This window comes from Gorillibacterium sp. CAU 1737, assembly GCF_039888655.1.
GTDB lineage: Bacteria > Bacillota > Bacilli > Paenibacillales > NBRC-103111 > Gorillibacterium.
On record NZ_JBDQQO010000001.1, the window covers coordinates 572,641 to 630,311 of the forward strand.

At 54.6% G+C, this 57,671-nt stretch carries 48 protein-coding genes (2 of these 48 only partly in view); 37 read left to right on the plus strand and 11 right to left on the minus strand.

Annotation, left to right across the window (positions count from 1 at the left end; all coding sequences use genetic code 11):
* Together AAFN83_RS02670 and AAFN83_RS02675 are read left to right on the plus strand one after the other, a co-directional pair.
* Positions 1-1,227 carry the 3' portion of an ABC transporter substrate-binding protein gene (locus AAFN83_RS02670; RefSeq protein ID WP_347766837.1) on the plus strand. 24 nt of this gene lie to the left of the window's left edge, so 1,227 of the gene's 1,251 nt are visible here — the last part of the coding sequence; the start codon falls outside the window, past its left edge; its stop codon occupies positions 1,225-1,227.
* Positions 1,228-1,298: 71 nt separating this feature from the next.
* Positions 1,299-2,381, plus strand: a complete 1,083-nt coding sequence (locus tag AAFN83_RS02675; protein ID WP_481810463.1) for a LacI family DNA-binding transcriptional regulator — start codon at positions 1,299-1,301, stop codon at positions 2,379-2,381.
* A 114-nt stretch (positions 2,382-2,495) separates the two neighbouring features.
* Here AAFN83_RS02675 and AAFN83_RS02680 read toward each other — a convergent pair whose 3' ends face one another.
* Both AAFN83_RS02680 and AAFN83_RS02685 read right to left on the minus strand, forming a co-directional pair.
* A complete protein-coding gene (locus AAFN83_RS02680) occupies positions 2,496-3,713 on the minus strand; it encodes an AGE family epimerase/isomerase (protein ID WP_347766839.1) in 1,218 nt (405 codons plus the stop codon).
* Positions 3,714-3,726: 13 nt separating this feature from the next.
* The gene (locus AAFN83_RS02685) at positions 3,727-4,683 is read right to left on the minus strand and encodes a glycoside hydrolase family 113 (RefSeq protein ID WP_347766840.1); all 957 of its coding nucleotides are present in this window, start codon (positions 4,681-4,683) and stop codon (positions 3,727-3,729) included.
* 244 nt (positions 4,684-4,927) lie between these two features.
* Between AAFN83_RS02685 and AAFN83_RS02690 the strand changes: the two genes are divergently transcribed.
* The gene (locus tag AAFN83_RS02690; RefSeq protein ID WP_347766841.1) at positions 4,928-6,556 is read left to right on the plus strand and encodes a glycoside hydrolase family 9 protein; all 1,629 of its coding nucleotides are present in this window, start codon (positions 4,928-4,930) and stop codon (positions 6,554-6,556) included.
* On the opposite strand, the gene AAFN83_RS02695 is transcribed toward AAFN83_RS02690, so the two are convergent.
* Both AAFN83_RS02695 and nagZ read right to left on the minus strand, forming a co-directional pair.
* Complete coding sequence (locus AAFN83_RS02695; protein WP_347766842.1) at positions 6,493-7,449, minus strand: ArsR/SmtB family transcription factor; 957 nt, start codon at positions 7,447-7,449, stop codon at positions 6,493-6,495. The genes AAFN83_RS02690 and AAFN83_RS02695 overlap by 64 nt on opposite strands.
* A 150-nt stretch (positions 7,450-7,599) precedes the next feature.
* Positions 7,600-8,934 carry a beta-N-acetylhexosaminidase gene (gene nagZ / locus AAFN83_RS02700; protein WP_347766843.1) on the minus strand — a complete coding sequence of 445 codons (1,335 nt, stop codon included), beginning with the start codon at positions 8,932-8,934 and terminating at the stop codon, positions 7,600-7,602.
* A 98-nt stretch (positions 8,935-9,032) separates the two neighbouring features.
* Here nagZ and AAFN83_RS02705 point away from each other — a divergent pair, with 98 nt between their 5' ends.
* Both AAFN83_RS02705 and AAFN83_RS02710 read left to right on the plus strand, forming a co-directional pair.
* Positions 9,033-9,815 carry an SDR family NAD(P)-dependent oxidoreductase gene (locus AAFN83_RS02705; RefSeq protein WP_347766845.1) on the plus strand — a complete coding sequence of 261 codons (783 nt, stop codon included), beginning with the start codon at positions 9,033-9,035 and terminating at the stop codon, positions 9,813-9,815.
* A gap of 203 nt (positions 9,816-10,018) precedes the next feature.
* Complete coding sequence (locus tag AAFN83_RS02710) at positions 10,019-10,294, plus strand: HesB/YadR/YfhF family protein (protein WP_347766846.1); 276 nt, start codon at positions 10,019-10,021, stop codon at positions 10,292-10,294.
* Here AAFN83_RS02710 and infC read toward each other — a convergent pair.
* Positions 10,291-10,761 carry a translation initiation factor IF-3 gene (gene infC, locus AAFN83_RS02715; RefSeq protein ID WP_347766847.1) on the minus strand — a complete coding sequence of 157 codons (471 nt, stop codon included), beginning with the start codon at positions 10,759-10,761 and terminating at the stop codon, positions 10,291-10,293. The genes AAFN83_RS02710 and infC overlap by 4 nt on opposite strands.
* 159 nt (positions 10,762-10,920) lie before the next feature.
* Between infC and AAFN83_RS02720 the strand changes: the two genes are divergently transcribed.
* The 11 genes from AAFN83_RS02720 to AAFN83_RS02770 all read left to right on the plus strand — a co-directional run bounded on the left by AAFN83_RS02720 (position 10,921) and on the right by AAFN83_RS02770 (position 20,507).
* A complete protein-coding gene (locus tag AAFN83_RS02720) occupies positions 10,921-11,223 on the plus strand; it encodes a hypothetical protein (protein WP_347766849.1) in 303 nt (100 codons plus the stop codon).
* Positions 11,220-12,065, plus strand: coding sequence for a DUF72 domain-containing protein (locus AAFN83_RS02725; protein WP_347766851.1), 846 nt, complete (start codon positions 11,220-11,222; stop codon positions 12,063-12,065). Before AAFN83_RS02720 ends, AAFN83_RS02725 begins: the two co-directional genes overlap by 4 nt.
* Before the next feature lie 84 nt (positions 12,066-12,149).
* Complete coding sequence (gene pyrB / locus AAFN83_RS02730) at positions 12,150-13,079, plus strand: aspartate carbamoyltransferase (RefSeq protein WP_347766852.1); 930 nt, start codon at positions 12,150-12,152, stop codon at positions 13,077-13,079.
* Positions 13,080-13,283: 204 nt separating this feature from the next.
* Positions 13,284-14,672: a stalk domain-containing protein gene (locus AAFN83_RS02735; RefSeq protein ID WP_347766854.1), complete on the plus strand. Its 1,389-nt coding sequence runs from the start codon at positions 13,284-13,286 to the stop codon at positions 14,670-14,672.
* A gap of 45 nt (positions 14,673-14,717) precedes the next feature.
* On the plus strand, positions 14,718-15,572 hold the full coding sequence (locus AAFN83_RS02740) for a phosphate ABC transporter substrate-binding protein (RefSeq protein WP_347766856.1): 855 nt from the start codon (positions 14,718-14,720) through the stop codon (positions 15,570-15,572).
* Between the two features lie 98 nt (positions 15,573-15,670).
* On the plus strand, positions 15,671-16,621 hold the full coding sequence (pstC, locus tag AAFN83_RS02745) for a phosphate ABC transporter permease subunit PstC (RefSeq protein WP_347766857.1): 951 nt from the start codon (positions 15,671-15,673) through the stop codon (positions 16,619-16,621).
* Complete coding sequence (gene pstA, locus AAFN83_RS02750) at positions 16,618-17,511, plus strand: phosphate ABC transporter permease PstA (RefSeq protein WP_347766858.1); 894 nt, start codon at positions 16,618-16,620, stop codon at positions 17,509-17,511. Before pstC ends, pstA begins: the two co-directional genes overlap by 4 nt.
* Positions 17,512-17,652: 141 nt before the next feature.
* Positions 17,653-18,027 carry a CidA/LrgA family holin-like protein gene (locus AAFN83_RS02755; RefSeq protein WP_347766859.1) on the plus strand — a complete coding sequence of 125 codons (375 nt, stop codon included), beginning with the start codon at positions 17,653-17,655 and terminating at the stop codon, positions 18,025-18,027.
* Complete coding sequence (locus AAFN83_RS02760; protein ID WP_347766860.1) at positions 18,024-18,716, plus strand: LrgB family protein; 693 nt, start codon at positions 18,024-18,026, stop codon at positions 18,714-18,716. The genes AAFN83_RS02755 and AAFN83_RS02760 overlap by 4 nt, the downstream gene beginning before the upstream one ends.
* A 170-nt stretch (positions 18,717-18,886) precedes the next feature.
* Positions 18,887-19,591 carry a dihydroorotate dehydrogenase electron transfer subunit gene (locus AAFN83_RS02765; protein ID WP_347766862.1) on the plus strand — a complete coding sequence of 235 codons (705 nt, stop codon included), beginning with the start codon at positions 18,887-18,889 and terminating at the stop codon, positions 19,589-19,591.
* On the plus strand, positions 19,569-20,507 hold the full coding sequence (locus tag AAFN83_RS02770) for a dihydroorotate dehydrogenase (protein ID WP_347766864.1): 939 nt from the start codon (positions 19,569-19,571) through the stop codon (positions 20,505-20,507). Before AAFN83_RS02765 ends, AAFN83_RS02770 begins: the two co-directional genes overlap by 23 nt.
* On the opposite strand, the gene AAFN83_RS02775 is transcribed toward AAFN83_RS02770, so the two are convergent.
* Positions 20,497-22,281, minus strand: coding sequence for an ATP-binding protein (locus tag AAFN83_RS02775; RefSeq protein ID WP_347766866.1), 1,785 nt, complete (start codon positions 22,279-22,281; stop codon positions 20,497-20,499). The two genes, AAFN83_RS02770 and AAFN83_RS02775, sit on opposite strands and share 11 nt — an antisense overlap.
* 312 nt (positions 22,282-22,593) lie before the next feature.
* Between AAFN83_RS02775 and AAFN83_RS02780 the strand changes: the two genes are divergently transcribed.
* Positions 22,594-22,797, plus strand: coding sequence for a hypothetical protein (locus AAFN83_RS02780; protein WP_347766867.1), 204 nt, complete (start codon positions 22,594-22,596; stop codon positions 22,795-22,797).
* A 111-nt stretch (positions 22,798-22,908) separates the two neighbouring features.
* On the opposite strand, the gene AAFN83_RS02785 is transcribed toward AAFN83_RS02780, so the two are convergent.
* The gene (locus AAFN83_RS02785; protein WP_347766869.1) at positions 22,909-23,628 is read right to left on the minus strand and encodes a Crp/Fnr family transcriptional regulator; all 720 of its coding nucleotides are present in this window, start codon (positions 23,626-23,628) and stop codon (positions 22,909-22,911) included.
* Positions 23,629-23,909: 281 nt separating this feature from the next.
* Here AAFN83_RS02785 and AAFN83_RS02790 point away from each other — a divergent pair, with 281 nt between their 5' ends.
* The 6 genes from AAFN83_RS02790 (at position 23,910) to AAFN83_RS02815 (ending at position 30,134) form a co-directional block, all read left to right on the plus strand.
* Complete coding sequence (locus AAFN83_RS02790) at positions 23,910-24,437, plus strand: hypothetical protein (protein ID WP_347766871.1); 528 nt, start codon at positions 23,910-23,912, stop codon at positions 24,435-24,437.
* Between the two features lie 135 nt (positions 24,438-24,572).
* Positions 24,573-24,872 (plus strand): membrane protein insertion efficiency factor YidD, encoded by a 300-nt coding sequence (gene yidD, locus AAFN83_RS02795; RefSeq protein WP_347767362.1) that lies wholly within the window; start codon positions 24,573-24,575, stop codon positions 24,870-24,872.
* Positions 24,873-25,234: 362 nt separating this feature from the next.
* Complete coding sequence (gene metG, locus AAFN83_RS02800; RefSeq protein WP_347766873.1) at positions 25,235-27,280, plus strand: methionine--tRNA ligase; 2,046 nt, start codon at positions 25,235-25,237, stop codon at positions 27,278-27,280.
* A 263-nt stretch (positions 27,281-27,543) separates the two neighbouring features.
* Positions 27,544-28,533, plus strand: a complete 990-nt coding sequence (locus AAFN83_RS02805; protein WP_347766875.1) for a metal ABC transporter solute-binding protein, Zn/Mn family — start codon at positions 27,544-27,546, stop codon at positions 28,531-28,533.
* A 24-nt stretch (positions 28,534-28,557) separates the two neighbouring features.
* The gene (locus AAFN83_RS02810) at positions 28,558-29,331 is read left to right on the plus strand and encodes a metal ABC transporter ATP-binding protein (RefSeq protein WP_347766877.1); all 774 of its coding nucleotides are present in this window, start codon (positions 28,558-28,560) and stop codon (positions 29,329-29,331) included.
* Entirely contained in the window at positions 29,331-30,134 is an 804-nt protein-coding gene (locus tag AAFN83_RS02815) for a metal ABC transporter permease (protein ID WP_347766879.1), read from the plus strand. Before AAFN83_RS02810 ends, AAFN83_RS02815 begins: the two co-directional genes overlap by 1 nt.
* Before the next feature lie 248 nt (positions 30,135-30,382).
* On the opposite strand, the gene splB is transcribed toward AAFN83_RS02815, so the two are convergent.
* Positions 30,383-31,447, minus strand: coding sequence for a spore photoproduct lyase (splB, locus tag AAFN83_RS02820; protein ID WP_347766881.1), 1,065 nt, complete (start codon positions 31,445-31,447; stop codon positions 30,383-30,385).
* Between the two features lie 243 nt (positions 31,448-31,690).
* On the opposite strand from splB, the gene AAFN83_RS02825 reads away from it, so the two are divergent.
* From AAFN83_RS02825 to AAFN83_RS02875, 11 genes are all read left to right on the plus strand, one after another.
* Entirely contained in the window at positions 31,691-32,659 is a 969-nt protein-coding gene (locus tag AAFN83_RS02825; RefSeq protein WP_347766883.1) for an ABC transporter permease, read from the plus strand.
* Positions 32,660-32,676: 17 nt separating this feature from the next.
* Positions 32,677-33,570, plus strand: coding sequence for a carbohydrate ABC transporter permease (locus AAFN83_RS02830; protein ID WP_347766885.1), 894 nt, complete (start codon positions 32,677-32,679; stop codon positions 33,568-33,570).
* Between the two features lie 296 nt (positions 33,571-33,866).
* On the plus strand, positions 33,867-35,696 hold the full coding sequence (locus AAFN83_RS02835; protein WP_347766886.1) for a type 2 periplasmic-binding domain-containing protein: 1,830 nt from the start codon (positions 33,867-33,869) through the stop codon (positions 35,694-35,696).
* 152 nt (positions 35,697-35,848) lie between these two features.
* Positions 35,849-37,615 (plus strand): sensor histidine kinase, encoded by a 1,767-nt coding sequence (locus AAFN83_RS02840; RefSeq protein WP_347766887.1) that lies wholly within the window; start codon positions 35,849-35,851, stop codon positions 37,613-37,615.
* Positions 37,590-38,996 carry a response regulator transcription factor gene (locus AAFN83_RS02845; protein WP_347766889.1) on the plus strand — a complete coding sequence of 469 codons (1,407 nt, stop codon included), beginning with the start codon at positions 37,590-37,592 and terminating at the stop codon, positions 38,994-38,996. Before AAFN83_RS02840 ends, AAFN83_RS02845 begins: the two co-directional genes overlap by 26 nt.
* Positions 38,993-40,663 carry an extracellular solute-binding protein gene (locus AAFN83_RS02850; RefSeq protein ID WP_347766891.1) on the plus strand — a complete coding sequence of 557 codons (1,671 nt, stop codon included), beginning with the start codon at positions 38,993-38,995 and terminating at the stop codon, positions 40,661-40,663. The genes AAFN83_RS02845 and AAFN83_RS02850 overlap by 4 nt, the downstream gene beginning before the upstream one ends.
* A gap of 156 nt (positions 40,664-40,819) precedes the next feature.
* Positions 40,820-41,266, plus strand: a complete 447-nt coding sequence (gene mntR / locus AAFN83_RS02855; RefSeq protein WP_347766892.1) for a transcriptional regulator MntR — start codon at positions 40,820-40,822, stop codon at positions 41,264-41,266.
* 85 nt (positions 41,267-41,351) lie between these two features.
* Positions 41,352-42,044: a response regulator transcription factor gene (locus tag AAFN83_RS02860; RefSeq protein WP_347766894.1), complete on the plus strand. Its 693-nt coding sequence runs from the start codon at positions 41,352-41,354 to the stop codon at positions 42,042-42,044.
* The gene (locus AAFN83_RS02865; protein ID WP_347766896.1) at positions 42,034-43,200 is read left to right on the plus strand and encodes a HAMP domain-containing sensor histidine kinase; all 1,167 of its coding nucleotides are present in this window, start codon (positions 42,034-42,036) and stop codon (positions 43,198-43,200) included. The genes AAFN83_RS02860 and AAFN83_RS02865 overlap by 11 nt, the downstream gene beginning before the upstream one ends.
* A 72-nt stretch (positions 43,201-43,272) precedes the next feature.
* Complete coding sequence (locus tag AAFN83_RS02870; protein WP_347766898.1) at positions 43,273-44,034, plus strand: ABC transporter ATP-binding protein; 762 nt, start codon at positions 43,273-43,275, stop codon at positions 44,032-44,034.
* Positions 44,035-44,042: 8 nt separating this feature from the next.
* Positions 44,043-46,397, plus strand: coding sequence for an FtsX-like permease family protein (locus AAFN83_RS02875; RefSeq protein ID WP_347766899.1), 2,355 nt, complete (start codon positions 44,043-44,045; stop codon positions 46,395-46,397).
* Positions 46,398-46,445: 48 nt separating this feature from the next.
* On the opposite strand, the gene AAFN83_RS02880 is transcribed toward AAFN83_RS02875, so the two are convergent.
* Positions 46,446-47,657 (minus strand): chromate transporter, encoded by a 1,212-nt coding sequence (locus AAFN83_RS02880; protein WP_347766901.1) that lies wholly within the window; start codon positions 47,655-47,657, stop codon positions 46,446-46,448.
* Positions 47,658-47,818: 161 nt separating this feature from the next.
* Between AAFN83_RS02880 and AAFN83_RS02885 the strand changes: the two genes are divergently transcribed.
* The 3 genes from AAFN83_RS02885 (at position 47,819) to AAFN83_RS02895 (ending at position 56,904) form a co-directional block, all read left to right on the plus strand.
* Positions 47,819-48,784 carry a patatin-like phospholipase family protein gene (locus AAFN83_RS02885; protein WP_347766902.1) on the plus strand — a complete coding sequence of 322 codons (966 nt, stop codon included), beginning with the start codon at positions 47,819-47,821 and terminating at the stop codon, positions 48,782-48,784.
* A gap of 255 nt (positions 48,785-49,039) precedes the next feature.
* Positions 49,040-50,251, plus strand: coding sequence for an S-layer homology domain-containing protein (locus tag AAFN83_RS02890; protein ID WP_347766904.1), 1,212 nt, complete (start codon positions 49,040-49,042; stop codon positions 50,249-50,251).
* 14 nt (positions 50,252-50,265) lie between these two features.
* Complete coding sequence (locus tag AAFN83_RS02895) at positions 50,266-56,904, plus strand: hypothetical protein (protein ID WP_347766906.1); 6,639 nt, start codon at positions 50,266-50,268, stop codon at positions 56,902-56,904.
* Between the two features lie 146 nt (positions 56,905-57,050).
* Here the strand turns inward: AAFN83_RS02895 and AAFN83_RS02900 are convergent, their stop codons facing one another.
* Positions 57,051-57,359, minus strand: a complete 309-nt coding sequence (locus AAFN83_RS02900) for a hypothetical protein (protein ID WP_347766907.1) — start codon at positions 57,357-57,359, stop codon at positions 57,051-57,053.
* A 70-nt stretch (positions 57,360-57,429) separates the two neighbouring features.
* A protein-coding gene (locus AAFN83_RS02905) for a DUF1385 domain-containing protein (RefSeq protein WP_347766909.1) crosses the window boundary here: on the minus strand, positions 57,430-57,671 show its 3' end. It continues 727 nt past the right edge of the window; 242 of the gene's 969 nt are visible here — the last part of the coding sequence; its start codon lies off the right edge, out of view; it ends in the stop codon at positions 57,430-57,432.

Here is a 57,671-nt window from a genome sequence, read left to right on the forward strand (position 1 = left end):
CCGCGGGCACTCCTCCTTATGCTAGGGCTTCTCCTGCTGCTGACGGCATGTACGGCCTCAGTCGAGACGGTCAATCCCATTCCTTCCTTGTCACCGACTACCAAGCCATCCGCTCCTCCAGAGGGAGATCGGAAGCTGAGAATCATGGTTCCCAAAGAGCTCCCTCCTGCATGGCAGGAAGAGCTTCAGGCGATGGAGGAGCAGCAGCCTATTGAATGGCTTCGGGTCGACTCTGCGGACGCGAATGCGTATCTGGACGCTCTGGCTGGATCGAATCCGCCCGATCTGCTGTTGTTTGGCGCATCCCTTCTCGGGGAGCTGCGCGGCCTGAACGTCTTGGAAGACCTCAGTTCGCTGCCCTATGGAGGCTTTTCGTATAACCACGTGTTCCCCGGGCTTAGTCTGGATGCGTACAAATCACTCGACGGGCGCCGGCTGATGGCCTTTCCGCTGCGCTTATCTGCACTCGTCACCTTCTATCGAGCCGATCTGGTGGAGAAAGCGGGCTATCCGAAGGACCCGGAGTCACTCGGAGACCGCCTGGCGGACCCGGAGGAGTGGGTAAAGCTCGGAACGGCCGCCAAAGCCAATGGGCAATGGATTCAGGAAAAAAAGACGGACAGTCTCGACTTTCTCATGGCCGGTCAAGGATTTTTTGACGGGGACGGAACGTTCGTACGAAGTACACGAGAGCTGATCACCCAGCTCGATGCGGTTCAGCGGGCGTACCAAGCAGGGACGGCTGCCGAGTGGGACATTGGTTCCTGGGTAGGGCGCAATGCCCTTCATCAAAGCCGATTTGCTATGCTGTATGGGGCGGAGTGGAAGCTGGCCGACCTGAAGAAGCTGGACCCTGAGCATGCTGAAGAATGGCAAATGACCAGGCTGCCGTTTGACACGTATGCGCCGGGCGACACGCTGCTTTTTGCCATTCCGAGCCGTGGGAGCCAATCCGAGCAGGCGTGGGCATTCGCGACGGCAATGCTGGAGCGCAAAGAAAAAGGCGAATCGTATGCCCGCCAGTGGGCCTCCCGGTTCCCCCCATCCTGGCCCACTCCTCTGGATCGAAAGGCCGAGAAGCTGTGGAGAGCGACGGTTTCTACCTACCTCTTTGATGAATCCAAGACCTCAACGCAAGCGGTAGCGACGGGCTACGCGCGAACCATCGCCGAGCTAAACCCCGATTTGGGCCGCCTTTTCGAGCAGATCCGCCGATCTTCGAGATAGTGGGACCGGAACATGCTATAATAAAGGCATTGAAGCGAGTAGGGATCGCGTATTGACTTGGAGTGAACCTTTTGAGCAAGAAAGTGACAATGCAGCAAATCGCCGATCATCTGGGCGTATCCAAATTTGTCGTGTCCAAGGCCTTGTCTGGAAAAGGCGGGGTCAGCACGGCGGCGAAGGAGCGGGTGCTGGAAGCGGCAGCCCAGCTCGGTTACTTCACTCAGCAAAACGGCGGCCGACTCCGCAGCAAGAAGGAGGACAAGGCGGCCAAGCCGTCTGCACCTCGGCAATCTGTGCTGGTGCTGATGCCCAATGTGCGGTACCAAACGATGGACTCCACCTATTGGGGCAAAATTATTGATGGAATCTCGGCAGGTCTGGCCGATGATCAATATGGAATGGTCATTCTTTCGGAGCAAAATGTAGACAACCTCCGAAGGGTATTAAACTTGGACGGAATTCTCGGCATCATTGGAGTAGGAGTCGTGACCTCCGCAATCCTGCTGGAGATTCACCGGCTCGGTTTGCCGATGGTGCTCGTCGACCACGAGGATGCGTTGATCCCCGCCGACACCCTCTTCCTCAACAACATTGACAGCATGAATCGCCTTACCCGGCACCTCATTGCCATCGGCCACCGCCGACTGCAATTCATCGGAAGCGTCGGGTTCTCCCGAAGCTTTCAAGATCGGTTTCAGGGATATCGCGCGGCGATCGAGGAGGCGGGGCTGACCCTTGGCGATGAGCCTCAGGGCTACCTGGAGCTGGACGGCCTGGATCATTACGAGGATCAACTTGCTCCCTGGCTCCAGAAAAAGAGGGAGGAAGGCGAGCTGCCGACAGCACTCGTCTGCGCCAATGACTCGATTGCCATCGGCGCATTGATCGCTCTTCATCAGTTGGGAATCGACGTACCCCAACACGTGTCCGTAACGGGCTTCGATAACATCGAGGATTCCGCGTGGACAACGCCTCCGCTGACTACCGTTCACGTCCCGAAGGAAGCGCTGGGTCGCCGTGCGGTACGCCAGCTTATGGACCGCATTCAGGCGGGCAATGAGCCTTATGAGAAGCTTCTTTTGGCGGGTGAGATCGTCTACCGTGGCTCCATCCAGGAAGGGGAGGCGGCGGGAGAGCGCGGAACGGCAAGATAACGCAGGAGATGAGCGGGAGAATAGTAGAAAAGGGCCGTACCGAGAAGAGAGTTCTTCGTCGGTACGGCCCTTTTGGCTATACAATGAATAGGTTTAAAGGAATTGCTGGAGGGCTTAGTGCTTGGCGTGAACCTTTTCCAACCGTTCGATCATTTCGATGCAAGCACGGCCGTTGTGGTACGGGCATTTCCAGGCGCTCACCTTGGATTGCTCGGTGATCGGCTTGTTGTCGGCATCGACTCCCCAGTACCATTCGCCGTGAGTGCGGTCTGCGATGTATTGGTCGATGAACGCCCAGGAGTTCGCGGCTGCTTCCTGATAACGGGTATCCCCGGTCAGCTGATAGGCGTTATAGAACCCGACCATCGCTTCTGCTTGCGGCCACCAGTCTTTGGTCCGTTCCAGCAAGGTTCCGTCGGCTTCCGCTTCGTTCCAGATGCCTCCGTCCTTGTCGATGCCTTCGTTCAAGGTGGCTTCCGCCATCTTGATGGCGACGTCCTTGACGCGGCTCAAGAGCTCTTCGTCGCCCAGCACTTCGGCTGCTTCAAACAGAAGCCAGCTGCCCTCGATGTCGTGGCCGTACGAGATATGATGGGATTTGATGCCCCATTCCATATCGAAGAAGAGCAGGAAGTGAGCCGTCTTCGGGTCAACGATATGGTCGATGGTGACCTCGATCAGTTCCTTGAGCGTGCGGTGCAACTGCTCAGACGGCCAGATGCGATACAGGTTGGTGTAGCCTTCGAGCACGTGAAGATGGGTGTTCATCGACTTCGGAACGTTCAAGTCCTTGCCGCTCAGGCTGTGGTCCTCCGTCGGGGTCCAGTCGCCCAGCAAAGCCTCCACGTAGCCTTTGTTTGCAGGGTCATAAGCGTGTTTTTCGAGAAGCTCGAACAACCGAACCGCTTCGTCCAGAGCGGATTGATCCTGGGTGATGCGATAGTATTCCGAGAGGGCATAGATGACGAAGGCTTGCCCATACACTTGTTTTTTGGTTTCAGCAGGGTTCCCCTTGGCATCAACGCCCCAGAAGAAGCCTTCATGCTCCTGATCGTAGAAGTGCTTTCTCAGGTAGGCCAGTGCCCGTTCCGCAATCTTGAGATAGCTGGGCTCCGGGTAGAGGCGATAAGCGGACGAGAACGTCCACAGAATGCGCGCGTTCAGCACCAGGCTCTTGCCGGCGTCCGGCACAACGGTCAGGTCGCTCTTGATTTCACCAAGAAAGCCGCCATGCTCTTCATCCAATGCCCGCTCCATCCAGAAGGCCAGGATGTTGTCTTTCAGTTCTTTTTTTAAATCGGGAAGCAGCGTTTCGTTCATCGGCTTCGTCATTGGGTGTTCCTCCTCATGAATTCTGTAATTTCTCGCGGTAGTAGGTCTGAATGGTCTCTTCCGCTTTTTTGCCATACACGTAGTAGCCGCCTGTATGCGGAGCCGCTTCTGCCGATGGGAGCAGGGCAGGCCAGTCCCAGAGCATGAAGCCCTCCACCCAAGGGCGCTTGTCGCAGGCGGTAAACATCGCCCGATAGAACGCATCCTGAGCTTCTTGAGAGGGGGTTCCCTTAAGCGACCAATCGTTCGGAAGGAATTCCGAGCCTTCCTGGCTCATGCAGCCCGCTTCAATGAAGAAGAACGGCTTGCCGTGAGCCTGAACAACCGCCTCGATTCGGTCGAGGTTCTCCTCCCACGCATCCACTGGATAATAACCGCTCGAAGAGATCACATCGACGGCATCCCACCAGGACACGTGGTCTTCCTGATACTTGTCGCAGTTGTACGTGATCGGTCCGGAGTAAACCTTGCGAACTTCCGCAATCAGCTGGCGCCACTCTGCCTCGCGGTGATCGGTGGACACCATCTCGCAACCGATGCAGAACAGCTCACAGCCGGTTTCCTCGGCGATCCGAGCATGATGAACGATAAACCGCGTGTACGATTGGAACCAATCCGACCACTTGGGCTCACAGGGCACATCCCGGTCAAAAAAGCGGATATGGGCCCGCCAGGTGCCGTTGCGTACATTGACAACCGGCTTCAAGCATACTTGAAGCCCCAGTTCCTTTGCTTTGCGAATGGCATTCTTTACTTCATCGTCAGTGACGGTGGGAGCGTTCTCAAAATCGATCTGGGTGGATTGAGGATGATCCTGCAGAGCAGCAAACGCGATGGTAACCCAGTTCAGCGCAAGCTTGTCCGCCATGATCTCCATGGAGTGCATTGCCTCTTCTGTTGCCCAGGTGCCGCGGGTGCCGGTCCAGCCCCAAGTCATCCCAGCCTTATAGCCATGAAGCGGGTTGTTCATAACATCCTTCCTCCTCTGATCCGCTATCGATGTTAGCATAACAGAATGCAAATCATATAACAACGACGGATTCATAGCAAAATCATTCAAATTCTACACTGGATTTAGCTCCTGATTTGTTAGGGGAAAGCAAATAACAACAGGAAGCTGTTATTTTCGGGTTCTCTCTTGTTTTTGCCTCCTGCTCTGGTTATTCTTACATGAGGATTTTCTTTTCATACTACTGAAGGAGGATTACAACCGGATGGAATGGAAACCACAGGTGAACCAAGCAGGTTATTTGCCGCACGAAAGAAAGCGCTTCCATGTGGAAGCGTCTCAAGCTTCCTTTGAAGTTGTTCACGCTGACAGCGGAGAACCTGTATGGAGGGGGACGACATCGCCTGCTCATTTCGACGCGGCAAGCGGCGTGAACGTGAGCGCAGGCGACTTTACCGAGGTCCGCGAGCCGGGCCGCTACCGGATTCGCATCGCGAACGGAGAAGAGACCGAGGTTGCGATCGGCGAGGACTGCTATCACGAGCTGCATCAGGCGCTGCTGCGTGCCTTTTATTTTTTGCGCTGCGGCACAGAGCTGACCGAGCCTTTTGCCGGTCCGTGGACGCACGCTGCGTGCCATCAGACTCCTGCCAAGGTTTACGGGCGGGAGGAGCTGCGCGAGGTGAACGGAGGCTGGCATGATGCCGGCGACTACGGCAAGTACACGGTGGCTGCGGCGGTAGCGGTAGCGGACCTCTTGCTCGCCTACGAGCTTAACCCCGCCGCTTTTGCCAAGCCGCTTCCGCTGCCGGAGACAGGCCTGACCGGCGGGATGCCGGATGTGCTTCACGAATGCCGCTACGAGCTGGAGTTCCTGCTGAAGATGCAGGATGAGGACGGCGGGGCCTTCCACAAGGTCACTACATATCACTTCTGCGGCCTCGATGTGATGCCGGAGGAGGATACGGCACCTCTGGTACTGTCGCCCGTTTCCTCGACGGCTACGGGAGATCTTGCCGCGATCCTGGCGCTGGCTGCTCGTCTATATCAGCCTTGGGACGAAGCATTCGCTGCCCGCTGCCTGAGCGCGGCCGAAGCCGCATGGGCATGGCTCGTTCGTCATCCCGAAGGGCTGCTGTTCCACAACCCGCCCGAAGTGTCGACGGGCGAATATGGGGATGTCTCCGATCTCGATGAACGGTATTGGGCGGCAGCCGAGCTGTACCGCACGACCGGACAAGCCCTCTATCACGATGAGGTCAAGCGCCTCGTTCAACAAGGAGGCTTTGACCTGTGTGAGCTGGGCTGGGCTGCCGTCGGCGGCTACGGAACGATCGCTTACCTGCTGATGGAGCGGAGCCAGACGGAGCCGCGCCTCCGCGAAACCTTGCGCACAGCCTGGCTGGCCCGCGCCGATGAGCTCCTTGCGATTGCGGAGGCGGATGGCTATGGAGTCGCCCTGCAGGCGGATAAGTATGGCTGGGGGAGTAACATGAATGTTCTGAACCATGCCCAGCATCTGCTCATTGCTTCATTGGAAGGCAGAGATATACGCTATAGGCAGGCCGCATTGGAACAGCTTCATTACCTCCTCGGTCGCAACGTACTTGGCCAAAGCTACGTAACGGGCATCGGCAGTGTACCGCTGCGCAATCCCCATTACCGGCCGGGAGTAGGCGACGGCATCGAGGAAGCCGTGCCCGGTATGGTGTCGGGCGGACCGAATCCGGGTCTGCACGATGAATACTCTCGGGAGCATCTGGCTGGTCGCGCCCCGGCAGCCAGCTTTGCGGACCATGAGGACAGCTACGCGACAAACGAGATCACAATTTACTGGAATTCGCCAGCGGTGTTCGTGACCTCCTTCTTCGTGTCGTTCCCGACCAAGCTGTAATAGGTTCGGAACAGGATGTCCTGCTCATAGTTGCCGAAGCCGCGTCCGTACAGGGTCAGCCCTCCGACATGGCGGGCTGTCTCCGGAACGGCAATGCGAAGCGTCCAGTCCGAGCGTTGGCCTTCGAAATCCCGTAAGGAGACGGAGGACAGCTTCTGCCCGTCCACGTAGGTTCCGGTCGTCGTCACACGAAGCACCTTCAACCAGCCGTGCTGATTGATTGCAATCGTCCACCAGGGCGGGTTCAGCTTACCGCGGGTGTCGCCGGGGTCGCCGGGGCTTGTCCAGATGCCCAGCAGGAGTCCATTCAAGTAGAAATGGATATCCGAGGGCCAGTCGGCGCTCGTCCCCGGTGCTTCGGAGCCCAGCTCCAGCGAGATCTCGATTTCGTCCAACGCCTGACTGGCCAAGAGATAGTTAGGGATGCGGTATTCAATCGAACCGGAACCAAACCAGAGAATCTCGGCATGCATGCGCTCGGGATCGAGAAAATAGCGGGTATCGTCAAATTGTCCAATCATCCGCTCCCGGCGGGCGAGCCCGCAGGTGGGGCGAACGTCCACGCCGGAATAATGGCCAACCGGGACGGCTACCTCATGGTAGTGACGGACCGTCTGCATGGCCTTCGGCAAGATGATTTCTATCCGCTCTGCGGAGAGCGAACACATCTTATGCGTGCCTCCGCCGCGGCGCTTTAGCTCGGTTTTAATCAAACCGCCTTTTTCTAGCTTCTTAACATGCATGGTGACGATGGCGCTGCTTAACCCGAGCGCTTCCGCCAATTCCTTTACGTTGAGCGGCCCCTCTGCCAGAAGCTTCAAGATGCGAAGCCTCACCTCGCTCGCCAAAGCTTCGTACAGCGGAAGCCATTCCGAATCGGTTGTTGCACGCATGCCGTTAACCTCCTTGTAACCTATGTAAGAATTAGATTAATCCATACGGGTCCAAAAGAAAAGAGAGTGCGAGTAGACGCGCACTCTCTTTTTTGGCTTTTTTGATCTTTGCTTGCTCATGTCCTCAGATACGGCTTGCTGCTAGGCAAGTCACGGCATGTACCGGTTCAGCAGGTTGTTCGCCCGTTTATTCAAATCCGCCACATCCGGTCCGATCGGGGACTCGTCGGTCAAGCTGTATTTTTGCTTCAAGCGAACGATGCGCGTCACGCTCTCATCGAGGCGTTCTGAGCTGATTTTCCCGCTGACCACTGCTTGCTTGAGCGCATCGAGCACAAGCGTCTCCTTGTCCGCATCGTGGCAAACCAGGACGATGTCTCCCCCGGCCAGAACGGCCTGCACGGCTGCGTCCGCCAGATCGTAGTTCTCGGCGACTGCTCCCATCGTCATGTCGTCGGTGAACACGACTCCGTCGAACCCAAGCTGCTTGCGCAGCAACCCGTCGATGACCTCCTTGGAAAAGGAAGCAGGATGCGTTTTATCCAACTGAGGCAGCAGAATATGTGCGACCATGACCGCATCGGCTCCTTGCTCGATCGCAGCTTTGAACGGCACCAGCTCAACCCGGTTCAGGCGGTCCATCCCATACTTGACGACGGGAAGGTCAATGTGGGAATCCACCGAGGTATCGCCATGCCCCGGAAAATGCTTGACGACCGGGACCACCTGCCGCTCGGCGATTCCTCTCATCGTCGCCACACCCAGGTCGCTGACCCGCGACGGAGAGCTGCCGAAGGAGCGGTCCCCGATGACCGGGTTGTCGGGATTGCTGTTTACGTCGAGAACCGGAGCGAAATCGAGGTTGTACCCGAAGCTTGCGAGCTGTTCTCCGATCAAGCGGCCCACGTCACGCGAGAAGGTGGTACTGTCCACCTTGCCGAGGGCGAGATTGGTCGGCCACTTCACAAACTCACTAGGAAGACGCGTCACGCGTCCGCCTTCCTGATCGAGACTCAGCCAGAGCGGAAGTGGATTGCCGGCGTTCGCTTTCTTTAACTGGCGGGAGAGGGCAAGCATTTGCTTGGAGTTCTGCAAATTGGGCTTAAAGAAGATGATCCCGCCTACATGCCTCTCCTGGATGAACCGACGAGTGGTCTCATCCATCTCCGTGCCTTCCATCCCGATCAGCACCAGCTGGCCGATCTTTTCATCAATCGTCATGCGGTTCACAGCAGCCGCAATCTCGTTCTCGGGGGAGGAAATTCCGGTTTCGACAGGAGGAGCCTCCGTTGCGGTCGACGGAGAGGCAACAGGGGAGGAGGAAGGCGGGGCATCCACGCTTGGAACCAACGACGCCGAGCTGGCCGCAGGCGAGGGAGCCGAATTGGATGAGGAGCTTTTCCCCGCGCAGCCGCTAAGGGATGCAGTGAGCAGAAGGGCAGCGAGCGTGAGCGACAAGGACGAATAGCGGGACAAGGGTTTCATGAATCGGCCTTCTTTCTCAGAAAGATGCAGGGGGTGGGGAAGTTTGGTATCCTATCCCTGAATGAGAGACACGTGAAATTGGAGAGGAGCATTCCCACATGAATTTAGGACTTCAAGGCAAAACAGCCCTTATTACCGGTTCGAGCAAAGGCATCGGGTATGCAACAGCCCGGCTTCTCGCCGAAGAAGGGGCCTCCGTCGTGCTGTGCGCGAGGAGAGAGGACGAGCTTCAAACCGCAGCAGAGCGCATCCGTCAGGAGACGGGGGCCCAGGTGCTTGCGGTGAAGGCGGACGTTACCCGCGCAGAAGATTGCCAGAACGTAGTCGATCAAGCGGTTCAAGCCTTCGGCAGGCTTGATATTCTCGTGAACAACGCCGGGACCTCAGCGGCGGCTCCTTTTGATGCCGTCGGTCCGGAAGCGTGGCAGGCGGACCTTGATCTCAAGCTGTTCGGAGCCATTCATTGCTCTCAGGCTGCGCTCGCGCCCATGCGTCGTTCCGGTGGAGGAGCCATCGTCAACATCTCGACCTCCTCGGCCAAAACCCCTCCGGCTTCCACGCTGCCGACGACGGTTAGCCGGGCCGCGGGACTCGCGCTGACCAAGGCGATGAGCCGCGATCTCGCGAAAGACAACATTCGCGTCAATGCGGTCTGCATCGGGCTGATCCGCAGCGAACAGATCGAGCGCAAGTGGCAGGAGTCCGCGCCTGGGCTCCGTTGGGACGAGTTCGCAGCACTGCCCGATCACGGCATTCCGCTCGGACGAATCGGTACCGCAGAGGAAGCCGCCCGGGTCATTGCTTTTCTGGTGTCGGATGGAGCCTCCTATGTGACGGGAACCGCCGTGAATGTGGATGGCGGGAAGGGACCGGCTCTTTAAGAGAGAAAGCCGCCTGCTTGCAAGCCAAAGGCTCTCTGAGCAAATCCGAATGTGGAGAGCACTCTCTCGGAAAGAACCGTCTTAGGATTTCCTTTCCGCTTGAATTCCTTCCGCCAAGTTGCGACTGCGGCCGATGATTTCTGTCCATGGGGGCATGCTAGTCCTATCCCAGCGGCGAGAAGCCGCAGATAGGAGCATTCCTCATGAAACTGGATGTAACTCCGTCGGCCGCCCAACTGTTCAAGAACGAATGGGGCTATCAGCAAGGCGATCAGATCCGCGTCTTCGTCCGTTATGCCGGCGAAGGCGACGATGCCTTCGCCTTCGGGATTGGCCGTGACGAACCGAGCTCTCCTGTGGCAAGTGTGAATCAAGACGACCTTCATTTTTTTATGGAGCCGAATGATCTGTGGTACTTGGACGGACGCGACTTGACCATCGATTGCGGTGAGGAAGGCATCATCTTCAACAAGCTCTAAATCGGGTCTACCTGCACGGAAACCTGCTTGCCGCTCACCTGAATGCCGGTCAGAGGTTTTCCGAACGGCTTCAGCTCGCGAAGCAGGCTCTCGACGAGACCTTTGGCCTCTGCTCCTTGCTTGCTGTTCGTCAGCTTGACGGTGAGGAGCACGCTGTCCCCTTGCTTCAGCAAGCGTTCGGCCTGCAATCGCTTCGTCTCAAGGTCATGCTCTTCGATCTGCGGGGTGAGCCGAAGCTCCTTGACCTTTGCCTTCCGTTCGCGTGACGCGAGCTCCTGATCCTTGGCCTTGCCTTTTCCAATCAGGCGGCAGGGGGGCGGGCTGGTGAGAAGAGATGTGCAGACAAGGTCCACCTTGCTTGCTTTTGCAAGCTTGAGGGCTTCTTCCTTGGTTACGATGCCGAGGTCTTCTCCGTCTAACCCAAACAGGTGGACTTCGGCGGCTTTGATGCTTTCGTTGACAATCATGGCGATCCTCCAGACAGCAACAGGCTGCTCGTTCGCTTCGCGCGGGTGAGCGGCCTGCTTTTTTTATGCTATTATAACACCAAGAAGAATGGAAGAAGAACGGGTCTTCCACCCCACGGTAGGATTGAGGGTTGAAAGCACGCTATAGGAGGATTTGCCATGAATTCAAAAGAGATCGAACAAGAAGTCATTCGCCAGTACCGCGAGGGCGAGGAGATGATGATCCTGGTTTTCGCTCAGTGGTGTGTGAATCAGGGGCTAGACCCCTCAGAGCTGTACACCCGCGCTTATCCCGCGCATCCAGAGAGTCCGGCATTGACGCATGCGCTCGGCCTTACGGTTCCGAAGGAGGAAGCGGGGGAGATCGCCGACGATACGCTGCTTACCGTGCTTTCGTTTTACGACAATCCCGATTTGGCCTTCGTCGTAACCGAAGAGATTGCAAGGAGAAAGCGCGGATGATTCGCATTGGCCTGGCGGGCTGGGGAGACCACGACAGCTTCCACGTCGGGAAAGTGCCGCCGCAGGAACGGCTGAGGGAATATGCCGCACATTTCCCCCTCGTGGAGGTGGACAGCAGCTTCTATGCGGTTCAACCGGCACGGAATTTCGCCAAATGGGTTAAGGAGACACCCGAGCGCTTCGGATTCGTCGTGAAGGCCTACCAGGGCATGACCGGCCATCTGCGGGGAAAGCCCCTATACTCGGACGACATCGAGATGACGGTGGCTTTTCTGGATTCACTCAAACCGGTTGTCGCAGCCGGGCGGCTCGAATGTGTTCTGTTTCAATACCCTCCGTGGTTCGCATGCACCAAGGAAAACGTCGCCCAACTTCGCGTCGTTCGGGAGCGGATGGGAAACCTGCCGTGCGCACTCGAGTTTCGGCACGAAAGCTGGTTTCTAGAGGAGATGCGTGAGCGCACGCTTGCGTTTATGCGGAAGGAACGCTGGATTCATACCGTATGCGATGAACCGCAGGTCTCCCCCGGCTCCGTCCCGCTAGTGCTGGAGAGCACGGATGCTGACCTCACCCTCGTTCGATTTCACGGCCGCAACGCTTCCGGCTGGAGGCAGAGCAACGATGCGAATTGGCGGGAAGTTCGCTACCTGTACCGTTATAAGCCGGACGAGCTGACCGAATGGGCGGATCGCTTGAAGCTTCTTGCCGAGCGAAGCAAGCGGGTCGCGGTGATCTTCAACAACAACTCCGGCGGAGATGCGGCGGACAACGCTCTTTCGCTCATGGCGATGCTGCCGGATGCGGAAGAGGGAACAGGACCGCGTCAGTTGGATTTGTTTTGATGGAAAGTGGAAGAGCCCTCTTGATTAATGCAATCGAAATGGTAGGATGTTAGAGACCATTCCCTTCATGAAAGGAAGATACCTGTGACCGCCCATTATCACGTTCTAGGAGCCAAACAATTCAACCGTCCCGAGCTGGAAGAGCTGTTCGAATCAGCCATCCGCATGGAGAATCGGGAGATCTGGAGCACGGATCCCCGCTATTCCGGGAAGGTGATGACGACGCTGTTCTTCGAATCGAGCACGAGAACCCGGCTTTCCTTTGAATCCGCCATGTGCCGACTTGGAGGCAAAGTCATCGGGACCGAAAATGCTGCTCAATTCTCTTCGACCATCAAGGGCGAGACGCTGGAGGACACGATTCGGATCGTGTCGGGCTACAGCGACGTCATCGTGCTCCGTCATACGGACATTGGGGCAGCAGAGAGGGCTGCGAAGGTGGCCGATGTTCCGATTATCAATGCAGGGGACGGAGCGGGCGAGCATCCTACCCAAGCGCTGCTCGACCTCTATTCGATCCGCAAGGAGTGCGGGCGAATTGACGGCTTGACCATCGCCATGATCGGGGACCTGACCTATGGGCGGACGGTTCACTCCCTGAGCTACATGCTGACCAATTATGAGAACATCAAGATTCTGTTCGTCTCTCCGGAGAATGTGCGGATTCCGACTTACGTCCGTCACTACCTTGAGGAAAAGGGTGTCTCCTATGCCGAAACGGACCGCTTCGAGGATGCCTTGACCTCGGCGGACGTGCTCTATCAGACGCGCATTCAGAAGGAACGGTTTCCTTCAATCGAGGAATACCGGAAGGCAGAAGGGCGCTATATCATCAATGCGGAGATTTTGGAACGGATGCGCAAGGACGCCATTATCCTTCATCCGCTGCCGCGAGCCGGCGAAATTGCTCCTGAAGTCGATGATGACCCGCGTGCCGCCTATTTCCGTCAAGCCCGAAACGGGTTGTACATCCGAATGGCGCTCGTGGAGAAATGTCTGCAATACGAAGGGTAAGCTTCACTCTTATAGTTCTCTTGAATCCCGTGAGCGGTCCATAGACCGCAAGCGGGATTTTTTGATTTCTGAAAAGGGGACGACCTTTACAAATCCTTCATGAAAAATCCATTTCGCCTTTACAGTACCAAAATCATCCAATGACAAACGAATGAGAGAATGAGTTCGAAAGGTACATATCCTGAATCGGGAAAAGGTGAAACCATGAAGCCAAGTTGGAAAAAGACGATGCTTACATTAACGGCAAGCGGGGTTGGCTTTGCAGCAATGGCTCTGCCAGTGGCAGCAGCACAAAAGCCGGTTGTTCAACAAGTAAAGGTTAGCTTGGACGGACAACAGGAGGGCGTTCGCGTCATCGAATCGAACGGGACGTCTCTGATCGCCATTCGAGATCTGGCCAACAGCTTCGGTATCGTGCCGGAGTATGCAAAAGGTCAAATCGTCCTGAACACGGAAGTGACGGTTGAGCTCACGGTCGGCTCGACAGCTTATCGGGTGAATGGAGAAGAAAAAGCATTCACCATCGCTCCTTACGAAGTAGCCGGATCGGTCTTTGCCCCGCTTAACGAACTCGTCGAGGCCCTTGGCGGAACGGTGGAGAAGAGCGGCTCCAACATCCTCATTCAAAGCTTCCAACTGGCAGAAGGGGAGTTCTCGTCAGTTCGCTGGATCAGCAACGATCGCGTACTTGCTGTACGTGAAGATGATCACGCCCTCGTTCTGATCGATACGCTGTCCAAGCGCAGCACGGTTCTGATTGCCGATGCTGATGCAGCCGGACTGGTGCTCTCGCCGGATGGCAAAACCGGGATTTACACGCTGGGCAACGGAACCGTCAAGACGATCAACCTGGCAACCGGTATCCTTCGCACCGTAACCAAGGATTCTTCGGTCAAGACGGATCTCGTCTGGTCGGCGGACGGCAAAACGGTCTACTTCATCCAAGGCGACAACCAAGAGAAGCTGGCCAGCCTGAACGTGGAAACCGGGGTCATCTCGAAGGTTCTGGAGGACAAGGTTACCTACAAGTCCGATCTGCGAGTGTCTGCTGACAGCAAGAAGCTGCTCTACCTGGTGAATATTACGGGTACAGCCAAGAATGACAGCAACAGCACCGAAGAATCGCTCACCATCGACTACAGCACGGCGGGAACGCAATTGGTTTCACTGGAGCTTGGCAAAGCGGACGCGAAACCGGTCGTTCTCACCTTCGATGCAGCCAATAAGCTCTATCCGCAGTTGCTTAAGGATGGAAGTGCTGCCTACATTCGCATCGACCCGGCTGCCGCTGATCCGGTAGGAGCCTTGGAGCTGGTAACAGGTGCGAATCAACAGAAGGAAGCGGCTCTCGGTCTGGATGTTCTCGAAGCTTCTCTGAACGCAGCCGGCGATCTGCTCGTACTCGGTTCGAACAAGAGCGGCCTGCTGGAGCTGCACCAAGTTCAACCCGATGGAACCTCCAAGTCTCTCAGCTCGTTCTCGCTGGATCTTTCGAATGCGGTTGTTTCTCTGGACGGTCAGCATACCATCGGAACGGTGGACGGCAAGGTTGTCCTGGCAGCAGGCAGCAGCGTTCAATACCTGACGAAATAATGGCCCCAAGCCTAGCATCTACCCTAACCATGAGGTGAAATCAAAATGAAATGGTTTAAAAAAGCATCCGTTCTGGCTCTCTCCCTTACTCTTCTGGCATCCACGGCCGCGTTGACGGCAGAAGCGAAGTCGACCCTGAAGGGCAAAATCACGATCAACGGCTCCACGGCACTCCTGCCGATGACCAACCAAGCCAAGAAAGAATTTCTGAAGCTGAATCCGAAGGTATCGATCAGCGTCTCCGGCAAGGGCTCTGTTACGGGTCCTCAATCCGTCAGCAAGGGCATCGCCGACATCGGCGCTTGTGACTGGGATGCGAGCTTGGACGTACCCGGCTTTAAAGCCTTCAAGGGGCAAGTTGCTCACAAAGTTGCAGTTATTCCGTTCGCCGCCATCGTGAACAAAGACGTGAAGGTTAGCAACCTTTCGACCAAGGAACTGCAAGGAATCTTCACCGGCAAAATCACCAACTGGAAAGAAGTCGGCGGTCAAGATGCCGATATCGTCGTCATCAACCGCTCCTTCGGCTCCGGCACCCGCGTCAACTTCCAACTGAAGGCGCTCGACGGCACCGAGACGGTCAAGAAAGACAAGAACTACAAGGAAGTTGGCTCCAGCGGCGACATGAAGACGAACGTTGCTTCGACGCCGGGCGCTATCGGCTACATTGACCTTGCGTACGTGAACAGCGATGTGAAGGCTGTCAGCATCAACGACGTTGAGCCGACGACCGACAATGTCATCAAGGGCAAGTACAAGGTTTGGTCCTACGGCTATTACATGACCAAAGGCCAACCGACCGGCGCTACGAAAGCCTTCATCGAATACGTACAAAGCAAGACGTTCCAAGAAGGTTCCTTGAAGAAGATGAAGTTCATCCCGATCTCCGCTATGAAATAATAGATTCTTAGCCTTGCGAACAACGTTTCTGGGATAACCCGCGGCAAGCCGACCTTGCGACTGGCAGGTCGGCTTTGCTTTACCTGGAGGGGTATTTAATGAAGAAGACGAAACCGCTGCTCATTGTCGACGGCAGTGTATTGGCTGCACCGGCAGCCAAGCGAATGGGGCGGCGAGGAAAACGGACTCGCTTGCAGAACCGGATGTTCCGCCGGTACGTTCAACTGAGCATTGCCTCCCTATGCTTGGTGCTGGCGATGGTGCTGATCCTCGTCGGGCAAACCGGACTGACGGTATTTAAAACGCTGTCGCCCGCTGATTTTTTCTTCTCGCTGGATTGGACACCCGAGGAGGACCGGTTCGGTGCCGGCTCTTTGATTCTGGGGACGTTGATGCTCACGGGGCTCACGCTGCTCTTCGCTGTTCCTTTGTCGGTAGGGGTGGCGGTGTTTCTGTCTGAAATCTGCCCGCCTTGGCTGAAGCGAATCTATCGGACCATGCTGGATATCCTCGTGGGAATCCCGTCCGTTGTCTATGGCTATATCGGACTGACGGTGCTCCTGCCTATCATCCGGCAGGCGTCGGGCGAGAACCTGGGCGATGGTCTTCTCGCGGCATCGCTGGTGCTCACCCTCATGGTGCTGCCGACCATCTGCCGAGTAAGCGACGATGCCCTCACGGCTGTGCCCTCCTCTTACCGGGAAGCCGCATATGCGCTGGGCTCAACCCGGCTTCAGATGATTGCCAAGGTGCTGGTTCCGTGCGCTTCCCGCGGCATCCTCTCCGCCGTCATTCTCGGTATGGCCCGGGCGATCGGCGAGACGATGGCCATCGTCATGGTCATCGGCAACACCGCTCAAATGCCTCGTGACCTCGTGACCCCGACAGCGGTTCTGACGAGCAACATCGTGATGCAAATTTCAAACGTGGAATTCGATTCCACCTGGAGCCATGCCCTCTACATGATGGCCTTCCTGCTGCTCATCCTGTCCCTCGCTCTCATTATTTTGCTCCGGGCCGTTCGGGCGAAGGGAGGGAATGAGGCATGAGTCTTGCTGAACGCAATGTTTCGCGCAGCCTGCGTCACAATCGAGCCGTTCGCTTCTGGAACCAGACCGCGACCTTCGGCTTCTGGCTGCTGGGGGTTCTGCTGCTGTCATTAATCCTGTGGCTGCTCTTTACGATCATGAACAAAGGGTTGTTTTCCATTGACTTCTCCTTCTTGACCAAGCTGCCGGAGGATATGGATGAAGGAGGCGGCATCGGGCCGGTTCTGTTCAATTCCTTCTACATTCTGATCCTTTCCCTGGCCCTATCCGTTCCCCTCGGCATCGGTGCCGGCATCTATCTGGCGGAGTATGCCCCGAAGGGCAAGCTCACGGAATTCATCCGTGTTTGTGTCGAAGGGCTGGCATCGGTGCCTTCCATCGTCTTCGGGCTGCTGGGCATCGCGATCTTCGTAGAAGCCTTCGGCATCGGGCTGACCATATTGGGCGCCTCTGTCACACTCGCATTCTTAAACCTGCCCGTGCTTACGCGAGTCACCGAAGAAGCGGTGCGCGCGGTCCCAGAGGAATATCGCAGCGCGGCCTATGCGCTCGGCTCCACCAAGTTCCAGTGCATCCGCCGCGTGGTTTTGCCTGCAGCGATGTCCGGCATCATCACCGGCATCTGCCTCACCGCCGGTCGAGCCTTCGGAGAATCCGCCGTTATTATTCTGACAGCGGGGCTCAGCACCTCGGGCCGGATGTGGGATTTCAACCTGTTTTCGCCGGGGGAGACGCTTGCGGTCCATCTCTGGTATATCCAATCCGAGGCACTCGTCGCCGATGCTCGCCAGATCGCCGATAAGTCGGCTGCGGTGCTGGTGGTCGTGGTGCTGCTGATTAACTTGGTGTTCCGTATCCCGCTCTGGCTGCGGACCCGCAGAATGAAATAACGACTCGGCTGGTAACGGTCGAAGTAAGCGGTTTTAAGTATGAGGATTGTTTGAACGCAGGGAAGGAAGGGGACGGATTGGGGCCTCGGAGGTTTACTCCATCGGTGGTTCAGGTGTACACTGATGCGGGAGATGAAATTCATGAAAAAGATCACAGCCTTGCTCCTGCAAATCGGGGCCCTCGTTCTCTTTTCCTGGCTGGGCAACCTGCTCGCCGATTGGCTCCATCTGCCCATTCCGGGTACGCTTGTGGCCATTCTTCTCGTGTTTGCTCTCCTCCATGCCGGGGTACTGAAGCTGTCCTGGCTGGAAGCCGGAGCTGATTTTCTCATTGCCAATCTTGTGCTGTTCTTCATTCCTTCTGCGGTTGTGCTCATGAAGCACACGGAGTATCTCGCCAGCCATGCGGTTGGGATTGCCCTCGTCGTCGTACTGGGGACCTTCCTGATCATGGCGTTGTCGGGAACGCTCACCGAGCGTCTCATCAACAAGCGAAAGGATGAAGAGCCGCAATGATCTGGGTAATGGGAATTTTCTATGTGCTCCTGACGCTGGGAGCTTATCTGATCTCCAAGCTGCTGTACCGGAAGACCAAGTTTCTTCTCTTTACCCCGTTCCTGATCGCTCCGCTTGCGATTGCGGCGCTCCTCATGAGCACAGGAGTGGAATACGATACGTACAACCACGGAGCGAAGGTGATTACGAAGCTTCTTCAACCGGCTACCGTAGCCTTTGCCATTCCGCTTTACCGCTATTCGGGGCTGTTGTGGAAGCACAGGAAGGCGATGCTGATCGGCATCGGCAGCGGGATTCTGCTTTCCCTCGGTACGACCTTGCTTCTCACCGCCATCGCGCAGATGGATGCCGGGACGGTTCGCAGCCTGCTGCCGCACTCCGTCACAACTCCGCTTGCGATGCTTCTCTCTGAGACGTTGAAGGGAGACCCGCAGGTATCCGTACTGTTCACGATCATGACGGGGATTGCGGGGATGGTGCTCGGGCCGATCGTCATTCGGCTGTTTCGCATTAAGCATGAGGTCTCCAAGGGGCTATTGCTTGGCGTGGGGGCTCATGCCGCCGGTACGGCAAAGGCTTTCGAGCTGGGAGAGCAGGAAGGGGCCATCGCGAGTGTAGTGACCATCGTCACCGCTCTGCTGACGCTTTTGGTTGCTCCTGCTCTTGTGAGCTTGCTGGGCATTGCCTGATTATCTCTTAACGGAATAAGAGGAACCCGCTGTTTTCCACCTGGGGAAGGCAGCTTTTTTTATGGGAAAAGACGAGGACAAACCTTGAGAAACTGTGATCTGGATTACAGCACCACCCGAAGGCATCCGGTAGTCTAGGAAGGATATGTCGAGAAAGGGAAGTGAAGATCGTGCCAGTGGTGACAAGCAATCGCAAGCTCGCCTCGGATGTATTCGTCCTGGAAGTGGAGGGGCGCTTCGAAGGGCAAATGGGGCAATTCTACATGCTGCGCGGGTGGGATGATTATCCGCTGCTCTCGCGTCCGATCAGTATTCATGACATCGGGCCGAACGGCATTTCCTTTTTGTACCGGGTTGCAGGATATGGGACCGAACGGTTGGCGCGGCTGGAAGCGGGAGATTCAATCGGGCTGGAAGGCCCCTTTGGCAACGGATTCCCGCCTATTGACGGCAAGGTTGCGCTGGTGGGCGGAGGAATGGGGACGGCACCGCTTCTCTACGCGGCCAAGCAGTTGAAAGCCGCAGATGCTTATCTGGGCTTCAGTCGGGAGCCTTTCGCCTTGGAAAGCTTTGAACAAGCCGCTGCGTCTGTGAAGGTGAACGTAGGCGGGTACATTGTGGACGATTTGGACCCTTCGGGGTATGACGCCGTGTTTACTTGCGGGCCGTTGCCGATGATGAGGGCGCTCGCGAAGAAGCTTGAGGGCACGGGAGTGCCGCTCTATGTCTCGCTGGAGAAGAGAATGGCGTGCGGAGTCGGCGCCTGCCTCGTGTGCAGCTGTTCCACGAAGCATGGCAATCGGAAGGTATGCGCGGACGGACCGGTCTTCCGTGCGGAGGAGGTGGAGCTGAATGAAGAGTTCGATGTTCACTGAGATCGCAGGAGTGGGACTGAAGAATCCGTTCATCATGGCTTCAGGTACGTTCGGCTTCGGTAAGGAGTATTCGCGCTTCTATGACCTGAACGAGCTGGGAGGCATCTCCGGGAAGGGACTTACCCTTCATCCGAAGGCCGGGAACAAGGGCATTCGCGTGTACGAGACGGCTGCGGGCATGATGAACAGCGTCGGCCTCGAAAATCCGGGTGTGGAGGCGTTTCTCGCCCAGGAGCTGGATCGGATGACGGCGTGGGATACGGCGATCCTGATCAACCTCGGAGGAGGAACGATTGAGGACTACCGGGAGGGGGCTGCGCTTATCGAGGCGGACCGCTTGAAGCGGGAGAGCGAAGGGCGGCGCGGCGCGGATATGATCGAGCTGAACATCTCCTGCCCCAATGTGAAGGAGGGCGGCATCGCGTTCGGGATCGATACGGAAGCGGCCCGACGGGTCGTCCGGGAAGTTCGCCGCGCGACAAAGATGCCCCTCGCGGTTAAGCTGTCGCCAGGCGCGCGCGATATCGCCGAGATGTCCGCCATGTGCGAAGCGGAGGGGGCGGATGCCGTCTCGCTGATCAACACGTTCAGCGCGATGAAGATCGACGTGCGCCGCCGCAAGAACGTGTTCGCGAACGGCTATGCCGGCCTGTCCGGACCGGCGATCAAGCCCATCGCCCTGCGGATGGTTCACCAGGCCGCCAAGGCGGTCTCCATCCCGGTCATCGGGATGGGGGGGGTCTGCTCGGCGGAAGATGCCGTCGAGTTCATCATGGCGGGCGCTCATGCCGTACAGATTGGCACCTACAACTTCGTCAACCTGCGAGCAGGCGCTGAGCTTGTCCGAGACCTGGCTGCCTTCATGGAAGAAGAAAAGATCGAATCCCTCGATGAAATTCGCGGGATCATTGCGTAACAGGGAGAAGGATGTCCACTGTGGTCCCTACACCCGGGGTGCTGCGGAGGGACATCCTTCCTCCATGATTGCGGATGATTTCTTGACTGATCATCATGCCGAGACCGGTTCCATTCTTCTTGGTCGAGTAGAACCGTTGACCGATTCGGGCGAGCTCCTCCTGAGAGATTCCTTCGCCTTGATCGATGATCTGGATGCGGACGGATTGGTCGGAGGGCTTATCGGTTTGAAGGATGATCTTGCCGCCGTTCGGCATGGCCTCAATGGCGTTCTTTAACAAGTTGATCAGCACCTGCTTAATCTGATTCTCGTCGCAGAGCAGCTCCAGCGAACCAGCCTGATGATCGAGCTCCAGCTCGATCCGGCAAAGGATAGCCTGAGTGCTGATCAAGGTAACGACGTGATCGAGCAAGGGATAGAGTTCAGTTGAGGCGTACACGACCGGCTGCGGCTTGGAGAGAAACAGAAGCTCCTTGACGATGGAGTCGATTCGGGACAGCTCTGATAAGATGATGTCGTGAAACTCGGGTTTGACGGTTCCGCCTTTCATCAGTTGAATGAACCCTCGAATCGCCGTGAGCGGATTGCGAATTTCATGAGCGATACCGGCTGCCAAACCTCCGACGGCATTCAGTTTATCCGAATTGAGTGCTTGCTCATGCATGGTCATAACATCGGTCCGGTTTCGAGCGACCACAAGATAATGCTCATCCGGAGTGGAGTCCAGCGGATAAGGAATGATGACGGCTTCGAGCCAAAACAGAGTTCCATTCTTCACACGGACCCGAAACGTGATCGGCTGTCCCTGGGAGACGTTCAGGTGCGCGCGGACCAATTGCAGGTCTTCAGAAGGAAGAAGGGTTTCTGCGGTGTGACGCTCCAACTCGTCTTCGCTGTACCCGCTAAAAGTATAAACCGTTTGAGAAAGAGCCGATATCCTGAGATCCTTATGGATCAAGCAAACGATATCTTGGAAGCTTTCGTGGATGCGTATGTTAAGCGCCCTATGGCGATGAAGGCTCTCCTTCGCCTGCTCGAGCTCGGTGACATCCTGAAAGGTCCCCGACCATACCGAACAACCGCATTCTTCCGATTCATCCCGCTCTCCTGTGATTAGAATCCGCCTCATGCTATTGTCGAATGCCCGTATACGCACCATGCCGGAAAAGGAACCGCTTGTGCTTGCCGCTTGAATCTTGTTCAGATCCTCTTGATCGGCTCTTTCCAGGACCATCTCTTCCGTTAAATGAGCTGCAGTGCCCGTGATCCCGAGAATTCCGTACAACCCGTTGGAGAAAAAAAGCCTGGGGGAGCGGCATCTGCACAGCTCCCAATGACCGGCTTTAACGGAACGATCATTGTGTTTCGCCAGCGATTTCCACCCGTTTAAGCTTAAGGAGGAGGGAACACAGGAGTGGGTGTAGGAAGCGAGAAACCACGAGGAGGAAGAGGCTGGCCCAGAGTCCAGACGGGATAGAGAGGTGTGAACCTGACGAATCGATCCGTCCGGCAGCAGCCAACGGGTTTCATAAGTCGTCTCCTTGAGCTCGGAAGCGGTAAAGCTGCGGAACCGCTCGCGTTCCTCCCATTGATCTTCATGGTGGGTCAACGAAAAAAGCGGAAATCCGACCACTTCTTTCAGGGGAATTCCGCAAAGGGTCAGGAAAGCATCATTGGCCTGCAAGATGATCGCTTTCCGATTGATAATGGCAATCCCGTACGGGGCGGAGCGAAAAAATGAGGAATAAACCAGTCGAATGACATCGGTTTCCATTGGCGTTCCACAAACCTCCCGAAATAGGCAACATTTCCTATTCTTACTCGATTGTAGTAGCTTCTAGCAAGGAATACAATATCGTTTTCATAATATTTTTCATTCAATCCTTCCTATTGTTCGAGAATCACTCCATACGCAAATGGATCCAGAACCAGGGGAGCGGTTTGGAACGGAAATCCTTTTTTGTGAACATTTCTCGAAATATTTCTTTCCGTGTTAGAGGGGCTGTGCTATACTCGGTGATAGATGGACAATCTGCTTGTCTGTCTATCGACTAGAGGGCTATGCTGGGAAAGGAGAGAACGGCGGATGGATCAAGGACTCCAGCAATTCGTCGGTGCTCCGATCGATATCATTTACCTCGAGCACGACAACCGTACGGTACAGCGCAAAATCGACATTCTAACGGCAGGGGCTCAATGTGTATTTGCCTACTGCTTCTCAAGCAAGGAGCCCGAGTTGTTCCGAAACCAGGACATTCTTGCGGTGCTGCCTGCTTTTCCCGAATCCTAGAAGGCAAGCTCCGAATGCGAACCATCGCTACGAAAACAAAAAACCGGTGACTGCTCTGCGAGCGCGTGTGAAACGCACTCCAGGCGGCCATCGGTTTTTTTAGTGTGTGGATTAAATGCGACAGATATTCGCGGGACAATTCTCGCATTGACAGATGGTGCGCAAGCCTTCGAGATCCTTGATGACGATGTGGCTGCTCTCTTGATCAATGATTCCGTCCTTCTTGAGGTCGCCCAGCATCCGGTTTACGCTCTCACGGGTAGCGCCGATCATATCCGCAAGCTCACTGTTCGTCAGCTTCTTGGTGATAAGAATCTCATCGCCGCGCTTCGAGCCGTACGTATTGGATAGCCGGATCAGCATGGAGCAGAGTGCGCCCGGTTTGCCGAACATCATCAGGTCGCGAAGCTTCGCCTGCGTCATGCGGTGCATCATGCCCATCCATTTCATGAACTCAACGGCCAGCGCTCCGTGCTGCCACATGAGCACTTCAAGGTCCTTGCTCTGAATCGAGCAGATGACGCTGTCCTCGGTTATCTGCGCGTTCATGGTATGAGCGGAACCATGCAGTCCATCCAATTGACCGAAGAGATCTCCGGTTTGGTGCATGTAGAGGATGAATTGCTTGCCCTCGTCATTGGTTTTGGTGATTTGGACGCTGCCTTGCTTGATATAGTAAAATTTGTCGGCAGGATCTCCTTCCCAATACAAATGGGTACCTGCAGCCAATTTAGTCTCGTACATGATTTCCTGGATCAGCTTGAAGTTCTCTGGGGAAAAGACCTCCGTATTGCGGTTTGACGTCACCTCAGAATGAGTATGCTTTGCCATCACAGGCCTCCTCCCTTCAAATTACCATTATTATACCACATGTTCATGCTCCTGTGTGATGAAACTCACTCTTTTGGCGATGATTTGTGAATTAATTCACTTTATGTACACAATTTCGTAACCAATCCGATCGTTACGGAAAAAGGGGATGAAAGCTGTAAAACGATAAATATTCCTGATGAAGTGATAGAAATCATTGTTTGACATTGGGGAGAGTGGTATTCTTGGTTCAACACCATGGACCTTTCTTCATGGCTATGAAATGGAGGCAAACGATCGCGATGAATCAGAACACGGTGCTGGAATGCGCCAGACCTACCGAACTGTCGGATTTGCTGGAAGGGTTGGAAGCCGAACATGCCGAATTGGCTGAATGGCTGGCAAAATGGTCGAAAGCAGCCAATGATGCGGTGGAACGGGGTGGCGGCTCGCATACGGCCCGAACGTTTATGGACCTGGAGAGCGAAATCGTTGCCTTTACTCAGAAGCTGGAAGGCCATCTGAATCGGGCATGCGAAGAGCTGCATCCTTTGTTGAGGAGCTATGTGGGAGCGGAGCGGCTCGCATCCTTATCCCCAGAGGCTTGGACCTATGATAAAAAATATGAATTAGCCAAGGAAAACGCAGCGGCTTTTCACCAAGAAGCCCAGCAACTGACGGAAATTTCCGAATCGGAACGGCTTCAAAGGCTGACTTCGTACTGGAAGCAGGCGCATGAAGGGTTTGAGAACTCCCTGGTCATCGAGAAGACCCTCTTGTTCCCGATTGCAGAAGATCTGCTGACGGACCTTGACTATCTGTTTTCATAAGACGAAACGGGGGAACGAGGCTTGATGCCGAGGGATTACCCGTTACATTTCTCACTCTTTTCAGGCTGATTTTTGCACAATGGCTGGATGCATTCTATAATGGGAGAAGACGAATGCCCGATTGCAGGTGATCCCATGGACAAGCACAAGCGTCCCGCAGCCGTGCGCTTTGCGCAGGCGCCCGTACAGTTTTATCGTAAATTCATCTCCCCTCTCACTCCACCGCGCTGCCGGTATTATCCGACCTGCTCCCAATATGCCCTAGATGCAATGGAAGAGTACGGAGCGGTTCGAGGCAGTTGGATGGCGGCGCGGCGCATTTGTCGCTGTACCCCCTTCCATAAGGGAGGAATCGACCCGGTGCCTCCGAATCCGCGCAAGGAGAACCGGGCTGATCCGACTGCAGAATCGGTTGGGAATCGGCGCGGATCTTGACGCCGCATTGGCGGACGCGTATGATGAGTAGCAGATTGGGTAAAACTTGAATAAAACGCACTTCTATGATGGGATGAGTAAGGAAGCCCCCTGTTTCAGAGAGCCGGGAAATGCTGTGAGCCGGTACAGGACAAACCTGAAGATGGTCTCGGAGAATCCTTTTTCGAGCGGCTGGAGCTTGACGTCCACCGTAAGGGAAGGGCGTATCCCGCGTTAAGGGACGGTCGTTCAGACCGGCGGAGCCCCTCTTTGCGAGAAGGGGGGGAATCTGGGTGGTACCACGTGAGCACAAGCTTTCGTCCCAAGCGGGCGGGAGCTTTTTTTGCGTCCATACGGATGCGCAGTAGAAGGAGGAGCGAGCGATGAGCGAGTACAAGAAGAGCTTTTATCTGACAACCCCGATTTACTATCCCAGCGATAAGCTGCACATCGGCCATGCCTATACGACCGTGGCGGGCGATGCGATGGCGCGCTACAAGCGGCTTCGCGGGTATGATGTCATGTTCCTGACCGGAACGGACGAGCATGGACAGAAGATTGAAGAGAAAGCCCGGCAGAAGGACGTGCACCCGCAGGCTTTCGTGGACGGCATCGTGGCGGGAATCAAGGCGCTGTGGGACAAGCTGGACGTCTCCTACGACGATTTTATCCGCACGACGGAAGACCGACACAAGGAATCGGTTCAGGCAATCTTCTCCAAGTTCCTGAAGCAGGGGGACATCTACAAGGGCGAATACGAAGGTTGGTACAGCATCCCCGATGAAACCTACTACACGGAATCGCAACTGGTCGACGTCGTGCGGAATGACAAAGGGGAGGTTACCGGCGGAAAAAGCCCGGACAGCGGTCATCCGGTTGAGCTGGTGAAGGAAGAGTGTTACTTCTTCCGCATGAGCAAATACGCCGACCGCTTGCTGCAATACTACGAGGAGAACCCCGAATTTATCCAGCCGGAAGCCCGCAAGAACGAGATGATCAACAACTTCATCAAGCCGGGGCTGGAGGACCTTGCCGTCTCCCGCAGCTCCTTCAAGTGGGGAATCCCGGTTCCAGGCGACGAGAACCATGTCATCTACGTCTGGATCGATGCTCTTTCGAACTACATCACAGCGCTCGGTTACGGATCGGACGATCCTCAGAAGTACTACAAGTACTGGCCGGCTGACGTCCATCTGGTCGGAAAAGAGATCGTCCGCTTCCATACGATCTATTGGCCGATCATGCTGATGGCGCTTGGTCTGCCGCTGCCGAAGAAGGTGTTCGGCCATGGCTGGCTGCTGATGAAGGACGGCAAAATGTCCAAGTCGAAGGGCAACGTCGTCGATCCGGTAACGCTGATCGATCGCTATGGATTGGATGCCCTCCGGTATTATCTGCTCCGCGAAGTTCCCTTTGGCTCCGACGGCACGTTCACGCCGGAAAGCTTCGTCGAGCGGGTCAATTACGACCTGGCCAATGACCTCGGGAATCTGCTGAACCGGACGGTCGCGATGATTGACAAGTACTTCGACGGCGTAATCCCGGCCTATGTACCGAATGCTACCGAGTTTGACGCCGACCTTGTTGCGACGGCGGAGGCTGCGGTTCGCAAGGCGGAGGAGGCGCTGGAGCGGATGGAGTTCTCCGTGGCGCTCACGTCGATCTGGACGCTGGTCAGCCGCTCGAACAAGTACATTGACGAGACGAAGCCGTGGGTGCTCGCGAAGGACGAGAGCAAGCAAGCTGAGCTCGGCTCGGTCATGTACGCGCTGGCGGAATCGCTTCGCATCGTCTCGGTGCTGCTGCGGCCGTTCCTGACCTCCACGCCTGCGCAGGTGTGGGAGCAGCTCGGCATCGAAGCGGAGGCCCGCGAAGCGCTGACCTCCTGGGAGAGCCTCGCTGCATTCGGCGCCCTGCCGGCGGGCATCCGCGTGAAGAAGGGGGACCCCATCTTCCCGCGTCTTGACGCCGAGCTGGAAGTCGCCGCCATCGCCGCCGCGATGGGCGGAGCCGCTCCGGCTGCTCCGCAGGCACCGGAAGCGGCCGCCCCGGCGGCGGAAGCGAAGCCGGCTGCCGCACCTGTGGAAGATGCGGAGCCGGGCAAGGAAGAAATCGGCATCGACGATTTCGCCAAGGTCGAGCTGCGCGTCGCTCAGGTGATCGCGGCCGAGCCGGTGCCGAAGGCCGACAAGCTGCTGAAGCTGCAGCTTGACCTCGGAACCGAGCAGCGGCAAGTCGTCTCCGGCATCGCGAAGTACTACAAGCCGGAGGAGCTTGTCGGCCGCAAGGTCATCTGCGTGGTCAACCTGAAGCCGGTCAAGCTTCGCGGCGAACTGTCCCGCGGCATGATCCTGGCGGCTTCCGTTGGCGACCAGCTGACGCTGGCGACCGTACCGGACAGCATGCCAAACGGCGCGATTGTGAAATAAATCGAGCCAACTCCAACCGATTCCTCGCCAAGCTCGCGCTTGGGAGGGATCGGTTTTTTGCAATCTGGCGAAGATAGAATTGACAGGGAACCTCGCAACTCCTATAATTCAGTAAGTAAATCGTTATGATTACGATTAAAGAACGCGAAGAAATGAGAATCCGCTTTTGTTGAGATAAGCTCCATCGGGAGTTTTGTCAGCAAATCAACGGTACTTCTCTCATCGCAGTCTCTAAGAGAATTGAGAGTTGAAAGGGGCTTCTTATGAACTTGCATTTATCCGGCAGACGCCGTTCCTCCTCCATCTTGTTGCTTCTTCTGGCGGCAATCGTCCTGCTTGCAGGCTGTTCGTCCAAGGCTGACAAAGCAGCAGAGGGGAAGGTTGCGATCACGACGACGATCTACCCGCTTGCGGATTTTGCTGTTAAAATTGGGGGGGATCACGTCCATGTTACTCATGTGATTCCAGCTGGCGTAGAGCCGCATGATTGGGCTCCCAAGCTGAAAGATATCAATCGAATGGCAGACTCCCAACTCTTGTTCTACCAAGGCTCCGGGCTGGAAGGCTGGGTGGATGATTTCTTGAAGAGCCTTCCCTCGGACTCTAAGCTGAAATCCATTGCCGTAAGCGAAGGACTCGCGGTTCATTTGGAGGAAGGGGAGCCGGCGGTTGATGCCGAGGATCCCGATCACGAGGGCGAAGAAGCCCATGACCACGATCATGATGAGGAAGGACTTGACCCTCATACGTGGCTGAGTCCGGTTCTCGCCAAGAAAATGGCCGAGCGAATCAAGAACGAGCTGGTTTCCGTTGATCCGACGAACAAAACGGACTACGAAACGAACTTCCAAACCTTGTCCGCTAAGTTCGACGAGCTGGATGCGAAGTTCCGCACGGAACTCGATCCATTGCCTCACAAAGACATTGTTGTTCAGCACGCTGCTTTTGGATATTTAAGCAAGGAATATGGGCTTACCCAGCGTGCTATCATGGGCCTGTCGCCAGAAGCGGAACCGACGGCCCGGCAGTTGAAGAGCATCAAGGATTTCGTGAAAGAGAACGACGTCAAGGTGATCTTCTTCGAGGAGCTGGTATCGGACAAGCTGGCGAAGACGCTCGCGCAAGAGACCGGAGCGAAGGCACAGGTGCTGAGTCCGCTCGAAGGGCTCACTCCTGAGCAGGAAAAGGCCGGGGAGGATTACTTCTCGATCATGACCCGCAACCTGGAGCACCTGGTTGAAGCGCTGAAATAAGGAAGGTAGAAGAAGGGGTTGCCGATGGATACGGGCTTTCTCAACAAGGCCGAACAAGTGCTGTGTCACGACCCGGTCATTTCGATCGAGGATCTATGCTTTTCTTATGAAGGAACCCGCGTCATCCAAGGGTTGAACTATGTCGCGCAAGAAAGGGACTTCGTCGCGCTTGCCGGCTCCAATGGGGCCGGCAAGTCGACGTTGCTCAAGATGATTGTCGGCCTCTTGAAGCCGGGCAGCGGACGAATTCGGTTGTTCGGAACGCCGGTGCAGGAATTTCGCGACTGGCATCGCGTGGGCTATGTCCCGCAGAAATCAAACTTCAATCCGCTCTTTCCGGCTACCGTTCGCGAGGTAGTCACCTCCGGCTTGTACAACCGGGGTACGATGTTTCGCCGAATTGGAGCGACCGAACACCGGAAATGCAATGCCGCACTGGAAGCACTCGACATTGCGGCTTTGGCGGACCGCAAGATTGGTCAATTGTCCGGCGGACAGCAGCAGAGGGTCTTTCTGGCGCGAGCGCTTGTCGGAAACCCCGAGCTGCTGATTCTGGATGAGCCGACGGTCGGGGTGGATGTGGAGACACAGGAATCCTTCTTCCAATTGCTGACCCATCTCCATCAGCACCATCATTTGACGTTTCTGATGGTTACCCATGATCGGGAAATGATCGAATCGACCATGGGGAAGGACCCGGCTCATGTTGCGGGGAAACTGAAATTTTATGTGAAGCACACGCACGCCCCCATGGACTGTGACGTGGAGGATGTCTCGCACGGGGGAGGAACACGCTGATGGATATTTTACTCGATTCCTTTTTTCAACGGGCGCTGGCCGGCGGCATTATGATCGGCCTGACCGCTCCGCTGATCGGAATTTTTCTGGTGCTGCGAAGGCTTTCCATGATCGGAGACACGCTGTCCCACGTTTCCATCGCCGGGGTGGCCCTTGGGATGCTGATCAACATTTATCCGCTCGGAATGGGACTCGTCTTCGCGCTTGCCGCTTCCTTCGCCATTGAGAAGCTCCGCAAGGAGTACAAAACCTACGCCGAGCTGTCCATCGCCATTATCATGTCGGCCGGGATTGCGCTTGCTACGCTCTTTTTCTCACTTGGAAAAGGGTTCAACGTCAGCGTGTCCGGTTACCTCTTCGGGAACATCTATACGCTCGATAAGGTGGATCTGATGATGGTGGCCGGAGTCACGGTGATCACCGTCCTCTTCGTGCTGTTGAACTACAAGGAGATGTTCCTGCTGTTCTTCGACGAGGAAGCCGCTGCGGTGAGCGGGTTGCCGATCCGGTTCTATAACGTCGCGGTAACCATGCTGACTGCTCTCGTCATCAGCGTCTCGATCAAGATCGTCGGCGCGCTGCTCGTCTCGTCGCTCGTGACGATCCCGGTAGCGGCCAGCCTGCGGCTTGCCAAGAGCTTTAAGCACTCCATCATTCTGGTGGTCGTCTGCTCCGAGCTGGCTGTTATTCTGGGCCTTACCGCCGCTGCCTTGTTCGACTTGGCTGCGGGGGCTTCCGTGGTGCTGCTGCTCATCGCCTTCCTGCTCTGCACCTTCCTGGTCAAACGCAAAATTCGTGTGTAACACAAAGACCGGTTCTTCTAGAGCGTGTCTTCAAATCGTGTGAATAGGAACAGCGCTTCAGAAAGAGAGTTGTCTCCGCCCTCCGTTAAATCCAAAACGCTAGAATAACGGGAAATGGATGCGTTTTGGATTTAAAGGTCGTTCTCAAGACAACTTCTCTTCCTTTCGCTTTGTTCCACTTTATATACTGAAAGACCGGTTCATTTGCCCTCAGATGAACCGGTCTTTTTTAATGAAAAGGATCACGTTTACGTAAAATAATCGACAGATGCCTCCGGGAACTTTTCGGCAATGTGCGTGTACAGGAAGTCCTTGAGGAGCCCGGCTTGCTCATCAGGGTACACATATTTGCCTTGCCCCCAACGGCCCCACTTGTATTTGCGGGTTTCTTCGTCCATGTCGAGCTTCGTTTTGGGGTAGCGCTTGAGGATCACGTTTTTCGCTGTTTTCGTGTAGCGGTGCTGGATGAGCTCGAAGGTCAGGTTGGGGAAGACGCTTCGGGGAAGGGCGCGGCTCAGCTTTTCCAAAAGCTCGTAATACCCGTCCTGCCAGCCGTCGTACCACATGATCGGGGCAATGATGAAGCCCAGTGGGTAGCCGGCATCCGCGATCTTGCCCGCTGCTTCAATCCGCTCCGCAAAACGCGAGGTTCCCGGCTCGAAGTTTTTAATCACATAATCCGAATTGACGCTGAACCGAATTCGCGTATGTCCGTTGTGCCGAAGGCCGAGCAGCGGATCGACGTGGTGAAACTTCGTAACAAAGCGGAGACGGCCCAGCTCCTGATCCGCCATAAACTCCACAAGTTCCGCAAGGGAACCCGAGATGTGTTCGAGCCCGACGGGGTCGGAGGTACAAGCAGCTTCAAACCGGGTGATCTCCGGTGCCCGTTCCGAAATGTAGCCAGCTGCCGCTTCCATAATCTGATCCGTGTTTACGTAGATGCGAATATAAGGCTTTGCCCCCAGGGTGGTCTGGAGGTAGCAATAATGACAGTGAGCCATGCAGCCGGTTGCAATGGGGATTGCATATTCGGCGGATGGCTTCGATGTATCGAACTTCAATGTCTTGCGTACGCCGACCACCAAGGTTCGCTTGGCTATGCGGTATTTGGCCAGCTCGCTTTCTCCGGGCAGATCGGTGATCCGGTTGTGGGAGGTCGTCATGTGAATGGGCAGGCCTTGCGCATTGGCCCAGTCGCGGATTTTCTTGCCCTTCGGGTAGAGCAGGGCATCCGGTTCAAAGTACACCAGCTCAGGGATGAAGATTCCGGTTTCAGTGGAGGACCGAATCAGTTCGGCGGTGGTGGACATGGGTTCCGAGCTCCTTTCCTGTAGCGGCTCTCCTTAGCATCTGCTCCTTCCCGCACCCTCAACCGTGCTAAAATGATCCCAATCCGTCCAGCGTTATGTGGGAAAACGGTTCAATCCCCTGCGAAAATGGTTCACTTCCCGGTTACCGTTCTCCCGAAACGAAAGCCCGCCTTCTCACCCGAAGGCGGGCTTTTGTCGAGTAAAATGAAAGCGATACCAATACGGAGAATAGGAGAGCACACTATGGAGCTGCCAACGGAAGGGGTTGTGCCAGCCAAGCCGGCTCCGGCTGCACGACCTCAGAGACAGAGAAAGCTTGCGAACAAGCACAAGCTGTTTTTGATGGCTTTGCCTTTTCTGATCATTACCTTCATCTTCTATTACTTGCCGGTCAGCGGGTGGATCTATGCTTTCTACGACTTCATCCCGGGGATTCCGCTCAAGGACACGCCGTATGTCGGGCTGCAATGGTTTAAATCCATCGTTGCGAATCCGACGCAGACCGCGGAAGTGCTGCGCGTTTTGAAAAACACCGTAGCCATGAGCTCGCTTGGCTTGATCACTTCGGTGTTCCCGGTCATCTTCGCCATTCTGCTGTCCGAGATCAAGACGGGCTGGTACCGCAAGCTTGTCCAGACGCTAACAACCATTCCAAACTTCATCAGCTGGATTCTGGTGTACGCGCTCGCCTTCTCGCTCTTTTCCGTGGACAGCGGCGTTGTGACGGCCATTCTGGCTCAGCTCAAGATCGTGCCGGAGGGGTACAACTTCCTCGCGTCCGACTCCCACATCTGGCTGAAGATGATCATCTGGTACTGGTGGAAGTCGCTCGGCTGGGGGGCCATTCTCTACCTGGCCGCCATTGCGGGCATCGATCAGGATTTGTACGAGGCAGCGGAAACCGACGGAGCAGGGCGCTTTCGAAAAATCTGGCACATTACGGTTCCGGGACTCATCCCCACCTTCTTTGTTCTCCTGCTCTTGTCGATCGGGAACTTCGTCAACAACGGAATGGAGCAGTATTTTGCCTTCCAGAACGCCATGAACAAGGATTCCATCGAGGTGCTCGATCTGTACGTGTACAACATCGCATTCGCCAATAACTTCCCGTTTGCAACGGCGGTCAGTATGCTCAAATCGCTGGTCAGCGTCTTCCTGCTCTTCGCAGCCAACACGCTGTCCAAGCTTGTCCGGGGCGAATCGATTATCTGAGGAGAGGAGAGCAACCCATGCGCAAAAAGCAAACGGCAGGCGATCGGACGTTTCAGGTATGCCTCTACCTGCTCTTCGGCCTGTTCACGATCAGCTGCCTGTACCCGTTCTATTATTTGTTCATTAACACGATCAGCTCGAATGACTTGTCGGCAGCGGGGGACATCAAGTTTTATCCTCGCGGCATCCATTTTAACAACTATGTCAAAGTGCTCAAGATCAGCGGATTAAGCCATGCGGCCTTGGTGTCCGCCTATCGGACCATCTGCGGCACGTTGCTGACGGTGGGGTCCTCCGCTTTCCTTGGTTACCTTTTTACGAAGAAGGATATGTGGGGACGCCAGATTTGGTACCGGTTTATCGTCGTGACGATGTATTTCAGTGCCGGGCTCATCCCTTGGTACATTACGATGAACAACCTGCACCTCACCAACAACTACCTGGCTTACATTCTGCCTACGATTATTACGCCGTTCAACATCATCCTGGTGAAGACCTTCATTGAAGCGATTCCGCCTTCTCTGGAGGAATCGGCAGCGATGGACGGAGCCGGATACCTGCGGTCCTTCTGGAGTATCATCGTGCCGCTCATCACGCCGATTTTGGCTACCATCACGATCTTTTCCGCGGTCAACCAGTGGAACTCCTTCGTGGATACCGCCTTCCTGATGACGGAGACGAAGTATTTCACGTTGCAATTTCTGCTCTGGCGCTACCTGAACGAGTCCAGCTCGCTCGCGGCGCTGATTCGCAGCTCACCGGACATGGCCGCGAGTATCGTGAACATGCAGACACCGACATCGGTGCGCATGACGGTGACCATGATTGTGGTTCTGCCGATTCTGATCATCTACCCGTTCTTCCAGCGCTTCTTCGTCAAGGGGATCATGATCGGCGCCGTGAAGGGGTAAGACCACGCTTACTCGTGTTGCATTCGTCAAGGGCTTTTCTCTGCCGATTGGAGGTTCAGACAGGGTTTGAGAAGCGGAGAGAAAAGTTGGTGCCGGAGGAGCGAAAGCGTTCGCCTTTGGTTTTGAATTCCCCCTTAATAAATGCTTATAAAAGGAATTCAAAACCAACAGCGACTGGAGGCCCAAGCTTTTCTCGTAGCGATTCTCATCAAGCCAATGATATGGATCCTCGAAGGCGGAGTTAATCCAATAGAGCACCGATTTCTTTACTCAAGAACTCATGGGAGGCAAGAGCGATGAGAGTGAAACGGGTATCCCTTCTCCTGATGGCGATCATGATGATCGTCGTCATGGCCGCTTGCGGCAAAGGAGACAAGAAAACGGCGGAATCGCCATCCGCCAAGCCGGACAGCACAGCAAGCGCCCCGGCGGCCAGTACGGCTCCGAGCGCTGCAGGCGAAACCGGGCTGGATCATTCCAAGCCGTTGAAGCTTACAGTATTCTCCACCACGGCAAACTATGCGGGACCGCAAACCGGCTGGTTTGCGAAGGTCATCAAGGACAAGTTCAACATTGAGCTGGACATCGTCGCCTCGAACCTGACGGGCGGGGATACGAAGATCTCGGCCATGATGGCTTCCGGCAATATGGGCGACATCATCATTTTCGGGGACGACAAGAACCATTACCCGAACGCGATCAAGGGGAACTTGCTCCTCGATTGGACGAAGGACGGTCTGCTGGACAAATACGGAACGGAAATCATGAAATCGTTCCCGAAGGCAGTCGACAAAGCAAAGGTAGCGTTCGGCGGAGGGTCGGCCGTCTATGGGGTCGGGAACAGCGTAGCGACCAACCCAACCGGTCCTTCCGAAGGCAAGGACATGACATGGGGGCCGGACCTGCGCTGGGACCTCTATCAACAGATTGGGGCTCCGGAAATCAACTCGGTCGAGGATTACTTGACCGTTCTGAAGAAGATGCAGGAGCTTGAGCCGAAGAATGAGCAAGGCAAAAAAACATACGCGTTCTCGCTCTGGGGAGACTGGGACGGCAACTACAAGATGACGCTCGCCAAGCAGTTCGCGAACATGTTCGGCTATGACGAAATTCCGGATACGGCGGTCTATGTGAAGGCAGATGAAGAAAAATACTATGATTTCCTCTCCGAGGACAGCTGGTACATGAAATCGTTGAAGCTGTACTTTGACGCCAACCAGATGGGCCTGCTGGACCCCGACTCTCTGACCCAAAAGTTTGATGATGTCGTCGCGAAGTATAAGGAAGGCCGCATCCTGTTCTCCTGGTTCCCGTGGCTTGGCGCTTCCAATTACAACACCGCGGAACGGACTGCCGAAGGCAAAGGCTTTGCTCTCGTCCCCTTCAAGGGTGAGCTGATGTACTCCACCGGCTTCAACGTATACGGAGGGAACGGCATCATCGCCATCGGCTCCAAAGCGAAGGATCCCGCTCGCATCATGGAGTTCATCAACTGGATGTACACGCCGGAAGGGGCTATGCTGTCGGCTGGCAGCGGGACGGCGATTCCGAATGGTCCGAAGGGGCTTACTTGGGACATTGATGCAAGCGGCAAGCCGGTCGTGACGGAGTTCGGCTGGAAAGCATACACCGATCAACAGAACACGAAGATTCCGGAAGAATACGGCGGCGGGGACTACTACTACGGTTCGAACCAAATGAACTTCTCCTTTGTTGTACCGGCTATGGTGAACCCGGAAACGAACGAGCCGTACGACCACAACCTGTGGAAGACGACGCTGGAGCGCAACCCCACCAAGCTGGAGAGCTCCTGGAGAGAGAAGATGGGCGTGCTGACGGCAAAGGAATACTTTGAGAAGAACAACCTGCTTGCTGTCGCTCCGCAAGGCTTTACCGGCAAAGAGCCGTTCATGATGGACAAAACGTTGGAGCAAAAGAACAAGCAGATCGGCACGGTCATTCAACAGATGTCCTGGAAGATGGTCTTTGCCAAGAACCAAGCTGAATTTGACAAGCTGAACAAGGAAATGCACGACAAGGTCAACGGACTCGGCTATGCCGAAGTGCTGGAGTTCTCGATCAAGAAGGCAGAGGAACTGTTCGAGGCTCGCAAGAGCGTGAAGTAATTCGCTAGCAGTGTAGAGGAGATCAGGCTGGGGTGGCATCGCCGTCCTGGGCCTGGTCTCTCTCTTCTTCCAAAATCCTGTCCGCCGTTTGAAGGGTTTATGGTATTCTTGGAGGAGATCAGAATGATAGCGCTGTCAAGGGAGAGAGGCGAATGATCGGTAGACGCAAATCCGCGAGCTCGTCTCGTCCGCGCGTCAAGTCTTTGCGAAGAATTCTCGTATTCTATCTGCTCGCTGCGGCGCTGCTCCCCCTGATCGTCGTCGGAGTGACCGCGTACTATTCCATCTATTCCATTCTGTCCGGCAAGATCGCGAGCGGCATCAATGCCGGTCTGGAGCAGCAGGCCTATCGCTTGGAAAATGCCTTCGATAACCTGGATTATGCCTCCAAGCAATTCGCGCTGGACGGACAAATAGTCGAAGAGATGTCTTCCTTCTTGCAAGAAAGGCAAATCTATCGAAAAGCTCAGTTGATGACCTCCATCAATGAGAAGATCAACCTTGTGAATTTTACGAATCCCTATATCGGGCTCACTGCTTATCTGGCACCGGAGAGTGCGGACCCGGTTCTGGTGACCAGCCTGAGCGCCCGCCGAGATTTTGATTTTGAAAAGCTGCCGCGCTTCATGCATTACAGTGGAGCGGATTATTATGGTCCACATCCGACTATGTATTCGGTTGGCGATAATCTCGTTCTGTCGGAACGCCGCGCCGTGAAGGTGAGCGGCTATCCGGTATACATCTACCTGGAAACCAACTACAGCCTGCTGCGCCGCGTATTCGACCAAGACAGCTATGGGATGAAGATGCAGCATATGCTCGTCAGCCAAGACGGCGGTCATGTCCATGTGATCGAAGGCGAGCTTCCCGAGCGGGTAACCCAAGCAGCTGCGCTTCCTTCCACAAGCTCTCATGACGAAGTGGAAGGCTATCATTTGTTTCGCTACACCAGCCCTCAGGGCTGGCAGCTTGTTGCCGTCGTCAAGAAGACGGTGTTCAATCGGGAAATCTACGACTGGGTCGTCAAGGTCGTCGTGCTGGCTTTGTTCACCCTGCTGTTCGCTGCAAGCCTGGGCATTCTCGTCTGGCGCCGTATGTATGCACCTCTCCGCAAGCTCAACCAGGAAATCAATCGCATGGCCGAAAATGTCACCGCTCCCGTGACCTTCACACAAGTGGAAGAATTCGACCATGTGCTGAATAACTTTCAACAGATGAAGGAACAGGTCAATGAGCTGATTCAAGCCGTAGCCCGCAATGAAAAGCAAAAAAGCCAGTTCGAGGTGGAGAAGCTTCTCAGTCAGATCAACCCTCATTTTTTACACAACACCCTCAATACCGTCCAATGGCTCGCTAGACTGAACGGGCAGAAGGATATCGACCGCCTCGTTACCCTTTTGGTGAAGGTGCTTCATTATAATTTGGGCAAAAACAGCCTGATCGTGACCATCGAGGAAGAGATGGAAGCCATTCGCAATTACATGGAGCTTCAGCGCATTCGGTACGATTACGAATTCGACTTTCGGGTTGAAGCGGATGAGGATGTCCTTTCGGCAGCGGTTCCGCGATTTCTACTGCAGCCGCTCGTGGAAAACTCGATTTATCACGGAATAAGCGACAACGGGTGGGTAGAGGTGCGGATTACCCAGGACGGAGAATCCCGCATTTTGCTGCGAGTGAGCGACAACGGAGCCGGCATGACCGAAGAGGAGATTGCGAAGCTCCTGGCCGGAAAATCAGAGGAGAAAAAAGGGCTTGGCATCGGCTTTTCGTATGTCTCCCGCATGCTTCATACGTACTTTGGCTCCGAGATGAAGCTAGATATCGTCAGCAAACCGGAGGAGGGCACCACCGTCAGCATTCTCATTCCTCGCAAGCGAAAGGAGGATCTTGATGATACGAGCGGCAGTCGTGGATGATGAACGCCTCGTGCGAAAGGGCTTCATGTCCCTGATCGATTGGGCAGCCTTCGGCGTCATGATGGTCGGAGAGGCCGGGGACGGGAAAGAAGCGCTCAAGCTGATCGAAACCGAAGCCATCGATTTGCTCTTCGTGGACATCTCCATGCCCGGCATGTCCGGTTTCGAATTGATCCGACACATCCGGCAGCTTCACCCTCATATTCATTCGGTCGTCCTGACCTGCCATCATGAATTTGACTACGTGCAGGAAGCGCTGCGGATCGGGGCAGTGGACTATATCGTGAAAACCTTGCTTGAGGTGGAAAATGCCGATGAGACCATCGGCCGGATCGTCGATAGGCTCAAGTGGGAGGAGAACATGCGCAGCGGCGGCTCGCGAGAAGGAGCAGGACGCCTCTCCGCTGAGAAAGCCATTGTCTACTTCCCGCTGGATCGAAATCAGGGAGCGGAGAAACTGATTTCGCTTCCCATCGTGAAGAATCACCCGCTGATTGATCTGGGAGAGCTGTGGCTTTCTCCCTTGCGGCAGCGCATTGGTATGGAGGAAGCGCGCAAAGAAATTCGGGACCGGCTCGGGGACGCCTGGCTCACTGTCTTGCTCACAGAGGTCCGGCCTGTCCCGTTTTCCGAGCTTGCTGCCCTGTGCTCCGAGAATCTTCAGCAAGCTCTCTTTTATCATCCCGAAGGGCATCTCCCGCTTGCAACCTTGTCCTTTAAGGATCTGCGGGCAGCGGCGGAGGCTCCAGCGGCAAAGGGGGACAGCGGGGTGCTGGACCAAGCGCTTGATCTCGCTTGGTCGCTCGTTCCGGCGGAATGGGATCGCTTCTTCGAGCAATTAAGCAGGCAGAGGCCCCCGTATTCAAGCGTGCTCGCTTTCGGACAGAGGCTGCTGCAGGATTGGGGGCCCTTTTTGCCGGATGGGGAAGAGCTGGCGGCCCTACGCAAGGCACTCCTCGCGTGTCACAATATGCAGGCGTGGAGGGGATGGCTGCGCGGCTTCGCCGATCTGACTGCCCGCCGCATGCTGGAGTTGGGCTTCACGCGCGAAGTGATGCAATGCATGTTTCGGTCTGTTCGCTACATGCAGGCGAATGCGGGGCAGAAGATCAACCAGAACGAAGTCGCGGCTTCGATCGGCATGAGCCGGGGGTATTTCAGCCAGTGTTATGCGCGTTTTGCCGGCATCCCGTTTGGGGAGAGCTTGCGGAACATGCGCCTGAATCAGGCGAAGCGGCTGCTGCTGGATACGGAGCTTCCCATATGGGAAGTGTCCAGCCGCTCCGGCTTTGAAGACGAGCGCTATTTCAGCAGGCTGTTTCGGGAACACGTCGGCAGCCTGCCCAGCGAATTTAGGACGAGAGGGGGAAGGGAACGATGAGGAAGCGTAAGCTCGGTCTGGCGTCCCTGCTCCTCCTGGCTGTGTTGGCGGCCGGGTGTCGCGAGGATGCCGCAAGTTCGAATGGGGAGAAGCCGGATGCTTCGTCGGCTCCGCTGGAAATGGAGGCTTACGGGAAGATGCCTCGGCCTGTTACCCTTCGCATCGGCTTCAAAATTCCCGATGCTCAGATCATGATGGGAGACAGCAACGACAACAACACGGTTACCCGGTATCTGGAGAGCGTTACGAACATTCGGGTGAGCCATTATTGGGAAGCGAAGGGCGATGAAGCGTTCTTCCAACGGGTTCAGATGGCCATCGACAGCAACGACTTGCCGGATGCGATGGTGGTGGATCGAGAGCAATTGGAACGGCTGATCCAGAACGACATGATTGAAGATTTAACGGATGTCTTCGACAAGTTTGGGTCATCGCTCATCAAGAACATGTATCGATCCACGGAAGACCAGGTGCTGACGGATGCTTCTCGTGACGGCAAGCTCTACGCGCTGCCGAATGTAGCGCTCCAGGCGGATTCGGCAACCCTCCTGTGGGTGAGGGAGGATTGGCTGAACCGATTGGGACTTAGTCCGCCCGAGACGCTGGATGATATTGAGCGGATCGCCAAGGCTTTCGTTGAGCAGGACCCGGACGGCAACAGCAAGCGAGATACGGTGGGCATAAGCGGATATCGCAACATTGTCTACGGGCAAAAGCCGCACATCAACGGCTTTGACTCCGTCTTTTATGCGTTTGGTGCGTATCCCGGCAACTGGATTCGGAACGAGCAAGGAGAGATCGTCTACGGCTCCGTCACTCCCGAGACGAAGGAGGCGCTGGGCAAGCTGGCGGACTGGTATGGGCGCGGGCTGATCGATCCCAATTTTCCGCTCTATAAGGAGACGCAAGAACCGATCATCGCAAGCAAGACGGGGATTTTCTTTGGCCCCTGGTGGATGCCGTATTTCCCGCTGTCGGACGCAATTCGCTCCAATACAACGGCGGAGTGGCGTGCCTATGCAGCACCGCTGAATGCCGAAGGACGCTTCGTCATTCATCTCGCCCCTTCGACGGATCGGTTCCTCGTCGTGCGCAAGGGCTACGAGCACCCGGAGGCGGCGATCAAGCTGGTCAACGCCTTCACCCGATTGGAACGAAGACAGGACCCGAATGAAGCCGCGAAGGAACTGGATGATTTTTCGGCCAAGACCGGTATTCAACCTCGTGCGTATTACCCCTTTGACTTATTGATCGATTATTCGGATGCCATTGAGAGTCACTACGCCGATCTCCAGCAAGCCCTGCATGGAAAAGTAGACCCGGAGCAGTTGAATCCGGAAACTCGCCTGCTCTACGACAAATTCAATCAGGAGACGGAGCAGCCGAAGAAGGACATGGAAGGCTGGAAAGCCGTCAACGCCTATAAATACGGGATGGGGGTTCTCGCCTCCACGCCGAGCGTCAAGGTGAAGAGCATCTTCTCCGGGGTGACGAAGTCGATGCCGGGGACCTGGAAGGACCTGCAGAGGATGGAGAATGAGGCCTTCTTGAAGATCATCGTGGGGGATTCACCGCTCGAGGAATTCGACAATTTTGTGAAAGAGTGGAAGCTTTCCGGCGGCTCGCAGATCACGAAAGAGGTAAACCAAGCCATGCCGAGTCCATAAAAGAGGTTCCTGCTCCTGTTCATTCGAGAGGGTTCGACGGCAGCATCCGAGCATTCGACACCTCTCCTCGGGAGGGTTCGACTGGAAAGTCCGGTTGTTGCGCTCGCCGTCGGATTCTTTTATGATGAAGAGGGTTGAACATAAGGAGGAACACGCATGGTTGCTACGCCGAGTATGGAAGATTACTTGGAACGGATTTACAAGCTGATCGATGAGAAGGGCTATGCCCGGGTTTCGGATATTGCCGAAGGGCTGGAGGTTCATCCTTCGTCCGTGACCAAGATGATCCAGAAGCTGGACAAGGATGATTACCTGGTCTACGAGAAATATCGCGGCCTCATCCTCACGTCCAAGGGTAAGAAGATGGGCAAGCGCTTGATGGACCGCCACAAGCTGCTGGAGAGCTTCCTCACCGTCATCGGTGTCAAGGAAGAGAACATCTACCCGGATGTGGAAGGAATCGAGCATCACCTCAGCTGGGAGTCGATCACCTGCATCGAGAACCTGGTTGACTATTTCACCTCCAACCCCGAACGGCTGGAAGAGCTGATGGGCCAGTTGCATGGCAACGCAGAGCCTGACCCCGCCGCCAAATCATCATAGAGCGCCTGACGAAGACGGGAGAATCCCGTCTTTTTTGTTGTGGGTGGAGATTAAAAGGAACAATCATCCGCATGGGAGGACGTGCATGCAAAAGCAAATTCTGATCGTGGACGACGACCTGGACCTGTCCGCTATACTTGGCGAGATGCTGGAGAGCTACGGGTACGGAGTGGCTTATGCGAAAAATCGGGAGGAGGCCTTTTCCAGGCTAACCGACAATACTTACCACCTCATCCTGCTGGATATCAACCTTCCGGAAGGGACCGGATTTGACATATGTGAGGAGCTGCGCCGGGTATCCACCGTCCCGATCCTGTTTGCCAGCGCCCGGACGAGCGAGCAGGACCGGATCACCGGTTTGGATATGGGTGGCGACGACTATTTGGCCAAGCCCTATTCCCTGAAAGAGCTGCTCTCCAGAGTGAACGCGCTGATGCGCCGTACCTATGGATTCTCGGAAAAAGAACGATTGGTTTCCTTCGGGACCATCTCGGTGAACCCGGCGGCTCGAACGGTCGTGAAGGCGGGCAAGAGCCTTTCCTTGTCTCTCAAGGAATTCGATTTATTGGCATGTTTGTGTCGAAAGCTCGGTACGGCGGTTCCCAAGGAAGAGCTGCTTTCCGAGGTGTGGGGGCCCTTCAATCTGATTGAACCGTCTACGCTAACCGTTCACATTCGTTGGCTGCGGGAGAAGCTGGAAGATGACCCGGCTACACCCCGTTACATCAAAACCGTGCGCGGGGTCGGGTACCTGTTGGAGGTGCCGGATGAAACGTAAACTCGTGACGGTTACGGTGGCGTTTGGGTTCAGCATTCTCCTTGTCATGGCGATCCTGGCAGGATATTTACGGGACAATGGAGCATCGGAGGAGAAGGCGGAGCAGATCATCGCCCTAAACGAGATCGGACAGCTTGCTCGGGCCGCTCTTACCGATGGGGACGAGCAACAGCTGCTTCGGATAGATGAAAAAGTCGAAGCCCTTCAAAGTCGTTTGCGCCAGGCGACGAATGATCCGACTTCATCAGGCTACCCGACTTTGATTCTAGGGGCGGGAATCGCTTGCTTGGCCTTCCTCATTCTTCTTATTGGTTATGTGTACGCTGCGATTCTCTGCCCCTTTGACAAGATGAAGCAGTTCGCGGAGAGCATCGCAGCAGGAAATTTCGATTTGCCGCTTCGTTATGAGCGATCCAACTATTTTGGCGCCTTCACGTGGGCGTTTGACAGCATGCGTCGGGAGATCATCCAGGCACGGTCTTCGGAGAGAGAAGCGATCGAGAACAACAAAACCGTGATCGCGACACTGTCTCACGATATCAAGACCCCCATTGCCTCGATTCGCGCTTATGCAGAAGCGCTGGAAGCCAATCTGGACAAGACGCCGGAAAAGCGAGCCAAGTATCTGGAGGTGATGATCCGCAAATGCGAGGAGGTCGCCCGGCTGACGGACGACCTGTTCCTTCATTCCTTGTCGGACCTGGATAAGCTGAAAATCCATCCCGAGCGAGTGGAGCTGGCGGGGCTTCTGGAGCAAGCGTTGGAGGAGCTGTCTACGGAGCAGGATATCTCTTTTGAGAAGCCGGCCTTCGCTTGTTATACCTGCGTGGATCGCAATCGAATAGTCCAGGTTATCGAGAACCTGGTAGCCAATGCGCGCAAATACGCCAAAACTCCCTGTACGGTTACATTGGAGAAAGAAGACAGCGAGTTGACGATCCGGTTTCGAGATTATGGAGAAGGCATCCCCGATGAGGACCTGCCCTTCATCTTCAACAAATTCTATCGAGGTCGGAATTGCGGTAGCGAGCCGGGTTCAGGACTCGGCTTGTCCATTGTCCGATACATTATGGAGCAGCACAAAGGCAGGGTTGCACTGCGCAACCTTCCCGACGGGTTGGAGGTAACGCTGACCTTATCCGAAGCCGTCTCTTAAGGATTTCTTAAGGTAAGCTCAGGTAAAGTGAGGGCATCACGCAATCCATCCAACCTGGAAAGGAACGGTTCGATGAAGAAACCGATTCTATCAGCAAGAGGCCTGTGTAAGAGCTATGCTCACAACAGCGTCCAAACCCACATCTTGAATCATGTGGATGTGGAGCTTTATGAGGGAGACTTTACGGTGGTCATGGGCCCCTCGGGCTCCGGTAAATCCACCCTCCTGTATACCCTGAGCGGGATGGATCATCCCACCGCGGGTCAGGTGCTGTACGGAGGCGAGAACATCGCCGCCTATCCGGAAAAGAAGCTGGCCCTTCTCCGGCAAGGGCAGTTCGGATTCATTTTCCAGCAGATGCATCTGGTCACCAACCTGACCTTGTTTGAGAACGTGGCTGTACCAGGTTATCTGAACAAGGACGTCTCGACCCTGGAGGTCAACACGCGCGCGAAGGAGCTTCTGGAGAAGATGGGGCTGGTTGAACTGATGAATCGATTGCCTTCCCAAGCTTCTGGCGGGGAGCAGCAGCGGGCTGCGATCGCACGAGCCGTCATCAGCCGTCCCAAGCTTCTGTTTGCTGATGAGCCTACCGGAGCCTTGAACCGAAAGAACACGACCGAGGTACTGAATTTGCTGAGTGAGATGAACAAGGAGGGGCAAAGCCTGCTCATGGTCACGCACGATCTGCGCGCGGCCCTTCGAGCTGCGCGAATTCTGTACCTGGAAGACGGCAAGCTGATCGGGGAGCTGTCCTTGCCTCCCTATTCTCCCGATGATGAGAAGAGCCGCGAAACGCAAGTAAACGCCTGGCTCTCCTCCTTGAAGTGGTGAGGTGGCCGATGGAAACCTTTATCCTGCTGAGAGCCGGAATTCGGCATAAGAAAGGCGCCTTCTGGAGCATCGTCGTCCTGATGTTCATCATCACCTTTTCCATCACAGCCATCATCAGCGTCAACGGCAATATTAAATCCAACCTGGAGCACGCCATGGCTGAGGCGGATGTAGGCGATGTGGTGGCGTTTGTGTGGGCGACACCTGGCAATGCGGACATGGTGAGCAAAATCAGGGAGAACGCCCAGGTGGATCGATTGCGGGAAGAGGAAGCACTCACTGCCACGAGCATTACCATCAACGGCAAAAACTCCACCAACCATACCCTGCTCCAACGATACGTTCCCGGGACTTTCCAATACCCCGTCTTTAATGAGTCACGAAATGGATTTGAGAAGTCTCCCAGCCCATTGGCCAAAGGCGAGATTTTTGTCCCGCTCAGCTATGCGTCCCTATACAACTGCAAGGTCGGCAGCTCCCTTGTCGTCAAAACGAACGCTGGAGAGAACGTGTTCCGAATCAAAGGTTTTATCCAAGAGCCTTTTGTCGGTGCGTATTTTATCGGGATCAAAAGCCTTTTCATCACAGAAGATGATTATTCCGAGCTGAAAGCTCGAGTGGACAGCGAGACCGAGGCCGTTCAGTTGCTGCTGGACTACCGTCTCCTGCACATTTTTCAAGCGGATTCTTCCGAGCTAACTGTTCCTCAGTTCAAGAAGCAGCTCCACGCGGAAACCGGGTTTCTCGATTACTCCTTCGCTACCTTGCTCAAGGAGGATTCCATTCGCTACAGTCAAATTTTTACGAAGATCGGAGCTGGCATTCTTACGGCTTTCGTCATCCTGCTCTTCCTCATCGTGATCATCATTATCGGGCATAGCATCAGTACCGGAATTGAAATGGATTCCGTCAACATCGGCGTTCTGAAATCTCAGGGGTTCACGAAGGGGAAGCTCCGCCAAGTGCTTACTCTTCAGTACTTGAGCGCTCAGTTGATCGGGGCCGTAATGGGGAATTTGGCAGCAATTCCGCTCATTAAGTGGCTCGGAAGAATCTTTCAGCCCATCACGGGGATGCTGGCAACCGCCGATGTAGCGGTCGTCAAAAGCTGGGGGATGAGCCTTGCGATTTTGCTCCTGGGAAGCCTGTTTGTGTTTGGGAAAACCGCACGAGTGGGAGCCATAACACCGCTTAGGGCGATTGCAGGAGATCGGGAGCCCATCTACTTCGACAGTCGGTTGAATCTGGCGGTCACCAAAAGGGGGTTGGACGCGCTCATCGCCTTCCGTCAGTTCACCTCGGATAAGAAGCAATACGCCGCTCTCCTGATCATCGTCGGGATTCTGGTTTATTTCATGATCAGCATGACCTTGCTTACCCAAAGCATGACCCCTCAGTCTGTCCGGGAAAGCTACGGTAATTTTCAATCGGATGTTGCCTTGACTCTAAACAATCGGTTTACGCTGGATCAAACGGCTGCCTTGGAGGAAGAGATCGGAAAGCTCAGTCCCGTTAAGTCTTCTCTCTATACCGCTAATTTCTATTTGACGGTGGATGGCAGCGAATACCACACGACCCTGTACAACGATCCAACGAAAATCAAAAGCGTGACCAAGGGCAGGGCACCTCTGTATGACAATGAGATTGTCGTGACCGAGGTGCTGGCGGGAGAACTCGGTAAGGCGTTGGGGGATACTGTCACCATTAGCTACCGAAGCGGCAAGGCGGACTACCTCATCTCCGGCTACTATGAAAGCATGAATGATGTAGGCAGAAGCCTGGCGATGTCCTTGGCTGGAGGCGAGAGAATCTACCCCATGAAGGCGCAAGAAGGCCATATTCAACTGGCGAAGCCAGACGAAAAAGAAGCGGTCATCTCCATGCTGAATGATCGGTTTGGAACGGTTTTGACGTCCAAGGACGCGGAGGATGGAATGGACGTCGACCTGATCTCGACGGCTCTTGACGGGGTCACGATGTTTATCTTCGCAGTTTCCGTGGTGTTCGCCTTCGTCGTGGTGTTCATGGTCTGCAACCGAACGTTTCTCAAAGAGAGGCCCAACATCGGGATTTACAAAGCAATGGGCTTCACCTCTGTAAGGCTGCGGCTTCAATTCGCCCTGCGTTTTCTGCTGATCTCGGCGATGGGATCGGTTATCGGCATCCTCGCAAGCGGGATGCTCAGCAATCGCATGATCTCGACCTTGCTCCGATCTCTGGGCATCACCAACTTCAAGGCCTCTTACACCCTGTTTAGCCTGTTCTTTCCGGCTATGCTGATCGGCTTATGCTTCTTTGTGTTCGCTTACCTGGCTTCTGCAAAAATTAAGCATGTAACGCCGAAGGAGCTTATTGTGGAGTAGGTGTTCAGCAAAGGCGGACAACGCGATTCAGGGTTCAAGGACGTAACCCTAGAGGAAGCCGAGCAGCATCCCGCCGAGAGCCCCTGCAATCACCACAATCCATGGCGGGAGTTTCCAGAACACGAGCATCAGGAAGAGGATCGAAACCAAGGCGAAGTCAGCTGGTTCAACGACCGCTGTCGTCCAGAGCGGATCATAAATTGCCGCCAGCAAGAGGCCGACGACCGCCGCGTTCATCCCGATGAAGGCTCCTTGTACCTTGGCGTTCTGCCGCAATGCGTTCCAGAACGGCATGGCCCCGACAATCAAGAGATAAGCTGGCAAGAAGATTCCGGCTGTCACGAGAAGCGCTCCCTTGATTCCTCCCATCAGGGCACCCAGATAAGCGGCAAACGTAAAGAGCGGGCCGGGCACAGCTTGAGCCGCGCCGTAACCGGCCAAGAAATCCATTTGGCTCACCCAACCGGGTGGGACGACTTCCCGCTCCAGCAGCGGCAGAACGACATGTCCGCCGCCAAATACAAGGGAGCCGGACCGATAGAAGCTGTCAAACCAAGCGAGGCTACCTGCCTCTGCTCCCTGCCGAAGCAGAGGCAGCAAGAGCAGAAGACCGCCGAAGATAGCCAGACATAGAGCTCCCCAACGACGATGGATGGGAATGGTTAGGGGAACGGTAGGGGAAGCACTCTTGCTTCTGTAGAGCAGGACGCCAACAAGACCGGCTAGGGCGAGCACCAGAACCTGACTGAACACCGAATGCCACAGAAGGGATAGGGCAGCGCTCAGTACGGCGATGGTTGCCCTTGTTCTGTCGGAAGCGAGCTTTTGCCCCATGCTCAGAATAGACTGGACCACGATCGCTACCGCAACAAGTTTAAGACCATGAATCCAGCTCGCCCCTCCCAGATCGAATCCTTGCATGAGAAGTGCGAACAGAATCAGTGCGATGACGGAAGGCAGGGTAAACCCCAGCCATGCGACGACCCCGCCGAGCATTCCCGCGCGGATGATGCCGATACCGATGCCAACCTGACTGCTGGCCGGACCGGGGAGGAATTGGCACAGTGCGACGAGGTCCGCGTAGTGCCGTTCGTCCATCCACTTGCGACGGCGGATATACTCTTCGTGGAAATACCCAAGATGAGCGATCGGTCCTCCGAACGAGGTGAGACCCAGTTTTGCAGAAACCAGGAAAAGCTCGAGAAGACGCTTCCGGTTTCGTCGGGGAATGGGTTGTGACGGATCGAAGGTAGGGTTCATTCGCGGTGCGCCTCCTTTTGCATAGGAATGATCGGTCTTATTATAGCTCGCGCTTCGACAGAGAGCATGAGTTCCATCTTCATATTCAGAAGGAATGCGGACATTCTCTCGGCTCATAGGGTCTTACAAGGCCAGTTGAGCGAAAAAGGAGAGGGCGCCCAGTGGAGGTCAATGCGGTCTTTCAAGGAGGCGGGGTCAAGGGGATCGGACTTGCGGGAGCAGTCTGCTCAGCAGAGAAGCACGGAGTCGTCTTCGAAAGGCTTGCCGGCACGTCTTCCGGCGCCATCATCGCAGCCCTCCTGGCGGCGGGCTATACCGGAGAAGAATTGAAAGAGATCATTCTAAAGACCCCCTTTTCCACCTTCTTGAAGCATTCGCCCCTTCATCGGGTTCGCTGGCTCGGTCCGGCGGTTCGACTCTATTTCAAGAAGGGGCTCTATTCGGGCGATCGAGTGGAGAACTGGGCGGCCGATCTGCTTGCGGCAAGGGGGATTCGTCGATTCGGGGATCTTCCTCAGGGAAAGCTGCAAATCATTGCATCAGATATCAGCAACGGCCGATTGCTTGTTCTTCCGCAGGACATCGTACGCTATGGCATGGCGCCGGAACGGTTGTCCATTTCGCGTGCGGTGCGGATGAGCACAAGCATTCCGTTCTTCTTCGATCCGGTCATTCTGCGCAAACGCTATCGAATCGGGGAAAAAGCGGAGCCGTTTCGCGACCAATTCGTTTACGTGGTGGACGGGGGCTTGCTGAGCAACTTCCCCCTATGGCTCTTCGATAAGGATATCCATGATCCCGTCGATCCGGTACCCACGCTCGGCTTTCAGTTGGTCGGCCGCGTCGAGCAGGCTCCCCATCCGATCGTGGGGCCGCTGACAATGTTCCGGGCATTGTTCAGCACGATGATGGATGCCCATGATGAGCGCTACATCGACGAAGCCGAGGGGTTTCGAACGATCAAGATCCCATCGGCAAACGTGCATACGACTGAATTCGAGATCAGCGGGGAGAAGAGCCTGGAGCTGTTTGAGGAAGGGAAGCAAGCCGGAGACAAGTTTTTCCGCAAATTCAGCGTGGATCGCTATGCCAAACTCTATGCCCAAAGGATGAAAACTTCCAAATGAGGTTGATTCTTGCCAAGAGAGCGGTATAATAAGAGGAACAGGATATACGTGAAGACGGAAGCACCGTCTTTCCTTTTAGGTAAAGGGAAAGATGGTGCTTCTTTTTTGTGTTGGGCGACATGAAAAGGAGGAAATGACCGAAATAGGAAGAAATATGCTGAGAAACCTTCAAGCGGGCGTGAAGTTCTTGTTTGATGGTGTCGGATTGACAGAAGATCAGGTGCAAACCATTCCATAGAAAGAGGGAACATCCTTATGAAGAAGATGGAGAACGGAAGACAAAGACATTCGGTTGGTCTGCGAATTGGAGCCTTGTTGGTTACGGCGGGGCTTGTTATGAACACGGGGGCATCCGTCCAGGCGGATGCGACTCCTGTGGGGCAAGTAACGGGAGTAGCCGCTTCAGTGACGTTTAAAGACATTTCTTCTCATTGGGCGAAGGCTTCCATTGAACAAGCGGTGAAGAAGGGCTATGTAAATGGATATGCCGACGGAACCTTTCAGCCGAATCGGCAAATCAGCAGGGCGGAATACACGAAGATGCTCGTGAGTGCGCTTGGCTTGGAAGTTGTGCCGCAAGAGGGCGGCAAGTGGTACGATGCCTATTTTGCGGCGGCTTCTCAGGCCGGGATCACCTCAGCCGCAGAGTTCAACAACAACGTAGACAAGGCCTTGACTCGCGCGGAAATGGCACGACTAGCCATGAAAGCCTTGGGCGAGAAGAACACAGACGCCAAGAAGTGGATGTACCTGACAACCAAGGCCGGCATTATGAGTGGAAGCGGTGCGGGCGATATTGGAGCGGATAAGACCACGACCCGGGCCGAATCAATCACCGTGATCGAGCGGATCTTGACCGTGAAGAACGGCGCAACGTTGAAAGCGGATAAGTACGCCGTACAGGCGGCGGAGCTCTATTGGCACAAGACCAATATTTTCACGGTAATGCCGGAGTTCTTCACGGATACGAAATATCCCACCATTTATAATCCGAATGACTTGTTTATTGAATCGACGGATAAACAGTATTACGCCGTAGTCGATGCGATAGTAGCTATTGATCTGGCCGATCCAAAGGATCCGAATTTGAAGCTTTTACCACCACTAAAGAGCTTGAGATGGGATAATAATGTACGAAATGGTGGAATGCCTTTAATTAACTACAAGGATAGCTATGTGATCCTTGTTCAAAAACACATTGTTCGAACGAATGAAAAGTATGGAAACGACTTGCTTGCAATTTTTTATGGATTAAGTGACCAGGGAAAGAATGATGAATTTCGTAAAGGAATCCTAACTAAGCCGGCAGGCCTTTATGAAGAAGGTGGATCTAAGACTGCTATCTGTGCGACTGTTTTTCCTAAGAAAGGAAGCAAAACTGAAGACGGGGGATTCCGGCTTGTCCTTAGCCCACCAGTCAATAACTCCAATGTAAAATCAGTGCTGTTTGCCAATCCTAACTTCTAAAGGAGGCAAAAAGCTTGAATAATAAAAGGAAACTCGGAATTGGCGTTATCTCTTTTCTAATAATGGCTATCTTCACGCAATTGATGTTTAGCCTGACCGGAGGATCTGTCGCTAATGCGGAGTCGGTGACAGTTCCTTTTTCCTACGACTCCAGTGTTCAGCGCCTAGGGGATGGAAGTTATGGGCCAAACTCGTTTGCGACCGCAAAGGTCTCATTCTCCAAGCAGGGGTATACCATAAAGCGAGCATTTTACAAGGATCTCAAAACTGGGTATGATAAACAACTGGTTTTAGACAAGACCGGGAACTGGTCCGGCAACGTTGATGGTCTGGAAGTTCAAGTAGAATCAAACGACAATTTTAATCAAGGCTGGTATGCATGGGATCGTTCTGGGGGAGCTTCTTCTAATGTTTGGAGAGCACAAGGGTCCGGCGCTTGTACAGTTGCTCCCTTAACAGCTAATTCCGGAGGCTGTCTAAAAAGTAGTACCCCGGTAACGTATAGCATGGTGAGTGGATATAAGGTGCCGGATTTCCCAGGAGTAGTCGATACCCAAATATCCTATAAAAACAAGATAACAATGTCTTACTTTCGAAAGGGAACTCAGGAGCCCGTAAACCCTTCTATAGTTGCAGCACCAAAAACAGGGGGTATAAAAGTATATCCTGATAGTTCACGCCAAATAATTATTAAAATGAATGATAAATGGACTATTAGTGAACGGATGTCTATGCCCGATTCCTCCATCCAAAACCTCCGTGTAACAAATGTCACGGATAGCTTAAACTACGAAATCCGTATGAGCTTGGACTTCAACCAAAAGGATATTTACCAGCCATGGAGTTCTCCTGGTGCTGCGATGATGGTTTACATCTATTCCTTCAAATCTACTGCGGAGTCCGTCACCTACCGCTATCCCTATGAGGTTACCTTTGAGATAGAAAAGGACCCACCGCTAACCACTCCGCCCATCACCACTCCTCCACCAGGTCAGACCCCAACGCCTGAAGCAGCTTCCATCACCGGAGATTTCGACATTCTCCCCGGAAACACCATTGAGTATCGGGAGTCGGTTGCTCTGCAGCCTAAGGACATACGAACCACTGGGACTTGTACCTATCGGTATCACGAGTTCAGAATGGTCAATGGTGCAACATGGACTTCCAGCAAGCAAACCGGAAAAACTGATCGGATATCGTTCACCTACCCCGACAATTATCCTGCCCCAATAAGCGCAGGGACCGTTACCGTGCAAATGAAGGTCACCGGATCCAACTGCTCAACGGACTGGATCACGAAAACTCTCTATGTAAAAACACCAGCAAACAACCATCCTCCTTTCTTTAAACTCGGATGGTTTATCGATGGCGACTATACTAGCACGATTCCCCTTACCCGAGTCGTTGAGGGAACAAAGGTAATGGTACGGATCATCGATGACCCGAATTCCAACCCTGTTTCCCCCAGTGATCCAGATGGGGACCCATTCAACTTAACAGGATGGGATTTTAGTAAGAGCACGAGCTGGGTATCCAGTCTGCCGGACCAATACTCGTTCGATCCACTTGCGGAAGTATTGAGTGGGATTGAAACAACGTCCGTTGGTTACCAGAGGGTTTATGCAACCTTGGCAGACACATTCGGGGCTTCGTACACGGCAGGAGCATCCCTGGAAGTCGTGCCTAAGAACCCGATACCTGTAATAGAAGGCCCTAAGGTTGTTAAAGAGAATCGCCCGGTTCCAGAGGACGCTTTCAGCTCAGCGAAGAGCTACAGTCCAACTGGCCGGAAGATCGACCATGCTAAGGACGAATGGACCAACAAGCAGACGATGTACACCAATGGAACTGACCATGACATTCAGGTAACCGTCAAGCTCCATGTGTGGGATGATGGGTCGCCTGCGCTCAAGTCGCTTTCTCCTGCAGAACATATTCTTACCGTTCAGCCTGACTTACCCCCGATCGGCAAGCTGGATGTTGCTCCGCTTACGTTACGCGGGCTTCCGGTCACGATCTACAATAAATCCTACAGTCCGGACGGAGATCCGCTTGTAGCGGCTTACTATTGGTACAAGTACGATGCCAACAATAACGGCTTCGATGATGATGGATGGCAATCTCTTCCCGGAACAATGGAGAAGGCCACCTTTACACCAACCAAGGTAGGCAAGTACCTCCTCAGGGTTCGATCCGATGAAGAACGGAAACAGGGGAGCTATGGAGAAGGGCAGTTGGACACCATCAACCAAGCGCCAACAGTATCCTTTGTTATCGAGGGGAAGAACGAACAACCTCAACCACCGAATCGGCAAGAATATCCTGAAAATACGATCCTGACCAAATGGTCACTGATGCAAACCAATACGAATACGCGGACCCTGCTTAATGGGTGGGGGGATTCGAACAACGTTCTTACTGGGGGGAGTGGTAAAAAGGCTGAGGACTTTAAAGGATACATGATTGATAAAGATTGGATGGGATATCGATTGTCGCGGTCATGGGCAAATTACTATACCGATGCTGGGTATGGTTCGAATGGGTTAAACCCTTATCGCACAATGACGAACAGCATAGCAAGCAAAAGTCAGCCTTTGCTTGCGGATAAGGATGATGGTAGTGGATTAACCATTGTGTCTTATACTGACCCTTCTAAGGCCCGTGTGCAGACCACTAGAGATCGAATCTACTACGAGTACCATGGTGCTCTTTACGCAATGAATAAAGAGCGCATTCCTGATTATGAGTTAGTTAATGTCATTGATGCCAGTGGTCCAGCAGTAAAGATCCAGTCATCCCCTACCTACAAAGGGGCAAGTCCAATCGATTACAAAATTATCGCTCCGTATTCGTATACAGATTACGAGTATAGATATCAGGTCGCTGATAGCACCATTTATCAAGTGATTAGGCGGTGGGATGCGGGAGCCTACAAGTATGAGATCCGAACTTATGATCTCAATACGGGTCAATTTATAGCGAAGAGAGATGGACTTTATGGCTATGACTGGAATGTTTTTGGACATAAGGATAATCTCCAACTCATCCTCTCCCAATTCGGCGGGTGGGCACCCACGTATAAAGGAACCACAATCGATAGAAACGCAAATATAGTTAGAGAAGCAACATTGCCTCTAATGGAAAACATAAGATATAAGAATGAGAACTATGATACGGTAGAGGACACCTATCGACCTTCTGAATTCTTTCAAGGTGTTGACGGTGAATTCTATATTTACGAGATGAAGTACAGGTCTTATGAACCTTTCTATAGTAGTTCTACCGTGGAAGTTTATATCGATCGTTTCAATTCTGATTATTCTTTGGCATGGAGAACCAGATTGCCGGGTCCCTATGCTGATTACAGTTACACTTTTTCAGGTGCAGCAAGTGATCAGCGCGAATCACTCGCTACGATGTCTGTGAATCCGATAACCAGGGAATTACTCGTGAGGTCATACTCCTCAGATTTCATGGGGTACATTTCTTACTTTAATTCCATCAACATGGATACCGGGGCCTCTGTCTCAACATCTAGGCAGGTTTCTGTCTCAAGTCCAACGTACAGGATTGAATCAGATGGATCCTATTCTGATGGGACGTTCGGATATGCCAACAGTGATGGGCTATACACTTCTGGCAAGTCGGTTAAGGACAGGAATGGTAATACGGTTTTAGATGGAGACAGTGTATCAGCCGGAGGGACGATAAACTTCAAAACGGATGGATATTTCGGATCAGCAGCCGGAACAAACGAGCTTTTTCATTCTCAATATGTTGGGGATGGGATACTACTATCCTATTTCACGGAGAAGGGATCGTATCCTGGAGGATACGCCTACACCAGTCTGAATTACATCCCCTGGTTGAGTGTGGGAACGCCGTCTACAACCCCTCAGACCTTCAGGGGCTTTTCATTGGGGCAATTTATGTCCAATACAGTGGAAAGTGATACTGAGTTCAGTTTCATGTTGACAATGGATAACGCACAGAAGTACCAAGAGGATCTGGCAGGATTTTCATTCCGAATGCAAGACGGTAAAAATCGTTATGCGGTTGAGACGAGTGGAACGACACTATACTTGGTCAAGTATATAAACGGGACTCGCAGCGTGCTTTCCAGCCGGCCCTATCCGTTCCAGAACAAGGAACCGTACAACTTCAAGCTGAAGGCTCTTGGGTCAGCGCTTACTGTCTCGGTGAATGGAGTGCCGATGCTATCCGCAAGTGATAGCACCTTTGCATCGGGAAAATTCGGGCCATTCTCGGATAAGGAACACGTGAGTTTTTCTGGAATCAGCACGCTCCAGGTGGTAGAGCCTGATATTGACTGGTTCACCGGCTACGCCATATGGGAGCCAGCGACTGGGAAAGCGGAGGTTCGGTACAGTAGCATTCTTTACAGCGATCCAGAAAACGATCCGAAGAGTGGAGATAGTAAATGGAACTATCAACACAAACCGCGCTTCTTAAACAATCAGGGCTTGTCTGCCATGAACGGAAAGACGTTCACAGGTCCCCAGGTTTCCTTTGACAAAGTAGGCGATTATCTCATCACGCTTCAGGATCGAGACGACCCGAATCCCGATTACCTTTACCCGAACATGCGCTTTGCTGAGTATCGGATGGATTCAAACGCCTATCAAGTCAAGATGACCGTGCATCGACGTCCCGTAGCGGACTTCACGTTGAAGGGTAATCCAGACGGTACGATTTCCTGGACGGACACAAGCTATGATCCTGACAGATGGATCAGCGATTCGAACTACTCCACGGAGTCCACAGGAATTGATTACAGGGCTACCAGAGGCATAATGGAGCGAAAATACACCTATGCATCTCCCAGCGGAGTAAAGGGGACGGAGAAGCTCGTCCGGCCTACGGAAAAGGGAGTGTACAGCGTCACACTTCAAGTGAGGGATGAGTACGGCGCATGGAGTGAGCCTGTTACGAGGGAGATCGGAACAACGGTCATTCCGCCGGCGAATATCCGGCCTACCGTGTATCTCACTCATCCGAGCGGTGCCAAGGCCAGTCCGAGCTTTACGACATCCACAAGGCCCACCGTATCCTGGAATCAGTGGGATGACAGCGGGTGGATCCGCGGGTACCAGGTCAAGGTGTCGAGCGAATCCGGAACCCCCATTTCCGAAAGCGGGGAAGTCAGCATCGCCACCACAGCTGGCAGCTGGAGCTGGCAGACGGGAACCCTTCCTCGTGGCCAGAAGCTTCAGGTGCAAGTGAGGGTCACGGATGGAGAAGCTTGGTCCGACTGGTCCAACATCGGGTGGATACAGGTCAATCAGCCGCCTTCCGTCACGCTGACGAACCCCATCGGGACCAAGGAAAATCCACAAAAGATACTGGACGAGCTGAGACCAACCCTCCATTGGACGACGGGGGATCCGGATGTCAGCTTCGGGGCGAGGACAAAAGCGTTTCGTGTTCTCCTCCAAAGGGCAAACGGCGATGTGGTCTATGACTCGGGTACAAAAAGCGGGGATTGGCCGCTAGGCAACCAGTCGATGAAGGTTCCCCTCGATCTGCCGACCAATGTCCCCCTTAAGGTTATGGTACGCACCTATGATGGGGATCTCTGGTCCGAGTGGTCGAACGAGGAATGGCTGTTCATCAACCGACGGCCTTCGGCTCTCATCTCTTATCCGGCTGGAACGGCGGGTAACCCAACGGTCGTCGCAAGGTTCCCCTCAATTGTTTGGACACAAAGCGACCCCGATCCAAGAGCGGTTTTTCCCTTGTTCCGCGTACAAGTTTATACCATAGCGGGAACACAGGTTTATGACTCCGGCAATCTAGCAGGAGCGGAGGGAAGCGAAACCTGGGAAGAACGGGCTCATGAGCTTACCAAAGCATTGACGCCCGGGCAGGTCTACAAGGTTCAGGTCCGTGTTTATGACGGATACGATTGGGGAGAGGATTCACCGTTTGCCTATATGGTGGTGAACCGTGCGCCAACGGCGGAGCTTGTTATTCCCTCCCCAATCTATGAACAGGATACGCCTACCTTCGCGTTAAAAGTGTCTGACCCGGACGGGGATCTGCTTCATGTGACCGTGGAGGGAGTCTTGAATGGAGAGCGTGTAGAAGTGGGGCGCTGGTTGGCGGTTTCGTCCGGGACGACCCTCACGTTCCCGCATGGACCGCTGCCTGCTGGGATGCATTCCCTCTCGGTGAGGGTCACGGATCCTTACGAAGAACGGTTCGAACGAACATGGACGTTCCCGGTTCTTCCTCTCGCGATAACGGGTGAAATTCACCATACACCGGAATGGGAGAACCAGCGGGAACGATGGAACGCCGCTCATCCGAAGGTGCAGCGGGCCGCAGATGTCTTCTGGGCGGGAGAGGCGCTTGTCCTCCAAGCGGTTGTCACGGACACGGGAACAGACACTCGTCCAGAGCGTGTTACCGCCAGGCTGATGACCCATGACAAGACGATTGCTCTCTTGGGAAATGACCGCGTTCATTTTCGCGGCACGTTGAACGATCCTGCCCTAACCAAGTTGGATAACGGCGAGCATTGGGTTCGTTTTACGGCCTATTGGACCAACGGCGCGATTACGACGACAGACGTTCCCTTCCGCATCAAGGGGAGCCTCTACCAAGTAGTCGTCAACCAGACTCGACATTAGTCTCTCTATTTGGAAGTCTTACTCCACAGTCCACACAAAAGCCCCGATCAAGAGAATCTTGATCGGGGCTTTGTTTAGTAGCAAGCTTCTATTCAAGCGATGCTGGGTTCCATAGAGACTGCTGCGAAACAAGGTGCCGCTGCTCCTTAGTGGTAACGAGGCGGCTCGTCCTCCGAGTCCTTGTTTCCGGGAATGACACGGAAGGGGACGGTCTTGCTTTTCTTCCGCGCTTCCTCGTAGCGACTCGCCGAGGGACGAGCACTTCCTGATGGGCGATAGCCGCTGCTGCGCGCTCGATTGCCCAGATAACGATTGTAAGCGAACAGCCCGCCAATCAAGAGAATCGGGAGCAGCAGAGTGAACGGGTTGGAAATCAGACTGACCAGGACACCCCAGATGGCGAGTCCATAAATGATGTAATCCGTTGTGGAGAAGTACATCCTTCTGCGGTTCATGTGCGATTCCTCCTTTGGAGTTCCCCGGTGATGGGGCGGCGAACTGGCGAGTTGTGGATCGAGAGGAAGGTCAACTGGCGATGCTGGGCTGCGTTACTTCCACAGCAGCAAGCTCTTTGTCGAGCTCCAGCATCCGGTTGAAGGAGGCCAGTGAGACTTCGACCATGTCGTCCTGAGGTTCTTTGGTGGTTAACAATTGCAGCCACAGGCCGGGGTATCCCAGAAAACGAAGCACGGGGATGTCTCGCACAGAGTTGGTCAGCTTCAATACCTCGTAGGAGACGCCGATGACGACGGGAATGAGCGAAATGC

What these genes read in the sequence shown, in the direction of transcription:
- mntR (WP_347766892.1), top strand. Translation starts at nt 40,820, where the DNA reads ATGGTTGCTACGCCGAGTATGGAAGATTACTTGGAACGGATTTACAAG.
- AAFN83_RS02890 (WP_347766904.1), top strand. Translation starts at nt 49,040, where the DNA reads ATGAAGAAGATGGAGAACGGAAGACAAAGACATTCGGTTGGTCTGCGA.
- AAFN83_RS02870 (WP_347766898.1), top strand. Translation starts at nt 43,273, where the DNA reads ATGAAGAAACCGATTCTATCAGCAAGAGGCCTGTGTAAGAGCTATGCT.
- AAFN83_RS02845 (WP_347766889.1), top strand. Translation starts at nt 37,590, where the DNA reads ATGATACGAGCGGCAGTCGTGGATGATGAACGCCTCGTGCGAAAGGGC.
- yidD (WP_347767362.1), top strand. Translation starts at nt 24,573, where the DNA reads ATGGACAAGCACAAGCGTCCCGCAGCCGTGCGCTTTGCGCAGGCGCCC.
- AAFN83_RS02880 (WP_347766901.1), bottom strand. Translation starts at nt 47,657, where the DNA reads ATGAACCCTACCTTCGATCCGTCACAACCCATTCCCCGACGAAACCGG.
- AAFN83_RS02900 (WP_347766907.1), bottom strand. Translation starts at nt 57,359, where the DNA reads ATGAACCGCAGAAGGATGTACTTCTCCACAACGGATTACATCATTTAT.
- AAFN83_RS02810 (WP_347766877.1), top strand. Translation starts at nt 28,558, where the DNA reads ATGGATACGGGCTTTCTCAACAAGGCCGAACAAGTGCTGTGTCACGAC.
- AAFN83_RS02865 (WP_347766896.1), top strand. Translation starts at nt 42,034, where the DNA reads ATGAAACGTAAACTCGTGACGGTTACGGTGGCGTTTGGGTTCAGCATT.
- AAFN83_RS02780 (WP_347766867.1), top strand. Translation starts at nt 22,594, where the DNA reads ATGGATCAAGGACTCCAGCAATTCGTCGGTGCTCCGATCGATATCATT.
- AAFN83_RS02690 (WP_347766841.1), top strand. Translation starts at nt 4,928, where the DNA reads ATGGAATGGAAACCACAGGTGAACCAAGCAGGTTATTTGCCGCACGAA.
- AAFN83_RS02785 (WP_347766869.1), bottom strand. Translation starts at nt 23,628, where the DNA reads ATGGCAAAGCATACTCATTCTGAGGTGACGTCAAACCGCAATACGGAG.
- AAFN83_RS02775 (WP_347766866.1), bottom strand. Translation starts at nt 22,281, where the DNA reads ATGGAAACCGATGTCATTCGACTGGTTTATTCCTCATTTTTTCGCTCC.
- AAFN83_RS02760 (WP_347766860.1), top strand. Translation starts at nt 18,024, where the DNA reads ATGATCTGGGTAATGGGAATTTTCTATGTGCTCCTGACGCTGGGAGCT.
- AAFN83_RS02755 (WP_347766859.1), top strand. Translation starts at nt 17,653, where the DNA reads ATGAAAAAGATCACAGCCTTGCTCCTGCAAATCGGGGCCCTCGTTCTC.
- AAFN83_RS02835 (WP_347766886.1), top strand. Translation starts at nt 33,867, where the DNA reads ATGAGAGTGAAACGGGTATCCCTTCTCCTGATGGCGATCATGATGATC.
- AAFN83_RS02840 (WP_347766887.1), top strand. Translation starts at nt 35,849, where the DNA reads ATGATCGGTAGACGCAAATCCGCGAGCTCGTCTCGTCCGCGCGTCAAG.
- AAFN83_RS02825 (WP_347766883.1), top strand. Translation starts at nt 31,691, where the DNA reads ATGGAGCTGCCAACGGAAGGGGTTGTGCCAGCCAAGCCGGCTCCGGCT.
- AAFN83_RS02685 (WP_347766840.1), bottom strand. Translation starts at nt 4,683, where the DNA reads ATGAACAACCCGCTTCATGGCTATAAGGCTGGGATGACTTGGGGCTGG.
- pstC (WP_347766857.1), top strand. Translation starts at nt 15,671, where the DNA reads ATGAAGAAGACGAAACCGCTGCTCATTGTCGACGGCAGTGTATTGGCT.
- AAFN83_RS02720 (WP_347766849.1), top strand. Translation starts at nt 10,921, where the DNA reads ATGAATTCAAAAGAGATCGAACAAGAAGTCATTCGCCAGTACCGCGAG.
- AAFN83_RS02830 (WP_347766885.1), top strand. Translation starts at nt 32,677, where the DNA reads ATGCGCAAAAAGCAAACGGCAGGCGATCGGACGTTTCAGGTATGCCTC.
- AAFN83_RS02770 (WP_347766864.1), top strand. Translation starts at nt 19,569, where the DNA reads ATGAAGAGTTCGATGTTCACTGAGATCGCAGGAGTGGGACTGAAGAAT.
- pstA (WP_347766858.1), top strand. Translation starts at nt 16,618, where the DNA reads ATGAGTCTTGCTGAACGCAATGTTTCGCGCAGCCTGCGTCACAATCGA.
- AAFN83_RS02680 (WP_347766839.1), bottom strand. Translation starts at nt 3,713, where the DNA reads ATGACGAAGCCGATGAACGAAACGCTGCTTCCCGATTTAAAAAAAGAA.
- AAFN83_RS02740 (WP_347766856.1), top strand. Translation starts at nt 14,718, where the DNA reads ATGAAATGGTTTAAAAAAGCATCCGTTCTGGCTCTCTCCCTTACTCTT.
- AAFN83_RS02805 (WP_347766875.1), top strand. Translation starts at nt 27,544, where the DNA reads ATGAACTTGCATTTATCCGGCAGACGCCGTTCCTCCTCCATCTTGTTG.
- AAFN83_RS02815 (WP_347766879.1), top strand. Translation starts at nt 29,331, where the DNA reads ATGGATATTTTACTCGATTCCTTTTTTCAACGGGCGCTGGCCGGCGGC.
- AAFN83_RS02735 (WP_347766854.1), top strand. Translation starts at nt 13,284, where the DNA reads ATGAAGCCAAGTTGGAAAAAGACGATGCTTACATTAACGGCAAGCGGG.
- AAFN83_RS02710 (WP_347766846.1), top strand. Translation starts at nt 10,019, where the DNA reads ATGAAACTGGATGTAACTCCGTCGGCCGCCCAACTGTTCAAGAACGAA.
- AAFN83_RS02875 (WP_347766899.1), top strand. Translation starts at nt 44,043, where the DNA reads ATGGAAACCTTTATCCTGCTGAGAGCCGGAATTCGGCATAAGAAAGGC.
- metG (WP_347766873.1), top strand. Translation starts at nt 25,235, where the DNA reads ATGAGCGAGTACAAGAAGAGCTTTTATCTGACAACCCCGATTTACTAT.
- AAFN83_RS02695 (WP_347766842.1), bottom strand. Translation starts at nt 7,449, where the DNA reads ATGCGTGCAACAACCGATTCGGAATGGCTTCCGCTGTACGAAGCTTTG.
- splB (WP_347766881.1), bottom strand. Translation starts at nt 31,447, where the DNA reads ATGTCCACCACCGCCGAACTGATTCGGTCCTCCACTGAAACCGGAATC.
- AAFN83_RS02725 (WP_347766851.1), top strand. Translation starts at nt 11,220, where the DNA reads ATGATTCGCATTGGCCTGGCGGGCTGGGGAGACCACGACAGCTTCCAC.
- AAFN83_RS02790 (WP_347766871.1), top strand. Translation starts at nt 23,910, where the DNA reads ATGAATCAGAACACGGTGCTGGAATGCGCCAGACCTACCGAACTGTCG.
- nagZ (WP_347766843.1), bottom strand. Translation starts at nt 8,934, where the DNA reads ATGAAACCCTTGTCCCGCTATTCGTCCTTGTCGCTCACGCTCGCTGCC.
- AAFN83_RS02860 (WP_347766894.1), top strand. Translation starts at nt 41,352, where the DNA reads ATGCAAAAGCAAATTCTGATCGTGGACGACGACCTGGACCTGTCCGCT.
- infC (WP_347766847.1), bottom strand. Translation starts at nt 10,761, where the DNA reads ATGATTGTCAACGAAAGCATCAAAGCCGCCGAAGTCCACCTGTTTGGG.
- AAFN83_RS02850 (WP_347766891.1), top strand. Translation starts at nt 38,993, where the DNA reads ATGAGGAAGCGTAAGCTCGGTCTGGCGTCCCTGCTCCTCCTGGCTGTG.
- AAFN83_RS02705 (WP_347766845.1), top strand. Translation starts at nt 9,033, where the DNA reads ATGAATTTAGGACTTCAAGGCAAAACAGCCCTTATTACCGGTTCGAGC.